Annotated in this window: 47 protein-coding genes, 3 tRNA genes and 3 rRNA genes (2 of these 53 only partly in view); 27 read left to right on the top strand and 26 right to left on the bottom strand. The window is 73.4% G+C overall.

The annotated features are described in order from the left end of the window. The 3 genes in view from KPF22_RS27515 to KPF22_RS27505 are tightly spaced (at most 46 nt apart) and all read right to left on the bottom strand, a layout consistent with a single transcriptional unit that may run on beyond the window. Nucleotides 1-319, bottom strand: partial view of an AI-2E family transporter gene (locus tag KPF22_RS27515; protein WP_208826956.1) — the 5' portion only. Its footprint begins 836 nt before the window's first position; the window shows 319 of its 1155 coding nt (coding positions 1-319); the start codon lies at nt 317-319; its stop codon lies beyond the left edge, outside the window. A gap of 46 nt (nt 320-365) precedes the next feature. Beyond that, nucleotides 366-1835 (bottom strand): ATP-binding protein, encoded by a 1470-nt coding sequence (locus KPF22_RS27510; protein ID WP_224403723.1) that lies wholly within the window; start codon nt 1833-1835, stop codon nt 366-368. Next, nucleotides 1832-2536: a response regulator transcription factor gene (locus KPF22_RS27505; RefSeq protein ID WP_073575899.1), complete on the bottom strand. Its 705-nt coding sequence runs from the start codon at nt 2534-2536 to the stop codon at nt 1832-1834. Before KPF22_RS27505 ends, KPF22_RS27510 begins: the two co-directional genes overlap by 4 nt. Nucleotides 2537-2672: 136 nt before the next feature. On the opposite strand from KPF22_RS27505, the gene KPF22_RS27500 reads away from it, so the two are divergent. The 5 genes from KPF22_RS27500 to rrf all read left to right on the top strand — a co-directional run bounded on the left by KPF22_RS27500 (nt 2673) and on the right by rrf (nt 10435). Continuing rightward, entirely contained in the window at nt 2673-3191 is a 519-nt protein-coding gene (locus tag KPF22_RS27500; protein ID WP_224403722.1) for a CvpA family protein, read from the top strand. A gap of 87 nt (nt 3192-3278) precedes the next feature. Next, nucleotides 3279-4043, top strand: a complete 765-nt coding sequence (locus KPF22_RS27495; RefSeq protein ID WP_224403721.1) for a hypothetical protein — start codon at nt 3279-3281, stop codon at nt 4041-4043. Nucleotides 4044-5265: 1222 nt separating this feature from the next. Further along, nucleotides 5266-6785: ribosomal RNA gene (locus KPF22_RS27490) — 16S ribosomal RNA — on the top strand. Nucleotides 6786-7094: 309 nt separating this feature from the next. Beyond that, nucleotides 7095-10176 (top strand): 23S ribosomal RNA (locus KPF22_RS27485). Nucleotides 10177-10318: 142 nt separating this feature from the next. Next, nucleotides 10319-10435, top strand: a 5S ribosomal RNA gene (rrf, locus tag KPF22_RS27480). The 16S, 23S and 5S rRNA genes sit together here, the layout of an rRNA operon. Before the next feature lie 303 nt (nt 10436-10738). On the opposite strand, the gene KPF22_RS27475 is transcribed toward rrf, so the two are convergent. Genes KPF22_RS27475 through KPF22_RS27465 form a run of 3 tightly spaced genes read right to left on the bottom strand, consistent with a single transcriptional unit; the run spans nt 10739 to nt 13074 of the window. Then, nucleotides 10739-11842 (bottom strand): quinone-dependent dihydroorotate dehydrogenase, encoded by a 1104-nt coding sequence (locus tag KPF22_RS27475; protein ID WP_224403720.1) that lies wholly within the window; start codon nt 11840-11842, stop codon nt 10739-10741. Between the two features lie 20 nt (nt 11843-11862). Continuing rightward, nucleotides 11863-12237 (bottom strand): RNA-binding S4 domain-containing protein, encoded by a 375-nt coding sequence (locus tag KPF22_RS27470; RefSeq protein ID WP_208826876.1) that lies wholly within the window; start codon nt 12235-12237, stop codon nt 11863-11865. Nucleotides 12238-12273: 36 nt separating this feature from the next. Beyond that, nucleotides 12274-13074: an SDR family NAD(P)-dependent oxidoreductase gene (locus tag KPF22_RS27465; RefSeq protein ID WP_224403719.1), complete on the bottom strand. Its 801-nt coding sequence runs from the start codon at nt 13072-13074 to the stop codon at nt 12274-12276. Nucleotides 13075-13127: 53 nt separating this feature from the next. Between KPF22_RS27465 and KPF22_RS27460 the strand changes: the two genes are divergently transcribed. Then, the gene (locus tag KPF22_RS27460; protein ID WP_208826880.1) at nt 13128-14006 is read left to right on the top strand and encodes a diacylglycerol kinase family protein; all 879 of its coding nucleotides are present in this window, start codon (nt 13128-13130) and stop codon (nt 14004-14006) included. A 12-nt stretch (nt 14007-14018) separates the two neighbouring features. Here KPF22_RS27460 and KPF22_RS27455 read toward each other — a convergent pair whose 3' ends face one another. Both KPF22_RS27455 and malQ read right to left on the bottom strand, forming a co-directional pair. Continuing rightward, a complete protein-coding gene (locus KPF22_RS27455) occupies nt 14019-14834 on the bottom strand; it encodes a 2-keto-4-pentenoate hydratase (protein WP_224403718.1) in 816 nt (271 codons plus the stop codon). 28 nt (nt 14835-14862) lie between these two features. Beyond that, nucleotides 14863-16863 carry a 4-alpha-glucanotransferase gene (gene malQ / locus KPF22_RS27450; protein WP_224403717.1) on the bottom strand — a complete coding sequence of 667 codons (2001 nt, stop codon included), beginning with the start codon at nt 16861-16863 and terminating at the stop codon, nt 14863-14865. A 252-nt stretch (nt 16864-17115) separates the two neighbouring features. Between malQ and KPF22_RS27445 the strand changes: the two genes are divergently transcribed. The 5 genes from KPF22_RS27445 to KPF22_RS27425 all read left to right on the top strand — a co-directional run bounded on the left by KPF22_RS27445 (nt 17116) and on the right by KPF22_RS27425 (nt 27163). Then, nucleotides 17116-19425, top strand: a complete 2310-nt coding sequence (locus KPF22_RS27445) for a carboxypeptidase-like regulatory domain-containing protein (RefSeq protein ID WP_224403716.1) — start codon at nt 17116-17118, stop codon at nt 19423-19425. Next, on the top strand, nt 19422-20282 hold the full coding sequence (locus tag KPF22_RS27440) for an alpha/beta hydrolase (protein WP_208824522.1): 861 nt from the start codon (nt 19422-19424) through the stop codon (nt 20280-20282). The genes KPF22_RS27445 and KPF22_RS27440 overlap by 4 nt, the downstream gene beginning before the upstream one ends. A 74-nt stretch (nt 20283-20356) precedes the next feature. After that, nucleotides 20357-25954 carry a SpoIIE family protein phosphatase gene (locus KPF22_RS27435; RefSeq protein WP_224403715.1) on the top strand — a complete coding sequence of 1866 codons (5598 nt, stop codon included), beginning with the start codon at nt 20357-20359 and terminating at the stop codon, nt 25952-25954. Nucleotides 25955-26168: 214 nt separating this feature from the next. Then, the gene (locus KPF22_RS27430) at nt 26169-26732 is read left to right on the top strand and encodes a cysteine dioxygenase family protein (RefSeq protein ID WP_224403714.1); all 564 of its coding nucleotides are present in this window, start codon (nt 26169-26171) and stop codon (nt 26730-26732) included. Then, the gene (locus KPF22_RS27425; protein WP_224403713.1) at nt 26729-27163 is read left to right on the top strand and encodes a rhodanese-like domain-containing protein; all 435 of its coding nucleotides are present in this window, start codon (nt 26729-26731) and stop codon (nt 27161-27163) included. Before KPF22_RS27430 ends, KPF22_RS27425 begins: the two co-directional genes overlap by 4 nt. Here the strand turns inward: KPF22_RS27425 and KPF22_RS27420 are convergent. Then, complete coding sequence (locus tag KPF22_RS27420) at nt 27109-27765, bottom strand: TetR/AcrR family transcriptional regulator (RefSeq protein WP_208824526.1); 657 nt, start codon at nt 27763-27765, stop codon at nt 27109-27111. The genes KPF22_RS27425 and KPF22_RS27420 overlap by 55 nt on opposite strands. A 56-nt stretch (nt 27766-27821) precedes the next feature. Between KPF22_RS27420 and KPF22_RS27415 the strand changes: the two genes are divergently transcribed. Continuing rightward, nucleotides 27822-29057, top strand: a complete 1236-nt coding sequence (locus tag KPF22_RS27415; RefSeq protein ID WP_208824528.1) for an oxygenase MpaB family protein — start codon at nt 27822-27824, stop codon at nt 29055-29057. A 15-nt stretch (nt 29058-29072) separates the two neighbouring features. Here KPF22_RS27415 and KPF22_RS27410 read toward each other — a convergent pair whose 3' ends face one another. The 4 genes from KPF22_RS27410 to KPF22_RS27395 all read right to left on the bottom strand — a co-directional run bounded on the left by KPF22_RS27410 (nt 29073) and on the right by KPF22_RS27395 (nt 35919). After that, nucleotides 29073-30275: an acyl-CoA dehydrogenase family protein gene (locus KPF22_RS27410; protein WP_208824530.1), complete on the bottom strand. Its 1203-nt coding sequence runs from the start codon at nt 30273-30275 to the stop codon at nt 29073-29075. A gap of 70 nt (nt 30276-30345) precedes the next feature. Further along, a complete protein-coding gene (locus KPF22_RS27405) occupies nt 30346-30735 on the bottom strand; it encodes a VOC family protein (RefSeq protein ID WP_224403712.1) in 390 nt (129 codons plus the stop codon). A 36-nt stretch (nt 30736-30771) separates the two neighbouring features. Further along, nucleotides 30772-35184, bottom strand: coding sequence for an ATP-dependent RNA helicase HrpA (gene hrpA / locus KPF22_RS27400; protein WP_224403711.1), 4413 nt, complete (start codon nt 35182-35184; stop codon nt 30772-30774). A gap of 279 nt (nt 35185-35463) precedes the next feature. Further along, a complete protein-coding gene (locus tag KPF22_RS27395) occupies nt 35464-35919 on the bottom strand; it encodes a MarR family winged helix-turn-helix transcriptional regulator (RefSeq protein WP_208824536.1) in 456 nt (151 codons plus the stop codon). 59 nt (nt 35920-35978) lie between these two features. Here KPF22_RS27395 and KPF22_RS27390 point away from each other — a divergent pair, with 59 nt between their 5' ends. Genes KPF22_RS27390 through KPF22_RS27375 form a run of 4 tightly spaced genes read left to right on the top strand, consistent with a single transcriptional unit; the run spans nt 35979 to nt 38462 of the window. Next, a complete protein-coding gene (locus KPF22_RS27390; RefSeq protein ID WP_208824538.1) occupies nt 35979-36560 on the top strand; it encodes a UbiX family flavin prenyltransferase in 582 nt (193 codons plus the stop codon). Beyond that, entirely contained in the window at nt 36560-37993 is a 1434-nt protein-coding gene (locus tag KPF22_RS27385) for a non-oxidative hydroxyarylic acid decarboxylases subunit C (protein WP_208824540.1), read from the top strand. The genes KPF22_RS27390 and KPF22_RS27385 overlap by 1 nt, the downstream gene beginning before the upstream one ends. Continuing rightward, nucleotides 37993-38217: a non-oxidative hydroxyarylic acid decarboxylases subunit D gene (locus KPF22_RS27380; RefSeq protein ID WP_224403710.1), complete on the top strand. Its 225-nt coding sequence runs from the start codon at nt 37993-37995 to the stop codon at nt 38215-38217. Before KPF22_RS27385 ends, KPF22_RS27380 begins: the two co-directional genes overlap by 1 nt. After that, nucleotides 38214-38462: a hypothetical protein gene (locus tag KPF22_RS27375; protein WP_224403709.1), complete on the top strand. Its 249-nt coding sequence runs from the start codon at nt 38214-38216 to the stop codon at nt 38460-38462. The genes KPF22_RS27380 and KPF22_RS27375 overlap by 4 nt, the downstream gene beginning before the upstream one ends. Nucleotides 38463-38469: 7 nt before the next feature. Here KPF22_RS27375 and KPF22_RS27370 read toward each other — a convergent pair whose 3' ends face one another. Then, the gene (locus tag KPF22_RS27370; RefSeq protein ID WP_224403708.1) at nt 38470-39300 is read right to left on the bottom strand and encodes a serine hydrolase; all 831 of its coding nucleotides are present in this window, start codon (nt 39298-39300) and stop codon (nt 38470-38472) included. 135 nt (nt 39301-39435) lie between these two features. On the opposite strand from KPF22_RS27370, the gene KPF22_RS27365 reads away from it, so the two are divergent. From KPF22_RS27365 to KPF22_RS33385, 3 genes are all read left to right on the top strand, one after another. Then, the gene (locus KPF22_RS27365) at nt 39436-40197 is read left to right on the top strand and encodes an alpha/beta fold hydrolase (protein ID WP_224403707.1); all 762 of its coding nucleotides are present in this window, start codon (nt 39436-39438) and stop codon (nt 40195-40197) included. Beyond that, nucleotides 40194-41009 carry a DUF72 domain-containing protein gene (locus KPF22_RS27360; protein WP_224403706.1) on the top strand — a complete coding sequence of 272 codons (816 nt, stop codon included), beginning with the start codon at nt 40194-40196 and terminating at the stop codon, nt 41007-41009. Before KPF22_RS27365 ends, KPF22_RS27360 begins: the two co-directional genes overlap by 4 nt. Nucleotides 41010-41114: 105 nt before the next feature. After that, a complete protein-coding gene (locus tag KPF22_RS33385) occupies nt 41115-42239 on the top strand; it encodes a DUF4190 domain-containing protein (protein WP_224403705.1) in 1125 nt (374 codons plus the stop codon). 134 nt (nt 42240-42373) lie between these two features. Here KPF22_RS33385 and KPF22_RS27350 read toward each other — a convergent pair whose 3' ends face one another. The 8 genes from KPF22_RS27350 to KPF22_RS27315 all read right to left on the bottom strand — a co-directional run bounded on the left by KPF22_RS27350 (nt 42374) and on the right by KPF22_RS27315 (nt 50218). Beyond that, complete coding sequence (locus KPF22_RS27350; RefSeq protein WP_224403704.1) at nt 42374-42760, bottom strand: DUF1304 domain-containing protein; 387 nt, start codon at nt 42758-42760, stop codon at nt 42374-42376. A gap of 67 nt (nt 42761-42827) precedes the next feature. Next, nucleotides 42828-43646 (bottom strand): ABC transporter permease, encoded by an 819-nt coding sequence (locus KPF22_RS27345; protein WP_374107532.1) that lies wholly within the window; start codon nt 43644-43646, stop codon nt 42828-42830. Further along, nucleotides 43643-44614: an ATP-binding cassette domain-containing protein gene (locus tag KPF22_RS27340; RefSeq protein WP_208824556.1), complete on the bottom strand. Its 972-nt coding sequence runs from the start codon at nt 44612-44614 to the stop codon at nt 43643-43645. Before KPF22_RS27340 ends, KPF22_RS27345 begins: the two co-directional genes overlap by 4 nt. Before the next feature lie 43 nt (nt 44615-44657). Continuing rightward, nucleotides 44658-45875 carry an MFS transporter gene (locus tag KPF22_RS27335; protein ID WP_224403703.1) on the bottom strand — a complete coding sequence of 406 codons (1218 nt, stop codon included), beginning with the start codon at nt 45873-45875 and terminating at the stop codon, nt 44658-44660. Between the two features lie 25 nt (nt 45876-45900). After that, a complete protein-coding gene (locus KPF22_RS27330) occupies nt 45901-47526 on the bottom strand; it encodes an acyl--CoA ligase family protein (RefSeq protein WP_224403702.1) in 1626 nt (541 codons plus the stop codon). Nucleotides 47527-47635: 109 nt separating this feature from the next. Next, a complete protein-coding gene (locus KPF22_RS27325) occupies nt 47636-47827 on the bottom strand; it encodes a ferredoxin (RefSeq protein WP_062399810.1) in 192 nt (63 codons plus the stop codon). Nucleotides 47828-47922: 95 nt separating this feature from the next. After that, entirely contained in the window at nt 47923-48180 is a 258-nt protein-coding gene (locus KPF22_RS27320) for a hypothetical protein (protein ID WP_208824563.1), read from the bottom strand. Nucleotides 48181-48328: 148 nt separating this feature from the next. Beyond that, a complete protein-coding gene (locus KPF22_RS27315; RefSeq protein ID WP_224403701.1) occupies nt 48329-50218 on the bottom strand; it encodes a propionyl-CoA synthetase in 1890 nt (629 codons plus the stop codon). 190 nt (nt 50219-50408) lie between these two features. Here KPF22_RS27315 and KPF22_RS33380 point away from each other — a divergent pair, with 190 nt between their 5' ends. The 6 genes from KPF22_RS33380 (at nt 50409) to KPF22_RS27285 (ending at nt 53620) form a co-directional block, all read left to right on the top strand. Further along, nucleotides 50409-51770 carry a GDSL-type esterase/lipase family protein gene (locus tag KPF22_RS33380; protein ID WP_224403700.1) on the top strand — a complete coding sequence of 454 codons (1362 nt, stop codon included), beginning with the start codon at nt 50409-50411 and terminating at the stop codon, nt 51768-51770. 185 nt (nt 51771-51955) lie between these two features. Beyond that, nucleotides 51956-52174, top strand: a complete 219-nt coding sequence (locus KPF22_RS27305) for a hypothetical protein (protein WP_062399816.1) — start codon at nt 51956-51958, stop codon at nt 52172-52174. A 120-nt stretch (nt 52175-52294) separates the two neighbouring features. Then, nucleotides 52295-52367, top strand: a tRNA-Glu gene (locus tag KPF22_RS27300). 40 nt (nt 52368-52407) lie between these two features. After that, nucleotides 52408-52481, top strand: a tRNA-Asp gene (locus KPF22_RS27295). A gap of 36 nt (nt 52482-52517) precedes the next feature. Continuing rightward, nucleotides 52518-52591, top strand: a tRNA-Phe gene (locus tag KPF22_RS27290). An 84-nt stretch (nt 52592-52675) separates the two neighbouring features. After that, on the top strand, nt 52676-53620 hold the full coding sequence (locus KPF22_RS27285) for an MBL fold metallo-hydrolase (RefSeq protein ID WP_224403699.1): 945 nt from the start codon (nt 52676-52678) through the stop codon (nt 53618-53620). Here the strand turns inward: KPF22_RS27285 and KPF22_RS27280 are convergent. Continuing rightward, a complete protein-coding gene (locus KPF22_RS27280; protein ID WP_224403698.1) occupies nt 53604-54542 on the bottom strand; it encodes a hypothetical protein in 939 nt (312 codons plus the stop codon). The two genes, KPF22_RS27285 and KPF22_RS27280, sit on opposite strands and share 17 nt — an antisense overlap. 88 nt (nt 54543-54630) lie before the next feature. Here KPF22_RS27280 and KPF22_RS27275 point away from each other — a divergent pair, with 88 nt between their 5' ends. Further along, on the top strand, nt 54631-55572 hold the full coding sequence (locus KPF22_RS27275; protein WP_208824573.1) for an endonuclease/exonuclease/phosphatase family protein: 942 nt from the start codon (nt 54631-54633) through the stop codon (nt 55570-55572). On the opposite strand, the gene KPF22_RS27270 is transcribed toward KPF22_RS27275, so the two are convergent. From KPF22_RS27270 to KPF22_RS27260, 3 genes are all read right to left on the bottom strand, one after another. Then, nucleotides 55554-56180, bottom strand: a complete 627-nt coding sequence (locus tag KPF22_RS27270; RefSeq protein ID WP_062399820.1) for a MerR family transcriptional regulator — start codon at nt 56178-56180, stop codon at nt 55554-55556. The two genes, KPF22_RS27275 and KPF22_RS27270, sit on opposite strands and share 19 nt — an antisense overlap. A gap of 10 nt (nt 56181-56190) precedes the next feature. After that, nucleotides 56191-56745: an ATP-dependent Clp protease proteolytic subunit gene (locus tag KPF22_RS27265; RefSeq protein ID WP_224403697.1), complete on the bottom strand. Its 555-nt coding sequence runs from the start codon at nt 56743-56745 to the stop codon at nt 56191-56193. Nucleotides 56746-56807: 62 nt separating this feature from the next. Beyond that, entirely contained in the window at nt 56808-57290 is a 483-nt protein-coding gene (locus KPF22_RS27260) for a MarR family winged helix-turn-helix transcriptional regulator (RefSeq protein WP_224403696.1), read from the bottom strand. 91 nt (nt 57291-57381) lie between these two features. Between KPF22_RS27260 and KPF22_RS27255 the strand changes: the two genes are divergently transcribed. Then, nucleotides 57382-57671: the 5' end (the start) of an FMN-dependent NADH-azoreductase gene (locus KPF22_RS27255; protein ID WP_224403695.1), read on the top strand. It continues 361 nt past the right edge of the window; 290 of the gene's 651 nt are visible here — the first part of the coding sequence; its start codon is at nt 57382-57384; its stop codon lies off the right edge, out of view.

Here is a 57671-nt window from a genome sequence, read left to right as displayed (position 1 = left end):
TGCTCGCCGACAGGCTCGGCAACCCGTCGAGGAACGCCGCGACCGCCCACCACAGCACCCCGACCGCCACCGCCACCCCGCCCGCGACGACGACACCCGTCGCCAGACCGCGGGGAACCAGCGGGACCCGGTTCAGGATCCGGGCCACCGGCGCCAGCAGCGCGGTCAGGATCAGCGCGAGCACCACCGGCACGACCAGCACCGCGAGCTGCGCGATCAGCCACAGCACGACGGCGACGGCGGTCGCGACGAGGAGACCGCGCCAGGCCAGGCTCGACGCGATCACCAGACCCCGGGGGATCCGCGGTTCCTCGGTCACCGCGGCCTCCCGGATCGGACGGTGTCGGACTGACGGTTGCGTGACGTCACGACGGTAGTCGGCCGGGGCCGTCCGGGCCCGTCACGGTCAGGGTGAGGACGAAGGTGGCGCCGTCGTCGTCGGGCGGGCAGGTGAGGTCGCCACCGTGCGCGCGGGCCAGGCCGCGGGCGATCGCGAGGCCGAGCCCGGCGCCGCCGCTGTCCCGGTCACGGGCGTCCTGGAGCCGGACGAGCCGGTCGAAGACGCGCTCGCGGTCGCCGTCGGCGATCGGGGTGCCGGTGTTGTGCACCGAGACCGACACGGTCCCGGCCGCCCGGTCGGTCCGGGTGACGACCTCGATCCGCCCGCCGTCGGGGGTGTGCCGGCGGGCGTTGTCCAGCAGGTTGGCGAGGATGCGCGACACCGCCTGCGGGTCGGCGCGCACCGCGGCGGGCTCCCCGTGGCCGTCGACGGTCAGCCCGGGCGCGAGCACCGCGGCCCGCCGGGTCTCGGCGCGCGCGATCCCGGCGACGTCGACCTCCCGTGGCGCCACCGCGGTGCCGCCGTCGATGCGGGCCAGGTCGAGCATGTCGGTGACCAGCCGCCCGGCCCGGCGCGTCTCGCCGAGCAGCAGCTCCAGGCGCCGGGTGCGGCGGGCGGGGTCGGCGTCGGGCCCGGACCGCTCCAGCGTCTCGGCGACGGCGGTGATCCCGGACAGCGGTGTCCGCAGCTCGTGCGCGGCGTCGGCCAGGAACACCCGGGTCCGCTCGGCCTCCTCCCGGGAGCGCCGCTCGGCGTCGGTGAGGGCGTCGAGCATGCCGTCCATCGCCGCCGCCGCGGTACCGAGGTCGGTGTGCGGGCGATCGGGCCGGAGCCGCGCGTCGCGCTCGCCCGCGGTGATCCGCCCGGCGAGCGCGGTCATCCGGTCCAGCGGGCGCAGCGCCGTCCGCACGACGAACGACACCGCACCGAGCGCGACGAGCAGGGTCAGCAGCACCGATCCGGCCAGCACCGCGCGCAGACCGTTGCGGACCTGGGCGACGTCGGAGGCGTCGGCGACGAGCTCGACCGTCGCCCCGCCACCGGCGTCGAGGGTCACGGTGCGGCTGCCGGTGTCCGGCGGGACGGGTGGCCGTCCGGCCGGGACCGGGGCGGACGGCGGCCTGCTCGGGTCGTCGGTGCGGTCACCACCGGGGCCGCGGTCCGGCCGGCCGGCCGGCGGTGGGGTACCGGGCGCGTTCAGTCCGGGGTCGCCCATGACCTCCCCGTCGGCGGTGCTCACCTTGATCCGGATCTGCTGGCCGGACAGCCCGGTGACCAGCTCCTCCGGGGTGGCTCCCGCCGCGATCAGCTGCTGGGCCTGCACCACACGGTCCCGCAGCCGGGAGTCGAGATCGGACTCCAGGCGGGCCCCGAGCAGGACGTCGACGAGCACCACCACCAGGACCAGCAGCACCGCCACCACCCCGAGCACCGCCGCGGTGACCCGGCGGCGCAGCGACGGGGTGGCGGTGCGGGCCTGCGCGGCCGAGCTCACGACGGCCCGCGCAGCGAGTAGCCGAGGCCCCGCACGGTGTGCAGCAACCGCGGACCGTGTGCCTCCAGCTTGCGGCGCAGCGCCGACACGTGGACCTCGACGAGGTTGGGGTCGTAGGCGTCGTAGCCCCAGACCGAGCGCAGGATCTGCGCCTTGGACACGGTGCGTCCGCGCTGCTCGGCGAGGTAGGTGAGCAGCCGCAACTCGGTCGCGGACAGCTCCAGCACCGTCCCCCCGCGGGAGGCGACGGCGGCGTCGGGGTCGAGGACGAGGTCGCCCACCTGCACCGCGGACGGCAGCCTGCCCCGGCGGCGCAGCACCGCCGCGACCCGGGCCACGAGCTCGTCGAGCGCGAAGGGCTTGAGGACGTAGTCGTCGGCGCCCGAGTCGAGCCCGCGGAGCCGGTCGGCCAGCGCGTCGCGCGCGGTGAGCATGACGATCCCGGCGTCCCCGTGCCCACGCACGACGTCGATCAGCTCGAACCCGTCGCGCCCGCCGGGGAGCATCACGTCCAGGACGACGAGGTCCGGCCGGAACGCGGCGAGCCGCTCCTCGAACGCGACGCCGTCGACGACGCCCTCGGTCACGTGCCCGGCATCGGCCAGCGCGTCCACGACGGACTCGCGGATGGCGTCGGAGTCCTCGAGCACCAGGACCCGGGTCGTGGGGCCGCGGCTGTCGTCGTCCTGGCGTGTGCTCACGGCACAAGGGTGCGCCGCGAGGCTGAGGGGGACCTGAAGGACCCGCCGGTTTCAGGTCCGTCTCAGGTACCGCGGGCACTGTCGTGGCAGACACCGAGACGACGGGCCGCCCGGCCCGCGGCGCGGAGAGGAAGAGATGACCCTGCTCGACGTGATCGTCCTGATCATCGTGGTGGCCGCCGCGATCGGCGGGTTCCGCCGGCTCGGCGGCGTGGCCCGGGCCGGGCGCCTGCTCGGTCTCGTGGTCGGTGCCGGCGTCGGCGCGGCCTGGGGCTCGAACCTGGCCCGCTACGGCGACACCCCCGACTCGGCCTGGTTGTGGGGCCTGGTCGGGGTGCTCGCCGGTCTGCTGCTGGGCTCGCTGGTCGGCGGGTTCCTCGGCGGACTGGTCAGCCGGGTGCTCGCCCGCGGCAGGTTGTCCTTCCTGGACCGCATCGTCGGCGCCGTCACCGGTGCCGTGACCGCACTGCTGGTGATCTGGCTGGTCTCGTGGGTGGTCCCCGCGGTCGTGAGCGCCGAGGCGCTCGCCCCCGTGACGACGCTCGCGCAGTCACTGGGCGGCAGCCGGATCGTCGACTCGGTGTCGGAGCTGCTGCCCGCGACGACGTCCGCCGCCCGCGACGTCGTCGACGCCGCGCGGCCTCCCGCCGGCTGATCCCACCCGACCCCCAGCGGTCCGCCGTCCGGCGGTCCGCGACCCGCCGCTGCCCTCTTCCGGGCACGGCACCGTCCGAGGAGAACCATGAACGACGAGAACCGCACCCCGCGCGACGACGACGACCGCCCCACCGACCGGCAGCCCCCGGTCCCCGCCGACGAGACCCCCACCGCCCACACCCCGACACCGCACGTCCGGGACGGCGTGCACGGCGGGGGGACGGTGGCCGCCGCCTCCGACGCGGGTGACCCTCCGCGACGACGCCGGTTCGCCGCCCTGCGACGCCGGTCCGCGCTGCCCGCGGTCGCGGCCGGCGTGATCGGCCTGGTCGTCGGGGCCACCGCGAGCGGCCTGATCGTCGGGACCGCGTTCGCCGGGCCGGGCGACGGCCCCGCCCGCACGGCGGTCGCCGCCGACGGCCCCGCCCGCACGGCGGTCGCCGCCGACGGCCCCGCCCGCACGGCGGTCGCCGCCGACGGCCCCGCCCGCACGGCGGTCGCCGCCGACGGCCGCGGCCCCGGCGGACCCGGTGGACCCGACGGCTCCGGTGGTCCCGGTGGTGAGACCGGTGGTCCGGGCCGCGGCCCCGACGGTGCCGGTCCTGGTGCGTGCGGTCCGGCCGGTGGGCCGGGTCGTGACGGCGCGACTCCGCCCGCGCCGCCTGCCGGGGCCCCGACGCCGCCCGCTCCGGGCGCCGCCCCGGCCGCCCCGGGTGCGACGGCTCCGGGTGTCACGGCTCCGCGCCAGGGCGGCGCCGCTGCCCCGGCCGCTCCCGCGGCCCCTGCTGCCCCCGCGGCCCCGGGGTCGTCCGCCGCTCCCGCGGCGCCGGCCGCTCCCGCCGCTCCGTGAGCCCGTACGCGCGGCGACACCGACCGGTGTCGCCGCGCGTGGAGGAGGGGTGAAGGGAGTGCTCCTCGTCGGATCGCGTCGCGCATTCGCCCCCGACGCGCTGCAGGACCCGACGAGGAGCACTCGACGGACCAACGCGCCGGAACGGGCACGGATACCCCCCTGATGCGGTGACGACGCGGGCCCGGACACCACCATCGGTCGTCCCCGCAGGTCAGACGGGCCGTCGTCATGTCCTCGTGACAAGAAATCGGTGAGTGGTCCGGCCCGTCGAGCGCCGATCCGGGGGGATCACCCGCCGTCCGTGGTGGGGCTCCGGGAGCCGAAACGGCGGGACGGAGCCCCCTCCACCCGGGACGGTGGGGGCCGGAGCGACGCGGCCGAGCCCCACGCGGCCCGGGATCGGAGGGGCCGAGGCCGCTCCGTGGTCGCCCGCGAGAGGACCGTCCCGGCGATCGCCCAGGCCGTCCCCGGCGCTCCGTTGTGGACGTCCTGCCTCGCGACGGCGGAGGACGGGTCGGATCCGACGGTGGGCCGGAAGCGGGGCACCTGCACCGTAACCACGGGCCGTCGTGCGGGACGGGGTTCCGGCCGACGGCCGGAACCGGACCACGGCGGTACCGGACGGCCACTCGACGGCGCACCCCGACCGCACCCTGACAGCGCAGGTCACGGGCCGATTCGAGACCTGAACGGATGGTGGCCCGACCACCGAGAAGACCACGTGGACAACCCATCGCGAAGAGACCGTGGTCGGCGTCACACAGATCGGTGATCGCCGGTATCGCTCGGTGAGAGGGTGTCGGTAACCAGGAGTTCGTTTCCGACCACCGCGGTGACCTGCGACGACGCCTGGAGTTCGCCCCGGGGACCCCCCGGTTTGACGGCCCCGGACACCGTGCCGTAACTTTCTTCCTGTCAGCGAGTGAGCCGGACAGAACGGGCCTTGAGGGGTTCGGTCAACAGGCCCCGCGGACGGCGACCCCCGGTGGTTCATCGAGTTTCTCGGTGTGATTGTCTTGGTGGGTCAAGGCGATCCGTCTTCAGGATCCTGCTTCCTTGTGTGGGGGGTGGGTGAGTGCGGTGCGGGTGTCTTTTGAGAACTCAACAGTGTGTCGAGCTATTTTGATTCGGTTTGGCGTTTTGTGCCAAATTGTTTGTTTGGTTGCAGCATTCGATCCCGTCGGGTGTTGTGGCCAGTTGTTTGTTGCAAGTCAGGGTTTTGTTGGAGAGTTTGATCCTGGCTCAGGACGAACGCTGGCGGCGTGCTTAACACATGCAAGTCGAGCGGTAAGGCCCTTTCGGGGGTACACGAGCGGCGAACGGGTGAGTAACACGTGGGTGACCTGCCCTCCACTCTGGGATAAGCCCGGGAAACTGGGTCTAATACCGGATAGGACCACTGATCGCATGGTTGGTGGTGGAAAGTTTTTTCGGTGGGGGATGGGCCCGCGGCCTATCAGCTTGTTGGTGGGGTGATGGCCTACCAAGGCGGTGACGGGTAGCCGGCCTGAGAGGGCGACCGGCCACACTGGGACTGAGACACGGCCCAGACTCCTACGGGAGGCAGCAGTGGGGAATATTGCGCAATGGGCGGAAGCCTGACGCAGCGACGCCGCGTGGGGGATGACGGCCTTCGGGTTGTAAACCTCTTTCGCCAGGGACGAAGAGCAATTGACGGTACCTGGAGAAGAAGCACCGGCCAACTACGTGCCAGCAGCCGCGGTAACACGTAGGGTGCGAGCGTTGTCCGGAATTATTGGGCGTAAAGAGCTCGTAGGCGGTGTGTCGCGTCGGCCGTGAAAACTTGGGGCTTAACTCTGAGCGTGCGGTCGATACGGGCATCACTTGAGTTCGGCAGGGGAGACTGGAATTCCTGGTGTAGCGGTGAAATGCGCAGATATCAGGAGGAACACCGGTGGCGAAGGCGGGTCTCTGGGCCGATACTGACGCTGAGGAGCGAAAGCGTGGGGAGCGAACAGGATTAGATACCCTGGTAGTCCACGCCGTAAACGTTGGGCGCTAGGTGTGGGGACCATTCCACGGTTTCTGTGCCGCAGCTAACGCATTAAGCGCCCCGCCTGGGGAGTACGGCCGCAAGGCTAAAACTCAAAGGAATTGACGGGGGCCCGCACAAGCGGCGGAGCATGTGGATTAATTCGATGCAACGCGAAGAACCTTACCTGGGTTTGACATGCACCAGACATCCCTAGAGATAGGGCTTCCCTTGTGGTTGGTGTGCAGGTGGTGCATGGCTGTCGTCAGCTCGTGTCGTGAGATGTTGGGTTAAGTCCCGCAACGAGCGCAACCCTTGTTCCATGTTGCCAGCACGTAATGGTGGGGACTCATGGGAGACTGCCGGGGTCAACTCGGAGGAAGGTGGGGATGACGTCAAGTCATCATGCCCCTTATGTCCAGGGCTTCACACATGCTACAATGGCTCATACAGAGGGCTGCGAGACCGTGAGGTGGAGCGAATCCCTTAAAGTGAGTCTCAGTTCGGATCGGGGTCTGCAACTCGACCCCGTGAAGTTGGAGTCGCTAGTAATCGCAGATCAGCAACGCTGCGGTGAATACGTTCCCGGGCCTTGTACACACCGCCCGTCACGTCACGAAAGTTGGTAACACCCGAAGCCGGCGGCCCAACCCTTGTGGAGGGAGCTGTCGAAGGTGGGACTGGCGATTGGGACGAAGTCGTAACAAGGTAGCCGTACCGGAAGGTGCGGCTGGATCACCTCCTTTCTAAGGAGTCCCATCATGTGGTGGGGCACCACGATGCTCTGTGAGTTGTGCTCATGGTGAGTCTGTGGTTCCTTCATTGAATCGCATTTGCGGCCTCGTTCGTGGGTCGGGTGCGTTGGGTGGAACGCAGTACGTCGGACCGTTTGGCTTGGCACACTGTTGGGTCCTGAGAAGACATCCTGTGGGTTGTTTTCTTTGGCCGCTCTGGTCGAGGGCTTCCTAACGCCTGCGTGTGTGGGTGGTGGTTGTTTCTTGGTTGGGTGTGGTTGTGGGTTGAGTGTTGCATAGTGGATGCGAGCATCTTGTTGTGGTCAAGTTGTTAAGAGCACATGGTGGATGCCTGGGCATCAGGAGCCGATGAAGGACGTGGGAGGCCGCGATAGGCCTCGGGGAGCTGTCAACCGAGCTGTGATCCGAGGGTGTCCGAATGGGGAAACCCAGCGCCCGTCATGGGGCGTTACCCGTACCTGAATTCATAGGGTGCGTGGAGGGAACGTGGGGAAGTGAAACATCTCAGTACCCACAGGAAGAGAAAACAATAGTGATTCCGTGAGTAGTGGCGAGCGAAAGCGGAAGAGGCTAAACCGTGTCCGTGTCAAGCCGGCAGGCGTTGCGGGTGCGGGGTTGTGAGACGTGTCGTTCATCTTCTGCCGAGGGTGGGACAGCAAGGATCTGTGTTAGCGGAACGACTCTGGGATGGTCGGCCGTAGTGGGTGATAGCCCCGTACGCGAAAACATTGGGTTCTGTTGTGGGCGTGTTCTCGAGTAGCAGCGAGCCCGTGAAATTCGCTGTGAATCTGGCGGGACCACCCGTCAAGCCTAAATACTACCTGGTGACCGATAGCGGACAAGTACCGTGAGGGAAAGGTGAAAAGTACCCCGGGAGGGGAGTGAAATAGTACCTGAAACCGTGTGCTTACAAGCCGTCAGAGCCTTTCGGGGTGATGGCGTGCCTTTTGAAGAATGAGCCTGCGAGTTATGCTTCGTGGCGAGGTTAACCTGTGTGGGGTAGCCGTAGCGAAAGCGAGTCCGAATAGGGCGCCATAGTCGCGGGGTGTAGACCCGAAGCGGAGTGATCTACCCATGGCCAGGGTGAAGCGTCGGTAAGACGTCGTGGAGGCCCGAACCCACCAGGGTTGAAAACCTGGGGGATGAGCTGTGGGTAGGGGTGAAAGGCCAATCAAACTTCGTGATAGCTGGTTCTCCCCGAAATGCATTTAGGTGCAGCGTCGTGTGTTTCTCACCGGAGGTAGAGCACTGGATGGCCTAGGGGGCCGACAAGCTTACCGAAGTCAGCCAAACTCCGAATGCCGGTGAGTGAGAGCGCGGCAGTGAGACTGCGGGGGATAAGCTTCGTGGTCGAGAGGGAAACAGCCCAGATCACCGGCTAAGGCCCCTAAGCGTGCGCTAAGTGGGAAAGGATGTGGGATCGCCCGGACAACCAGGAGGTTGGCTTAGAAGCAGCCACCCTTGAAAGAGTGCGTAATAGCTCACTGGTCAAGTGGTCCTGCGCCGACAATGTAGCGGGGCTCAAGCGCACCGCCGAAGCCGTGGCAATGACACTTGTGTGTTGTTGGGTAGGGGAGCGTCCTGCATCTGGTGAAGCCCGGGAGTGATTTACGGGTGGAGGGTGTGGGAGTGAGAATGCAGGCATGAGTAGCGAATGCAGAGTGAGAATCTCTGCCGCCGGATGACCAAGGGTTCCTGGGCCAGGTTGTTCCGCCCAGGGTGAGCCGGGACCTAAGGCGAGGCCGTCAGGCGTAGTCGATGGACAACGGGTTGATATTCCCGTGCTCGTGATAGTGCGTCCATGCCGAGGCTGGTGATGCTAACCATCCGAACCCACCTTCGCTCCTTCGGGAGTGTTGTTTGTGGGGGAGCGTGGGATCCGATCTGGTAGTAGGCAAGTGATGGGGTGACGCAGGAGGGTAGCTCCGCCACGCGGTGGTTGTCGTGGTGTAAGCCTGTAGCCCGAGTCCTAGGTAAATCCGGGGCTCGTGAAGGGTGAGAGGTGATGCGTAGCCGATTGAGGCGAAGAGGGTGATCCCATGCTGTCGAGAAAAGCCTCTAGCGAGTGCTGTTGCGGCCCGTACCCCAAACCGACACAGGTGGTCAGGTAGAGAATACCGAGGCGATCGAGCGAACTGTGGTTAAGGAATTCGGCAAAATACCTCCGTAACTTCGGGAGAAGGAGGGCCGGTTGTCTTGAGGCTCCTTGCGGGCTAGGGACGGCCGGTCGCAGAGACCAGGCCCAAGCGACTGTTTACTAAAAACACAGGTCCGTGCGAAGTCGCAAGACGATGTATACGGACTGACGCCTGCCCGGTGCTGGAACGTTAAGAGGACCTGTTAGCTCTTCGGGGCGAAGCGGAGAATTTAAGCGCCAGTAAACGGCGGTGGTAACTATAACCATCCTAAGGTAGCGAAATTCCTTGTCGGGTAAGTTCCGACCTGCACGAATGGCGTAACGACTTGGGCGCTGTCTCGACCACAGACTCGGCGAAATTGCACTACGAGTAAAGATGCTCGTTACGCGCGGCAGGACGGAAAGACCCCGGGACCTTTACTATAGCTTGGTATTGGTGCTCGGTTCGGCTTGTGTAGGATAGGTGGGAGACTGTGAAATCGCCACGCCAGTGGTGGTGGAGTCGTTGTTGAAATACCACTCTGGTCGAATTGGGTGTCTTAACCTCGGGCCATGATCTGGTTCAGGGACAGTGCCTGGTGGGTAGTTTAACTGGGGCGGTTGCCTCCCAAAGAGTAACGGAGGCGCCCAAAGGTTCCCTCAGCCTGGTTGGCAATCAGGTGTTGAGTGTAAGTGCACAAGGGAGCTTGACTGTGAGACTGACGGGTCGAGCAGGGACGAAAGTCGGGACTAGTGATCCGGCACCACCTTGTGGAAGGGGTGTCGCTCAACGGATAAAAGGTACCCCGGGGATAACAGGCTGATCTTGCCCAAGAGTCCATATCGACGGCATGGTTTGGCACCTCGATGTCGGCTCGTCGCATCCTGGGGCTGGAGTAGGTCCCAAGGGTTGGGCTGTTCGCCCATTAAAGCGGTACGCGAGCTGGGTTTAGAACGTCGTGAGACAGTTCGGTCCCTATCCGCCGCGCGCGTTGGAGACTTGAGGAAGGCTGTCCCTAGTACGAGAGGACCGGGACGGACGAACCTCTGGTGTGCCAGTTGTCCCGCCAGGGGCACGGCTGGTTGGCTATGTTCGGGAGGGATAACCGCTGAAGGCATCTAAGCGGGAAGCCTGTTCCAAGATGAGGTCTCCCACCACCTTCGAGTGGGTAAGGCTCCCAGTAGATGACTGGGTTGATAGGCCGGAGATGGAAGCCCTGTGAGGGGTGGAGTTGACCGGTACTAATAGGCCGAGGGCTTGCCACAACGAGTTGTTCGCATCCACTGTGTGACCCTGAGTCCACAACCATCCACACTGTCCCCGGGTACGCCCGGGGCAGGTGTGGAGTCGGTTTGTGTGCTCGACCCTCGTCCCGGGTTCGGGGTGGGGTGATAGTTGGATAGTGTTGTCGGTGGTCATTGCGGTAGGGAAACGCCCGGTCCCATTCCGAACCCGGTAGCTAAGCCTTCCAGCGCCGATGGTACTGCACTCGCCAGGGTGTGGGAGAGTAGGTCGCCGCCGACATTCAACTTTCATGGGATATGCCCCGGACTTCCGAGTCCGGGGCATATCTCGTTTCCGGGCCGGGTGTCGGTGTGTCCGTCCCCGAGCGCTGGTGCGGGTCCCTGAGGGGTTGCTGGTCGGGGGCGTGCCGCTCCCCCGGCGGAGTCGGGAGTCGCATCTCGGTCCGGTCCTGCTGGTGGGCCGGCCGCACCTCGCACCCCTTCCTGTGACCTCGCACCCTCTGAGGGCCTGCGAGGTCACAGAAACATGTGCGACGTGGGATGCGCGGAGGGCGACCGGCGGGAACACCGGTCGCCGCAGGCGTCAGAGATCGGCGCCCACGGCGTCGTCGACACACGAGAAGCCGTCGCCGCGCAACAGCGCCGCGAGCTCGCGGTGGACCCGGGCCGGCCAGAGCAGACCGCCGTAGACGAAACCGGTGTAGGCCTGCACCAGTGCCGCGCCGGAACGGATCCGGCGGTAGGCCTCCTCGGCGTCGGCGATCCCGCCGACGGAGACGACGACCTGGTCGTCGTCGAGGCGGGTCCGCAGCTGCCGCACGACGGCACGGGCCCGCTCGGTCAGCGGACGGCCGGACAGCCCACCCGCACCGGTGGCGGCGACGACGTCGGGGGCAGTGCGTAGACCGTCGCGGGAGACGGTCGTGTTCGTGGCGACGACCCCGTCGAGCCGCATCCGGCGGGCCAGATCGGCGACGGCGTCGAGATCCTCCGGCGCGAGGTCGACCGTGATCTTCACCAGGAGCGGGACACGACGGTCCCGGGACACCCGGTCCAGTTCCTCGCGGACCGCGACGAGCAGCGGCTCCAGCACGTCGACCTGCTGCAGGTCCCGCAGACCGGGGGTGTTCGGGGAGCTGACGTTGACCACGACGTAGTCGGCGTAGGCGCCCAGCGCGGCGGCGCTCGCACGGTAGTCCGACGCGGCGTCCTCGGCGGGTACCGCCTTGCTCTTGCCGATGTTGACCCCGAGCACCGGCATCCCCGGCCCGGAGCGGGCCCGGAGCGCGGCGAGGCGGGGCCCGACGGTCCCGGCACCGGAGTTGTTGAAGCCCATCCGGTTGACCAGCGCGGCGTCGTCGACGAGCCGGAACAGGCGGGGCCGAGGGTTGCCGGGCTGCGCCCGGCCGGTCACCGTGCCGATCTCGACCGCGCCGAACCCGAGCCTGCCGAGCGCGAGCACACCCTCGGCGTCCTTGTCGAAACCGGCGGCGAGGCCGAGTGGGCCCGCGAACTCCAGACCCAGCGCCCGGGTGCGCAGCACGGGGTCCGACGGGGCGAACCGCTCCGCTACCCGCTCACCCACGACGGGTGCGGTCCCGAGCGCGCGGACCACACCGAACCCCATCCGGTGCGCGGGTTCGGACGGGACGTGCCGGAGCACGTGGCGCATGAGGGCGTCGTACATGCCCCCATCCTCACACCGGCCTAGGAGGTGCGGCGGGACAGCCCCAGCTGGTCGAGCATGCGGCGGTCGCGCTTCGTCGGGCGGCCGGCGCCGCGGTCGCGGTGGGCGAACAACGGCTGCCCCGCGGTGCTCGGCTCCGGCGGGGTGTGGTCGATGTAGCACTCCTGCGCGACCGGGGCACCGACCCGCTTCTCGATCACCCGGGTGACCTCGACGATCCGGTTCCGGTCGTACACCCGCGCCCGCACCCGGTCGCCGACCTGCACCGTCGCCGCCGGCTTCGCGGGCCGGTCGTTGATCCGCACGTGCCCGCCCCGGCACGCCGTCGCGGCGTCGGCACGGGTCTTGGCCAGGCGCACCGACCACAGCCACCGGTCCACGCGGGTCCCCTCCATCGGACCATCGTGCCATCCGGGACGGCGGTCCGGGCCTCAGTAGTGCACGACGCCCGGTGTTCCCCCACCCGCGGCGACGGCGTCGCCGGTGATCGCGACCGAACGGGGCGAGCACAGGAACGTGATGACATCGGCGACCTCCGCGGCGGTCGTGATGCGGCCGATCGTCGTCGTCGCGTCCAGCTCCGCGCGGGCCTCGGCCCCGGTGATCCCGGCCGACTCCGCCCGCGCGGCGACGGCGTCGGGCGTCCGCTCGGTCTCGGTGACTCCGGGGTGCACGACCGTCACGTTGATGCCGTGCGGACCCAGCTCCTGGGCGAGCGCCGCCGTCATCGAGGCCACCGCGACGTTGCGCACCGACCCCACCAGCGACGACGACTTCCGCGCGTTCAGGCCGCTGACGTTCACGATCCGCCCCCACCCCTGCGCCCGCATCAGCGGCGCGACCGCCCGCGCGCACCGCAGGTAGCCGAGGACCTTCGTCTCCAGCTCGACCCGCACCGCGTCGTCGGTGATCGAGGCCAGGTCGGTCGGCGGGCCCGCGCTCGCCGGCCGCGCCGCGGCGTTCACCAGCACGTCCACCCCACCGAACCGGTCGGCGACGGCGGCGACGCCGCGGCGGACCGCGTCGTCGTCGGTGGTGTCGACGGCGACGGCCAGCACCTCCGGCGCGCCCCCGGCGCGCAGTCCGGCCGCTGCGGCCTCCAGGACGCCCGCGTCGCGCGCGAACAATGCCACCCGGGCGCCCTCGGCGGCGAGCGCCCTGGCCGTCGCCAACCCGATGCCGCGGCTCCCACCGGTGACGATCGCCCGGCGCCCGTTCAGTTGCAGATCCATGATTCCCACCGTGCCGCAACCGTGCCGGGACCGCAGGCGTCTACGGTGTGCGCGTGGCTGAGCCGATCGACTCCGTGCTGGTGGTCTTCAACCCGGGCAGTACGGGGGACGCCGACGTGCTCGCCGAACAGCTGCGCGACGAGCTCGGCACCGCCCGGCCCGAGCTGACCGTGCGGCTGGTGCCCACCGAGTACGCCGGGCACGCCCGCGTCATCGCCCGCGAGGCCGCGTCCGCGGGCGGGCGCCCGCTCATCGTGTCGGCGTCCGGCGACGGCGGCTACAACGAGGTCGTCAACGGGATCATGGACGTCCCGGGCACGGACGCCTCGGCCGCCGTCCTCGCCGCCGGGAACGCCAACGACCACGACCGCGTCACCGCACGCCGTCCGCTGGCCGAGGCGATCCTCGACGGCCGCCCCGAGCCGATGGACCTGCTCGAGATGCACCGCGACGACGACCCGCCGCACTACGCGCACTCCTACATCGGTTTCGGGCTCACCCCCGTCGTCGCGCTGCAGATCGAGAAGGGCGGCAAGGGCAGCATCCGCGAGGTGATCACCACGGTGCGGGCGTTCTGGGCGTTCACACCGTTCGAGGTGGAGTTCTCCCGCGGCGACCGGCGCCGGATCGACAACCTGGTCTTCGCCAACATCGGCGAGATGGCCAAGGTCGCCGAGCTGTCGGCCACGAGCCGTCCCGACGACGGCCGGTTCGAGGTCGTGCTGCTGGAGCACCGTCCGAAGTGGAAGCAGCTGTGGGTGGCGGCCCGGGCGGCGTTCTCCGGGCTCGGCCGTCAGCCCGCGACCTCGGACTTCCGGTTCACCGCGTGCGGGCCGATGCCGGTGCAGATCGACGGCGAGGTCGACGAGGTCGCCGGCGGCACCGCGATCCGCGTCCGCTGCGCGGCCGGGGCGCTCAACGTCGTGCGCTGACCCCCGCCGTGCTCACGGGGCGAGCGTGAACTCCACCGCGCCGAGGTCGTCGCCGAAGCTCGCCCGCACCCGGGCGCCGCGGTGCACGGGCAGCGGGACGGTCGTCGTCCCGGTGGTGACGACCGCGCCCGCCTCGAGCCGCAGGCCGTAGCCGGGCAGGACGTCGGCGAGCCACGCCAACGCGGTCCACGGGTCCCCGAGGACGGCCGCGCCGGATCCGGCCGCCTGCTCGTCGTCGACCCGCAGGGTGGTCGGGGTCGCGGCGAGGTCGAGGTCGAGGGCGCCGGGGAGCTCCGGGCCCAGCACGAACCGGCCGGCGCACGCGGCGTCGGCCATCAGCGACGGCGCCCCCGCGGCGACGAAGTCGGTGAACCGCGACTCGGGCAGCTCCACCGCCCCGTGCACGGCCGCGACCGCGGCGCGCAGCTCCTCACGGGTCGCGTCGGCACCCACCGGGGCACCCATCACGAACGCGAACTCCGCCTCGGCGACGGCCATGTGCAGGTCGTCGGAGGGCACCACGTCACCGGGGGAGTGCCGGAACCGCTCGAACAGCGCCCCCGGCAGCGGGGCGTCCACCCCGATGTGGGCCTGCCCGGCGGGCGCGGTCGCCGCGAGCTTCCAGCCGTAGGACGGCCCGGCCCGCTCCGACAACCTGCCCTGCGCGGTGAATCCCTCGGCCAGGCTGCGCGGACGCAGCAGCTCCGGCAGCGCGGCGATCCGTTCGCCGGTGGTCCAGGCCTGCCACAACGCGCCGGCGGTGCCGTCGGCCCGCACGAGGTCGACGGCGGTCGGGTCCATGCCCGCGGAGCTGTTCTCGGCACTCATCGGGGCGGCATCCTGCCAGGGCCGCGGATCAGCCGTCGTCGCCGGTCCGGGCGCGCAGCACCTCGGCGACGCGGCGGACCCGGTCGTCGGCGAGCGCGTCCTCCAGCGACACCGGCAGCGGGATCCGCCAGTTCGGGTACTCGTCGACGGTGCCGGGCAGGTTCGGCTGCCGCGTCTCGCCCAGCACGTCGTAGAGGGACGCCAGGACCAGCCGCGACGGCGCCGACGCCAGCAGCGCGTGCAACGCGACGACGATCGTGTCCTCGTCGGTCTCGTCCGGGGAGTCGAGCAGCCCCTCCGAGGTCAGCAACGCCAGCAGCTCGTCCCGTTCGGCTCCGGCCTTCGCCTCCTCGGTCGTCGGGTCGTCGAGGAGCCCCAGCTCGGCGCGCACCCGCACCTGCTCACCGGCCAGGAACCCGGGCGCGGTCGGCAGGTCGTGGGTGGAGATCGTCGCGACCGACCGCTCGGGCCAGCGACGCGGCGGGCGCAGCGGGCCGTCGTCGCCGCCGGTCACCGGGTCGGGGTCGCGGGAGAACCACAGCACCGTCGAGCCCAGCAGGTTCCGCTCGGCCATGTCCTCGCGGATCCGCGGGATCACCGTGCCCAGGTCCTCGCCGACGACCAGCGCGCCCGCGCGGTGGGCCTCCAGCAGCAGCACCGCGAGCATCGCGTCGGCGTCGTAGTGGACGTAGGTGCCGCGGTCGGCCGTCTGCCCCGACGGCACCCACCACAGCCGCCACAGCCCCATGACGTGGTCGATCCGCAGGCCGTCGGCGTGCGCGAGCAGTGCGCGGGTCATGTCGCCGAACGCGGCGTAACCGGTGTCGGCGAGGCGGTCCGGGCGCCACGGCGGCAGGCCCCACGTCTGGCCGCGCTGGTTGAACGCGTCCGGCGGTGCACCGACCGTCGCGCCGAGCGCGAGCACGTCCTGCAGCATCCACGCGTCGGCGCCCTCGGGGTCGCAGCCCACGGCGAGGTCGTGGATGACACCGACCGGCATCCCCGCGTCCTGCGCCGCGGCCCGGACCCCGGCCAGCTGCGCCTCGGCTTGGCGCTGCACCCAGGCGTGGAACGCGACGCGCGGCGTCAGTTCGGCACGGGCGGCGGCGACGCCGGGGGCGTCGGGACGACGCAGGTCGTCCGGCCACAGCGACCAGCGGCCGCCGAAGCGCTCGGCCAGCGCGCAGTAGGTCGCGAAGTCGCGCAGGTCGGCATCCGGGGCGCCGTCGGGGTACCCGGCGCTGCGCCACAGCGCCTCCAGCGCGGACCGCTTCGCCGCCCAGACCCGGTCGTGCGCGATCCGGTCGCCGGTCGTCTCCGGGCGCAGGGCGTCGACCTCGGCTCGGGTGACCGAGTCGGCGGCGGCATAGGCCGGGAGATCGGTGACCCGCAGGCTCAGCGGGGTGGCGTAGCGGCGCGACGACGGTGTGTACGGCGACGGCTGCACCGGCGGCACCGGGGTGATCGCGTGCAGCGGGTTGAGCAGCACCGCGCCCGCGCCGTGCCCGCCGCGGATCAGCGTGGTCAGGTCGCCCAGGTCGCCGATGCCCCACGAGTCGCGCGAGTGCAGGGCGTAGAGCTGCAGCATCCAGCCCCACGTCCGGGGCGGGTCGGGCAGCCTGGGCGGCGCGACGACGACGTGGGCACGCCCGGCCGTCGTCTCGCACGCGTAGCGGCCCGGCTCCAGCCCGGCGGGGAGCTCGCCGTCGATGTCGCGGGCCCATCCCTCGTCGCCACGCGCACCGTCGACGGCGGTGAGGCGACCACGGCCCGGCACGGTGCGGGAACGGTCGCTGCGCAGTCCGATCGTCGGCGGCAGCGCCCCGGCGCCGGCGCGCTCGCGGGCCCCGGCGAGCGCCACCCGTTGCGCCTCGGGGGAGGCGACGTCGACCTCCAGCAGCCCGAGGACGGTGCGGACCACCTCCGCGTCGATCGGCTGCTCGGTCCTGCTGCCGTCGAGGTACGAGGTCGCGACGCCGTACGCGTCGGCGATCTCGGCGAGCTCGGGGGTCACCGGGTCGCTGGTCATGGGTCGATCCTGGCGGATGAGCGGACGCCCGGCCCGGCCGCCCGGGGTGATACGGGCAACCGCCGCGACCGACACGCGGGACGCCTCCGATCACCCCCGGTCAGGGGGGCCGCGGTGCTACGGTGCGTCGCCGGATGCGCCGACCGGGTCACCGTGGCCGGCCGGGCGGCGGGCCCGGCGACGGGCACCTCCTCCCGGGCCGCACCCTGTCGTGGACGACGGTTCGCGCAGCTCCGGCAGGAGGACTTCCAGATGTCGACGTGGGCCCTGCTCGGGCTGGTTGTGGTGGTGGTGCTGGTGGCCGTCGGGATCGCCGGATTCCTGCGGTGGGGGCGGGGCCGGGAGGACGACGTCGCGTCGTCCGAAGGGGACCGTCCGCGCACCGTCGCCGATCTCGTCGACCGCCGCGCCCGCGGCCTCGACGACGGGCCCGGCAGGCCCGCGCCCGACCCGTCCGTGCCCCCGGCGGCCCCGGGTTCTCCGGCGCCTCCGGTCGCCGATGCCCCGGAGCCCGTGGTCGACGAGGAGCCGGCCGCGGACCGTGAGACCGCCGGGTCCGCCGCCGCGGCGGACGACGCTCCCGACGACACGGTCGCCGCGACCACGCCCGTCGCCGCGGTCCGTCCGCAGCAGGAGCGCCCACGGCCCCCCGACGCGGAGGACACCGCCCCGGACGTCGGGCCGTCGTCGTCGGCGCCCGACATCACCGAGGCGGTCGGCACGGCCGATCCCACCGACGAGCTGCCGGCGGTCCCGCGGGTCACGCCCGACGTGAGCGCGGGCCCGGTCGGCCCGCCGTGGTCGCGCGGGTTCAAGGACGGCAAACCGCTCGAGCCCGTCGAGGTGGCACCGGCCCGGCGGACCCCGGCCCCGACGCCCTTCGTGCGACGACGGCCGGTCGCGGACCCCGCTGCCCGTACCGCCGACGAGGCGACCGCGGCCACCGGCACCGGCCCGGACAGCTCGGCGCCCGACATCAGCACGCCCACCTCCGGGACCGCGGTCGTGGGTGAGGTGTCGACGACCGCGTCCGGGGCGCCCGCCGGCGCGTCGACCGGGGTCACCGCGTCGACCGGCGTCACCGGGTCCACCGGCGTCACCGGGGACGTCGCGTCCGTCGGGGACACCGCCTCCGCCGGGGAGGAGGCCGACGAGTCGGTCGACGAGGCCCCGCCCGCCGCCACGACCCCGTCCCGCGCGCCCTTCGACCCGGACCTGGTCCGGCGGGTCACGGCGCTGCCGTCGGAGCGCACGTCGGTCCGCGCTCCGGCCGACCCGGACACCGAGCGGGAGTTCCGGGAGGCGCGGGACCGCATCTCGACCCCGCACACCTGGGCGGGCCGCGTCCCCGAGCAGGCCGGCGCACCCGAGACGGCCGGCGACACCCCGCCGGTGAGCCGGATCCCGTCGATCGGGCTCGCCGCCTCCGGCGCCCGTGCCACGCGCGAGACCACTGACAGCCCCGAGCCGCCGCCGCGGCCCGCCCCGCGGGTCCTGCGGTCGGCGCGTCCCGGGGGTGGACCACGGCACCTCGCCCCGTCGCTGCGCGGGACGTCCGCGACCGACAGCGGCCCCGACGAGGGCACCGCTCCTGGCGAGGACACCGTCGTGTCCGGCGAGACCGGGGACGCCGGTTCCGAGGCGGGCTCCGGCGGCACGGTGACCACCGACCGCGCGGCCGGTGCGGTCGACGCCGTCGACGTCCGTGGTCCGGCGGGGGACACCGACGCCTCCGTGCCGGGCACCGGCGAGCGCGAGACCCCGACCGGGGATGCGGCCGGAGCCGAGACGACGGACGACGCCACGACGGACGACGCCGCGACCGCCGCCCCCGATGCGACGGACCCGGCCCCGCCCCGCCAGGCCCCGCAGGAGCAGGCCCCGAGGGACCAGGGGCTGCAGGAGCAGGACCCGCAGGCCGAGGCCCCGACCCCGGACCCCACCACCCCGGAGCGGTCCGCCACCGCGCCGGAGGCCGAGGAGACACCCGTGCACGCCGGCCCGACCACCGCCACCCGCCCCGACCGCGCCGAGGACGTCTCCCTGTCCGTGCTCCGGACCGGGCCCGTGCCGTCGGCGGTCGTGCCGGACACGGCACCACAGGACATCGAGGTCCGCGTCGTCGACGCCACCGACGCCCCGCTGCCCGGCGCCGAGGTCGCGCTGCGCGACCGCTCCGGCGGGCCGATCGGCTCCGCCACCACCGACGCCGACGGCACGGCGCACGTCACGGCGCCGGGCGCCGGGGCGTTCGTCGTCGTCGCCCGCGCCGACGGACACCTGCCCGGCGTCGCGACCTGCACCGTCGGCGACGACGACGCCGGTACCACCCTGCGCCTGGCCGCTGCCGCCGCCGTCCACGGCTCGGCGCCCGCGGGCACCGGCGTCGTGCTCTCCCAGGACGGCGAACCGGTCGCCTCGACGACCGCCGCGGCGGACGGGACCTACCGCCTGGCCGACCTCGACCCCGGCCGCTACCTGCTGGCCGCGGGCGACGGCCCGGGCGTGGAGGTCGACCTCGTCCCCGGTGGCGACGAGCGGCGGGACCTGGCGGGCTCGTGACCGGCACCACGGAGGTCCACGGCCGGCTCCCCGGCGTCGGTGGTGTCGAGCTGTTCTGGCAGGGCCGCCTCCCCGAGGGCGACCCGAGCGGCGTCCTGCTGGTCAGCCACGGCATCGGAGAGCACTCCGGCCGCTACGACGCCGTCGTCGACACGCTGGTCCCGGACGGCTGGGCCGTGTACGGCCTCGATCACCGCGGCCACGGCCGCTCCGGCGGCACCCGGGTGCACGTCCGCCGCTACGACGACCTGCTCACCGACTTCGAGACGTTCCGCCGCGAGACCATCGCCCGCCACCCCGGCGTCCCGGTGTTCCTGCTCGGGCACAGCCTCGGCGGCCAGATCGCGCTCGCCTACGCGCTGCGCCACCAGAACCGCCTCGACGGGCTCGTCCTGTCCGCGCCCGCACTGGCCTCCGACGCCGTCCCGGCCGCGCTCGTGCCGCTGCTGTCGGTCGTCGCGAAGGTCCTGCCCACGGTCCGCCCGGTCGGGATCGACACCTCCGCGATCAGCTCGGACCCGGCCGTCGTCGCCGACTACGACGCCGACCCGCTCGTGCACCACGGCCGCCCCACCCTGGCCCTCGGCGCGGAGATCTACCGGCAGATGGCCGAGCTGCCCGTCCGGGCCGCCGAGCTGCGGATCCCGCTGCTCGTGCAGCACGGGACCGCGGACCGGCTGACCGACCCGGCGGGCACCCGGCTGCTCGACGAGCGCTCCGGGTCGGCCGACACCACCGTGCTCTGGTACGACGGTTTCTGGCACGAGATCTACCACGAACCGGGCCGGGCGACCCCGCTCGCGGACCTGCGGGACTGGCTCGACCGGCACCGCGACGCGGCCCGTCAGGCGACCTGACCCGACCGATCCCCGCCTCACCGCGCCGGACCCGCCCCGGTGGTGCGATCCTGGGGCCGGTACGGCGGAACGGGGTGGCGCGCACGGTGGAGCGGTTCGACCGGCGGACGGAGGACGAGTACGTCCCCGTCCGCGACCTGCTGGCGACGATCGACTGGTCGGCGACCCCGCTCGGCGTGCGCGACACGTGGGACCGCGAGCTCGAGGACACCCTCCGGTTCATGCTGGAGAGCCGCCAGCCGCTCGTCGCGTGGTGGGGGCCCGAGCTCGTCCTGTTCTACAACGACGAGTTCGCCGGGCACTCCGGCCTGCGTCACCCCCGGTCCTTCGGCAAGCCTCTGAGGGAGGGCTGGCCGGAGATCACCGCGCATCTCGGGAGCCACCTCCACGAGCTGCTCTCCGGGGACCGCGAGGGCATCTACCGCAGCGACGACCGGATCGTGCTGCGGCGCTGGGACACCCCGGAGGTCACGTGGTGGACCTACTCCGCCACCCCGGTCCGCGGTCCCGACGGCGGCGTCCTCGGCCTGATCGTCTTCACGGCCGAGACCACCCCGCAGGTCGTCGGAGGCCGGCGGATGGCGCTCCTGGCCGCGCTCGGCGAGGTGGCCCGGGACGCACCGACGCTGGACATCGCCGTCGAACGGCTCACCACGGTCCTGACCGACCTGCCCGACGACGTCGGCTGCGCCGTGGTGACGACGGTCGGCGCCGACCCCGGTCCGCTGGCCACCGTCCGCATCGACGCGCCGCCCGCGGGCTGGCTCCCCGACGACCTCGACCCCGACCACGCCGCCGACGTCGAGTTCCTCGCCGTCGACCCGGTCGCGGTCCACGGCGGCGACGGCGTCCCGGTCACCGACGTGGTCCGGGCGACGGTGCACACCCCGGACGGGTCGGCCGGCATCGCCGTCGTCATTGGGGCGCCGCCGTTGCTCCCGCTCGACGAGGACCACCGCTCGTTCCTGCGGCTGGTCGCGGGCACCGTCGGCGGCCTGCTGACGGCCGCGCTCGCCCGCGACCGCGAGCGCGACCGGCGCGACGACGCCGGTCTGATCGAGCAGGCCCGCGCCGAGTACTACGCCGGCCTCGGCGACGAGTTCCGCGACCCGCTGACCCTCGTCCTCGGACCGCTGGAGCGGCTGCGCGACCACGACGACGCGGCCGTCCGCACCCAGGTGGAGCTCGCGCAGCGCAACGCGCAGCGGATGCTCAAGCTCGTCGACGGGCTGGTGGACGTCTCCGCCCTGCAGACCGGCAAGCACGACGGCCTGTTCGCCCCGACCGAGATCGGGAAGACCACCGCGGCGCTCGTCGACGCGTTCGCGCCCGTCGTCGAGCGGGCCGGGCTGGAGCTGGCGGTGTCCTGCCCGCCGCAGGTCCGGCCGGTCTGGGTGGACCGCGACGCCTGGGAGAAGATCGTCCTCAACCTGCTCAGCAACGCGGTCAAGTACACCCGCCAGGGCACGATCACCGTCGACCTCGCCCAGGACGGCGAGCAGGTCGTCCTGCGGGTCTCCGACACCGGCGCCGGCATCGTCGACGGCGAGCTCGACGCGGTGTTCGACCGCTTCCACCGTCCCACCCGGCGGCACGGCCGCAGCGGCGACGGCAGCGGCCTCGGCCTGCCGCTGATCCGCCAGCTGGTCCGTCTGCACGGCGGCACCATCGGGGTGACCAGCGAGCCCGGCGCGGGCAGCACCTTCACCGTGCGGCTGCCGCTGGGCTTCGCCCACCTGCCCCCCGAACGCCTCGTCCGGGCCCAGGTCGGGTCCCGCGCCGCACCGCAGCTCGCCGCGCCCTACGTGGCGGAGGCGCTGCGCTGGCTGCCCGACGCCCCCGAGCCCGCGGCCGCCGCACCGGTCCTCGCCCGCGGCCGCTCGGTGGACGGGTCGGTCGTCGACGGTCTGGAGGTCGACCACCGCGACCGGGTCCTCGTCGTCGACGACGACCGCGAGATGCGCGGCTACCTGCGCGACCTGCTCGTCGAACGCTGGACCGTCCGGGTCGTCGCGGACGGTGCGGCCGCACTGGAGTCCGCCCGCACCGACCCGCCGGACCTGGTCGTCGTCGACGCGGCGCTGCCCGGCAACGGCGGCATCGAGCTCCTGCGGGCGCTGCGGTCGGACCCCCGCACGGTCGGGGTCCCGGTCGTGCTGCTGTCGTCGCGGGCCGGGGAGGAGGCCGCCGTCGAGGGGTTCGCCGCCGGCGCCGACGACTACCTGGTCCGCCCGTTCTCCGCCCGCGAGCTGCTCGCCCGGGTCGCGAACCACCTGCAGCTCGGCCGGGTCCGCCGGGCCGCCGAGCTGCAGTTCCGGGCCATGGCCGACTCCACCCCGGCGCTGATCTGGGTCGACGACCCGGGCGGGCACCGGCTGTTCGTCAACCGGGGCTGGCTGGACTTCACCGGAGTCGAGGACGCGGCGCAGGAGCTGGGCCACGACTGGCGCCGCCGCATCCACCCCGACGACCGCGAGCGCTACCGCTCGGTGACCTCCGCCGCCGCCCGCGCGCATGCGCCGTTCGAGGTCGAGTACCGGCTGCTGGACCGGGCGGGCCGCTACCGCTGGGTGCTAGACCGCGGCGCCCCCGTCCGCGACGGCGAACGCTCCGCGGGCTACGTCGGCGGCTGCCTCGACATCGACGTCCAGCACCGTGAGCAGCGCCGGCACCGCATCTACTCCGAGGTCGCCGAGTCCCTGGAACGGGAGATCACCCGCACCGGGCGCACCGACCAGCTCGTCCGCGCCGTCGTCGAGGACCGGCTCGCCGACATCGCCGTGGTCCACGACGCCGACGCGGTCACCGGCACCGGCACCCTCGCCGTCTCCGCGCAGCGCTCGGCGCTGGAGCCCTCGCTGTGGCGGCTGGCCCCGCTGGTCCCCGCCGACGACGACGGCCGCCCCGAGATCCTCGGCGCCGACCACCTCGACGAGGTACTGGGCCGGCTCGCGCCCACCCAGCGCCGGGCCTGGACCCGGCTGCGCATGACCTCGGCGATGGTCGTGCCGCTGCCCGCCCGCGGACGCACCAGCGCCGTGCTGACCGTCGTCCGCACCGAGTCGGGCGACCCCTACACCGACGACGACCTGGACCTCCTGTCCGAGATCGGGCGCCGGGCCGGGCTGGCCGTCGACAACGCCCGCCTGCTGGAGCAGGAACGAGCCTCGGCCCAGCGCCTGGGCCTGCTGCACCGCGCCACCGCCAAGATGTCGGCCGCGGCGACCCCCGGCGAGGTCGCCGCGATCGCCGCGGACCACATCGTCGACCTGCTCGACGCCGACCACGCCGGGCTCTGGGAGATCCGCGGGGACTGGCTGCAGGCGCTCACCGGCCACGGGTGGGACCGCGACATGTGGCAGCGCGCCGCCCGGATCCGGGTCGACGCGCCGCTGGCGTTCACCGAGGTGCTGTCCGGGCACGAGCCGATGTGGTTCACCACCGCGCACGAGTGGGCGACGCGCTACCCCGCGGCCATCGGCATCGCACCGGACCACGCCCAGACCATCGGCTACCTGCCGCTCGTCGCCGGCGGGCGCTCGCTGGGGGTCCTCGCCGTCGCCATGCTGACCGAGCGACGGCTGTCCGACGCGGACAAGGAGGCGGCCGTCGCCGTCGCCGAGCTCGCCGCACAGGCGCTCGACCGGGCTTCGATGCTGGAGGCCGAGACCGAGGCCCGGCGGCTCGCCGAACGCCTCGGTGCGGTCGCGACCGGGCTGGCCCGGGCCACCGACCTGGAGTCGGTCGCCGAGGTCGTCGTCGAGCACGGCCGGATCTCGATCGGGGCCGACGCGGTCGCGGTGCTCGTCGTCGACGAGGGCGGTGCGCTCTCGCTGCTCCGGGAGACCGGCTGGCCCGCCGACGGCCCGCCGATGCGCACCCCCGGCCGCGCGCACCCGCTGAGCCGCGCGGTCAGCAGTGGCGAGCCGATCTGGAACGCCGGCGGGCCCGCCGGCGGCGAGGTGCTGCGCTACCCGATCCATACCGCGGTGCCGCTGATGGTCGCGGCCCGCCCGATCGGCGTCATCGGGCTGCGTTTCGAGACCGAACCGGTGTTCACCCCCGAGCAGCGCAGCTTCGTGCTGACCCTGGCCAACCAGTGCGCGCAGGCGATCGTCCGCGCCCAGCTGCACCAGGCCGAGCACGAGGTCGCGGTCACCCTGCAGCGCAGCCTGCTGCCCCAGCGCCTGCCCGACATCGAACGGCTGTCGCTGGCCACCCGCTACCGCCCCGGCACCCAGGGCACCGAGGCCGGGGGCGACTGGTTCGACGTCCTGGACCTCGGCGACGACCTGGTGGCACTCGTCGTCGGCGACGTCGTCGGCCGCGGCCCGGCGGCGGCCGCGGTGATGGGCCAGCTGCGGTCCGCGGTCGCGTCGAACCTGGTCAACGGCCAGCCCCCGGCGCGGGCGCTGGAGCAGCTCGACCAGTACGCGCTGCGGGTGCGCGGCGCGATGGCCAGCACCGTGGCCATCGCGACGATCGACACCGGCACCGGCGAGATGCGCTACGCCAGCGCCGGCCACCCGCCGCCGCTGGTCGCGGGCCCGGACGGGGTGCGGACCCTGTCCGAGGGCCGCGGCGTGCCGCTGGGGATCTCCGGGCGGCCCCCGTTCCCCGAGGCCGTGGACCGGATGGAGCCCGGCGAGACGATCCTGCTCTGCTCGGACGGCCTGTTCGAACGCCGCAACGAGGTCATCGACGACGGCCTGGCCCGGCTGTCCGCCGCGTTCGACGAGCTGTCCGCCGCCCAGCCCCGCGACATGGCGGACACGCTGCTGCACCGCATGTCCGAGGGGACGGTCATCCCCGACGACACGGTCGTCGTCGTCGCGCGGCTCATGCCGCCGCCGCTGCGGATCGCGATCGAGGCCGACCCGAAGCGGCTCGCCCCGCTGCGTCGCGCGGTGGCCGCCTGGGCCGCGCAGTGCGGGATGGGCCCGGACGCGGTCAGCGACCTGCAGCTGACCGTCGGCGAGGCCGCCACCAACTCCATCGAGCACGCCTATCTGCCCGAGGACACCGACGGGCGCGCCGGGGTCGACCTCGACCTGGCGCTGACCGCGGACGGCTCGGTCGCGGTGCGCGTCACCGACGGCGGACGCTGGCGGCCCCCGCCGCCCGACCCCGGCTACCGCGGCCGCGGCATCGCGCTCATCCGCGAGCTCGCCGGGGACGTGCACATCGACCCGTCGGACTCCGGCACCACCGTGCGGTTCCTGCTGCCCGCGATCCCGGTCGAGGTGGGCACCCCGGGCGCGGGACCGCCGGTGGAGTTCGTCGCCGGGGAGCCCGAACCGGACCGCGACCGGATCGACACCCCGTCCGGCGACGGCGACGACAGCACCGTCCGGGCCCGGCTGCGTGCCGTCCCGGACGCCCACGGCGTGCGGATCGGGATCGTCGGCGACCTCGACCTCGGTGGGGTCTCGGCGATCCGGGCCCCGCTGATGGAGCACGTCGACCGCGGGCTGCCGATCACCCTGAACCTCCCGGGGGAGGCGTTCGTCAGCAGCGCCGGGATGGCCCTGTTGTCGGAGGTCGCGCGCCGGATGCGGACCAACGGCGCGGCGCTCACCCTCGTCGCGCCGGCGGGCAGCCAGGCCCGCCGCTCGCTGGTGCTGTCGGGGCTCGACACCGTCATCGGCATGTCCGACGACGACGGCGCCTGACCCGCCGACCTGTCCGGACACGCGCGGGGCCCTCCCGCGGGCCGGACGGCGGGTTGAAACCGTGCCCACCGCTGTGATGCCATCTCCGGCATGAGTCAGGCAGCGACCCTCGGACCCCTGTGGGGTACCCGTCGCGCCGACCACTTCGACCAGGGCTGTCGCCCGAGCTGAGTCCCCCGACCACGCTCGCCCGATCGTCCCCTGGAGCACCACCGTGTCCGCGCCTGCCTCCGTCCCCGCGTCCCGCCCCGCCCGCCTGCGCGTCCCGCACGCACGACCCGTCACCGCGCCCACCCCGTACGGCCTCGAGGACCTGCAGGAGCTGACCCGTGAGATCGCCGCCGAGGTGCGCTCCGGGCGGCACGAGGTCGTCGTCGACCCGGAGCGCCGCTGGTACCGGCTGCTGCGCAGTGACGGCTTCGTCGACGTCTGGCTGATCAGCTGGGCCACCGAGCAGATCGCGGAGCTGCACGACCACGCGGGCTCCCTCGGTGCCCTCACCGTGGTGTCCGGCTCGCTGACCGAGCGCCGCTGGAGCGGTCCGTCCGGGCTGCGCACCCGGACCCTGCGTCACGGCCGCGGCGCAGGCTTCCCGCTGGGCCACGTGCACGACGTCGCCAACACCGCCGACGCCCCCGCGGTGAGCGTGCACGCCTACTCCCCGCCGCTGTCGGCGATGTCCTACTACGACGTCGAGGACGTCGCGGGCACCACCGGCCACCAGCGGCTGCGCCGCACCCGCACCGAGCTCGTCGAACCCGGCCAGGGCGTCGGATGAGCCGCACCGTCGCCGACCTGCTCGCCGCCGCCCGCGCCCGGCTCGACCGGCCGGACCCGCGGCGTGCCGCGGAGCTCGCCGGCGCCGGGGCGCACCTGGTCGACACCCGGCCGGGGTGGCAGCGTCGCGAGGAGGGGCAGATCCCGGGCGCGCTGGTGATCGAGCGCAACCACCTGGAGTGGCGCCTCGACCCGACCTCCGACGCCCGCGTCCCCGAGGCCGTCGACCACGACGTCGCCTGGGTGCTGTTCTGCTCGGAGGGTTACAGCTCCAGCCTGGCCGCCGCGTCGCTGCAGGACATCGGGCTGCACCGGGCCACCGACGTCGACGGCGGCTTCCGCGCCTGGGCCGCGGCCGGGCTCCCGGTCGAGGCCGGTCAGGACGGCCCGTCCGACGCCACCCGTCCGCCGGACAGGCGCGCGTCGAGGTAGCCCGCGACCAGCGCGGTCAGCTCGTCGACGACGACCGCCCGCGCGAACCCGGGCCGCTCCAGCACGAACCCGGTGGTGAGGTGCTCGACGGTCCGCACGACCGTCCACGCCGCGGCCCGCGCCGCGTCGGTGCGCCCGGCGCCGCGGGTGAGCAGCACCGTGGTGACCAGATCGTCGATCCGGCCGGCGAAGGCGGCCCGGCGCCCGCCGGGGGAGCGTGGCAGCTGCTCGACGATCACCCGTAGCAGGTCCGGCTCCTCGCCGAACGTGTCGAGCAGAGCCTCCAGGGTCGCGCGCACCGCCGGCGCGGTGCCCGCCCCCGGCCCGGCCGCGGCGACCGAGTCGAGGAACGCGCGCGAGACGCGAGCCTCCATCGCGTCGAGGTAGCGATCCAGCACCTCGGTCAGCACCGCGTCCTTGTCCGGGAAGTACTGGTAGAGCGACCCGGGCGACACCCCGGCGGCGGCCGCGATCCGGTTCGTCGACGCGCCGTCGTACCCGCGGGTGACCAGCACGTCCCGGCCAGCCGCGACGATCCGCTCCACCATCGCCCGGGACCGCTCCTGGCGCGGCTCGCGCCGCCGGGCCCCGCGCCCGCTCACCGGTCGCCCCGGAACGCGCGTTGAAAGCGAGCATTCGCTCGTGTCAGCATCGGTCCATGCTGGCAGAGCCGCCCGTCGCCCCGCGACGCTTCCGCAGTGCGCCCGAGCGCGCGGCGCGGATCGCCCGTCCGCTCGGCCTGGTCGCCGGGGTCCGCGACCCCGACCCCGCGCTGCTCGCCGAGATCGGCCGCCGGATGCTCACCCGCGACGAGACCGGCGCCGCGCTGGCCCGCGCGATGGGACGCGACCGCGACGAGACCGGCCACTCCGGGAGCGGCCGTGTGACCATGCGGGCGTTGCACACCGCGCTGGCCGCGGGCGCCGCGCCGGCCGACGCCCCGCCCGCGCTGCGGGACTTCCTCGCCGCCGTCACCCCGGACCCGGACTGGCTCGACCGGGACCTGCTCGAGCGCGGCGCCCGCGCCTACCGCAGGCTCGGCCGCAGCCGCGACGACGTGCTGCTGGGACTCTCGCTGATCGGCGGCTACCGCTACGGCGGCCCCACCGAGCTGCTCGTCCGCACCGGTGGGCTCACCGGCGCCGGCGCGATGCGCCGCCTCGGTGAGACCCAGGCGTGGGCGTTCGCCGTCAGCCGTCCCGGCGGGATGGTGCCCGGCGGTGCGGGCTGGGCGGCGACGCTGCACGTGCGCGCCATGCACGCCCTCGTCGCGGAGCGGTTCGAGCGGGGCGACCGCTACGACGTCGCCGGTCACGGTCTGCCGATCAACCAGGCCGACGCCGCGGCCACGCTGGGGCTGTTCAACAGCACCGCGATCCTCGGCTGCCGCCTGCTCGGACGGCACGTCCCGCGCGCCGACGGCGACGCGATCATGCACCTGTGGCGCTACGTCGGGTGGCTGATGGGCGTCGACGACGACTGGCTGTTCGACACCGAGCGCGCCCAGAACGCGTTCAACCACCACATCGTGCTGGCCCAGGGCGACGTCACCCCGGCAGGCCCGCTGCTCGCGGGCGCGCTCGTCGAGGGGCTGCGCAGCGAGCGGACCGGTGGCCCCGCCGACCGGCTCCGCGGCGCCTGGGAGCGACGACGGCTGCTGTCGCTGCTGCGGGTGTTCCTGCGCGCCGAGGGCCTGCGCGACCTGGACCTGCCGGTGACCGCGGCGTGGATGTGGCCGTCGCAGGTGCTGCGCAACCTGGTCGAGTCGCTGCTCGTCGCGCGGACCGCACGGGGACGGCGGTGGCTGGAGCGCCGCTCGGACCGCCGCGTCGAGGCCGACCTGGCCCGTCGCTTCGGCCGCGAGACGCCCGGCCCCCGCGACCTGGCCGCCTGACCCCGCCCGCCGGGATCAGGTGAACGCGCTGATCCCCGTCACGTCCCGGCCCACGATGAGGGTCTGGATCGTCTCGGTGCCCTCGAAGGTGTGGATGGCCTCGATGTCGGCCCAGTGCCGCACGACGTGGTGCTCCAGCAGGATCCCGTTGCCGCCGAGCAGGTCCCGCGCCTCGGAGAGGATCTTGCGGGCGGTCCGGGTGTTGTGCATCTTCGCCAGCCCCGCGACGGTCGGCGACAGCTTGCCCACCTCGGCGAGCCGGGCGGACTGCATGCAGTAGAGCTGCATGCCGGTCAGGTCGGCGAGCATCGCGACGAGCCGCTGCTGCACGATCTGGAAGCTCGCCAGCGGCTTGCCGAACTGCTCGCGCTCCAGCGCGTAGCGCAGGGCGGCGTCGTAGCCGGCGGTCGCGTGGCCCAGTGCCATCCAGGCGCAGGTGCCCCGGGTGGTGGCCAGCACCGCGGCGCAGTCGGCGAAGGTCCGCGCCTGCGCCAGCCGGTTCTCCTCCGGCACCCGGACCCCGTCCAGCTCGATGTCGGCCTGCCAGAGCGCCCGCAGCGACACCTTGCCCGGGATGACGGTGGCCTCGTAGCCCTCCGCCGGGGTCTCGACGACGAACCCGAGCACCTCGCCGGAGTCGGTGTCGCGCGCCCACACGACCACCAGGTCCGCGACGCTGCCGTTGCCGATCCAGCGCTTCGACCCGCGCAGCACCCAGTGGTCGCCGTCGCGGGTCGCGGTGGTCTCCAGCGCGACCGAGTCCGAACCGTGCATCGGCTCGGTCAGCGCGAACGCGCCCAACTTGTCCATGGTGGACATCGACGGCAGCCAGCGTTGCCGCTGCTCCTCCGAGCCGCACATCGCGATCGCCTTCATCGCCAGGCCCGCGTGCACCCCGAGGAACGTGCCGAGCGAGCCGTCGCCGCGGTGCAGCTCCATGTGCACGAGGCCGAGCGCGAGCGGGCTCATCCCGGCCGCCCCGTAGCCCTGGATGTCCTCGCCGACGATCCCGAGCTCGGGCAGGCGCCGGAACAGGTGCCAGGGCAGCTCCGCGCGCTCCCAGTAGTCGTTGATGCCGGGGAGGACCTCGGTGTCGACGAACGTGCGGGTGTCGGCGAAGCGCTGCCACTGCTCGTCGGTGAACTGGTCGCGCACCGAGAAGAAGTCGGTGCCCAGGGCCTCGCCCAGCTCGGTGTACGGAGTGGTCGGTGCGGTCATGATCGCGGGCCCCTCGCCGTCGACGGAGACCTGATCCTCACAGAATCACCGGGGTTCCGCCGGGCGGAACTCAGGCCCGCACCAGGCAGAACGGGTGCCCGATCGGGTCGAGGAAGACCCGGAAGCTCTCCGGTGCGGGCTGGACCTCGTGCCTGGTGGCCCCGAGCGCCAGCACCGCGGCCTCCCCGGCGTCGAGGTCGGGCACGTCGAAGTCGACGTGCCCGCGCTGCGGCCGCACCTGCCCCGGCCACTCCGGCGGGGTGAACTCCCCCTCGGAGATCTGCTGGAACGCCAGGGTGGCGCCCGCCCCGCCCGCGTCCAGCTCGACCCAGTCGGGGTCGCTGTCGGTGGGCCCCGTGACCGGCCAGCCGGTGATCGCGGAGTAGAACCGGGCGAGCTCCAGCGGGTCCGGGCAGTCGAGCGCGAACAGTGCGAACCTGGCAACGGGTGCATCGGTCATGGGGGCAGTGTGCCTGCGACCCCCGACAGTCACGCCTCAGAGCGCATCGATCGCCCGCTCGATCCGCTGCACCGACACCGGATGGCGGGTCTTCATCGGGTGCGCGTACAGCGAGATGCGCAGCTCCTCGACCATCCACCCGATCTCGCGCAGCGCGGCCGACGGCGGCGTGTGCTCGGGCAGGGCGGCCAGCAGCCCGCGGTACTCCGCCTCGACCGGTGCGATCTCGGCGGTCCACCGGGCGTCGCGGGCGGGGTCGGCGCGCAGCTTCTCCAGCCGCAGCTCGCAGCCCTGCAGGTAGCGCTTCACGTCGCCGAGCCGGGTCGCCCCGGCGGTGGTGACGAAGCCCGGCGCGGTCAGCCGGCCCACGACCGCCGTCACGTCGGCGACGCCGTCGCGGGTGGCGGGGCCGCGCAGGTCCGCCAGCGCCGCACCGACCCGGTGCCAGACCTCCAGCACGCCGCGTACGGCGTCGAGGACCTGCGACGTCGTCGACGGCAGCCGCATCCGCAGCAGCTCCGCGAGCCGGGCGTACTGCGCCTCGTCGAACGGGTCGCCGCCGCCCCGGGCCATCAGGTGGTCGGCCGCGGCGGTGGTGCAGTCGTCGAGCAGGGCGTCGAGCGAGCCGTGCGGGTTGCGCGACAGGGCCAGCCGCGCCCGGTTGTCCAGGCCGCGCTGCACCTGCCTACCCGGGTGGGTGGTGTTGAGGAGCAGGAGCCGCCGGGCGCCGCGGTGGTGGGCGGGGTCGCGCTCGGGCGCCGTCGCGTACACCCGGACGTCGGCGCTCGTGCCGCGGTCGCGCAGGCCCGGGTAGCCGGTGACCGTGTGCGCGCCACGCCGGATCGGCAGCTCACGGGGGAGGTCGCCGATCGTCCACGACGTCAGCCCGGTCGCCTCGACGTCGCTGCCCGCGGCGGCCAGCTCCTCGCGGACCTTCGGGGCGAGGGCGCGGCGCAGCCGGTCCAGGTCGGTGTCGCGGGCCAGCTCGGCGCCGGACTCGTCGAGCACCCGGAAGGTCACCGTCAGGTGCTCGGGCAGCCGCTCCAGCTCCCAGTCCTCACGCCGGATGTGCACCTCCCGCATCCGGCCGAGCTCGTCCTCGAGGACGTCCAGCAGCGGACGTCGGCCGGTCTCGCCGCGCAGCCGGGCCAGCACCGCCTTCGCGTGGTCCGGGGCGGGGGAGAAGTTGCGCCGCAGGTTCCGCGGCAGCGTCCGGATCAGCGCGGTGACGAGCTCCTCGCGCAGCCCGGGCACCTGCCAGGTGAACGGCGTCGGGTCGACCTGGTTCAGTGCCGCCACCGGCACGTCGACGGTCACGCCGTCCTCGTGATGGCCGGGCTCGAACGCGTAGGACAGCGGCAGGGTCAGCCCGCCCGCCTCGACGTGGTCGGGGTAGTGGGCGCGGTCGACCTGCTTCGCGGCCTCGGTCGCGAGCATCTCCTCGGTGTAGGTCAGCCGGTCCGGGGCCCGCCTCGACTCCTTCTTCCACCACCGGTCGAAGTGCGCACCGGAGACGACGTCGGCGGGGACCCGCTCGTCGTAGAAGGCGAACAGGGTGTCCTCGTCGACGACCAGATCGCGGCGCCGCGCCCGGTGCTCGAGTTCCTCGACGCTGTCGAGCAGCTCCCGGTTGGCGTGGAAGAACGGGTGCCGGGTCTCCCAGTCGCCCTCGACCAGGGCGTGCCGCAGGAACAGGTCGCGGCTCACCTCGGCGTCGATCCGGCCGTAGGCGACGCTGCGGTCGGCCACCAGCGGCAGCCCGTGCAGGGTGACCCGTTCGGTCGCGACGGCGGACGCGCGCGTGCGTGACCAGCGCGGTTCCGAATACGTCTTCTTGACGAGATGTCCGGCGAGGGGCTCGATCCACTCCGGCTGGACCGGTGCGACGGTCCGCGCCCACAATCTCGTCGTCTCGACGAGTTCGGCGGCCATCACCCAGCGCGGGGGCTTGCGCGCCAGTCCCGAGCCGGGCCAGATCGCGAACTTCGCGCCGCGGGCGCCGAGGTAGTCCTTCGGGCCCTTCCTCTCCTTCTTCCCGTCTCCACCGTCCCCCCTGCGCTTCCCTGCGGCCTTCTCGGAGAGGGGGTCCTGCATACCGACCTGCGACAGCAGCCCGGCCAGGACGGACTGGTGGATCCGGTCGGCGTGCCGCGGCCACTCGGGGTCGTGGTCGTTCAGATCCAGGCCGGAGCTGCGGGCGGCCTGGCGGAGCTGGCCGTGCAGATCCCACCACTCGCGCACCCGCAGGTAGTGCAGGAAGTCCTCACGCAGCTCGCGGCGGAACCGGCTGCCCGACAGCTCGTCGCGGCGGGCGTTCAGGTGGTCCCACAGCCGCAGGTAGGCCAGGAAGTCCGAGCCGTCCTCACCGAAGCGGCGGTGTCTGTCGTCGGCGGCCTGGCGCTGCTCGGTGGGCCGCTCGCGCGGGTCCTGCACGCTCAGCGCGGCGGCGATGACCAGCACCTCGCGCAGACAGCCGTTGCGGTGCGCCTCCACGAGCATCCGGCCCAGCCGCGGGTCCACCGGCAGCCGCGCCAGCGACTGTCCGACCGCGGTCAGCGAGCGCCGGTCCGGGCGCAGCGCGCCGAGCTCGTGCAGCAGGTCCAGACCGTCGGCGACGGCGCGCCGGTCCGGCGGCTCGACGAACGGGAACTCCGAGATCTCGCCCAGATCCAGCGCGATCATCTGCAGCACGACCGACGCCAGGTTGGTCCGCAGGATCTCCGGGTCGGTGAACTCGGGGCGGGCGTCGAAGTCGTCCTCGGCGTACAGCCGGATCGCGATGCCGTCGGAGGTGCGGCCGCAGCGCCCGGACCGCTGGTTCGCCGAGGCCTGGGAGATCTTCTCGATCGGCAGCCGCTGCACCTTGAGCCGGCGCGAGTAGCGCGAGATGCGCGCGGTGCCGGTGTCGACGACGTAGCGGACGCCGGGCACGGTCAGCGAGGTCTCGGCGACGTTGGTGGCGAGCACCACCCGGTTGCCCGCGTGCGGCGCCCAGACACGCTGCTGCTCGGCCGTCGACAGCCGGGCGTAGAGCGGCAGGATCTCGGTGTTCCGCAGGTTGCGCCGCTCCAGGGCCTCGGTGGCCTCGCGGATCTCGCGCTCGCCGGGCAGGAACACCAGCACGTCGCCCGGGCCCTCGCGCTGGAGTTCGACGACGGCGTCGCCGATCGCGTCGTCCAGCTGCCGGTCGGGATCGGCGTCGGGGTCGTCGGGGTCGACGACGGGGCGGTAGCGCACCTCGACCGGGAACGTGCGCCCCGAGACCTCGACGATCGGGGCCGGGGTCGGGTCACCGCCGTCGGTGGCCGCGCCGAAGTGCCGGGCGAAGCGCTCCGGGTCGATCGTCGCCGAGGTGATGACGACCTTGAGGTCCGGACGGCGGGGGAGCAGCCGGGTCAGGTACCCGAGGATGAAGTCGATGTTGAGGCTGCGCTCGTGCGCCTCGTCGATGATCAGCGTGTCGTAGGCCAGCAGGTCCTTGTCGCCGGCCAGCTCGGCCAGCAGGATGCCGTCGGTCATCAGCTTGACCATGGTCGAGTCGCCGACGGCGTCGGTGAACCGGACCTTCCAGCCGACCGCCCCGCCGAGCTCGACGCCCAGTTCCTCGGCGATCCGGGTGGCGACGGTGCGCGCGGCGAGCCGCCGCGGCTGGGTGTGCCCGATCATCCCGTGCACACCGCGGCCCAGTTCGAGGCAGATCTTCGGCAGCTGCGTCGTCTTCCCGGATCCGGTCTCCCCGGCGACGATCACGACCTGGTTGTCGCGGATCGCGTCGGCGATCTCCTCGCGGCGTGCGGAGACCGGCAGCGTCGCGGGGTAGGAGATCCGCGGCAGCGCGGCGCGGCGCCGTTCCACGCGGTGCTCGGCCTTCGCGACGGCGTCGGCGACCCGCTGCTGAGCACGCCCGTCGCGGGCCCGGTCCAGCCGGCCGCGCAGGCGCTCGGCCTCGGCCGGTCCGAGCGCGTCGAGTCGCTCGCGCAGGGCGGTGAGCTCGGCGTCGTCGAGCGGGGGGACCGGCTCGGCGGAGTCGCGGCCGTCGCCGGTGGCGCGACGACGCGGGCGGCCGGCCCCGGTCTCCCCGTCCGGGGCGGGGCCCGCCTGGTCCGGGCCGTCGCGGTCGGGGCCGCGACGGCCGGGCTGGTCGGGGCCGGGCGCCGTGACGGCAGCGCGCCGACCCCGAGGCCCGCGGCGGCGCTGCGTCGATGCACGGCGGCGCTGCTGATCGCGGGCCGGGACGCCGCGCGCGGCGCCCTCCGTCCCGGGGGCGGCCTGCGCTGCGGCGAGGTCCGATGAGGTGGTCTCGTGTGGAGGTGTGTCCTGCGGGGTGCCGGAGCTCCCGCCGCGCGGCTGGTGGTCGCCCCGGGCGCCGGGACGGCGACGGGGTCGGCGCGGACGGTCGTGCGACGACGGCTGTGCGGAAGTCGGGGACGGGACGGGTTCGCTGGACATCGTTCGTTCAGTCTGCCTGCTCGCCCGGGACCGGGCGTGTGCCGACCATGGTGACCGGCCTCGCAGGCGTCGTCGAATGGGTTTCGGGAATCGGCGGTATGGGGTCCGAACCGGACGCCGGTCGCCTCGCGGCGAGTGGCGCACCGCAGCTCCAGCCGAACGGAACTCCACGGCGGCGGTTGTCTTTTGCGGCCCGGGGACTCGGTTCGCCCGGCTCGGACAGTCGTTCCAACGGGCGGGGGTCCCGGATCATTCCCGCCCCGCGCGACGGTGTCCGGCTCAGCTCCCGTCCCCCTCGGGAACGGCGTCGGACCCCGTCTCGGCGAGCCGGGCCAGCAGGTCGCGCAACCGGGCCCGCTCGGCGTCGTCGAGCGGGGCGAGGAACTCGGCGGCCAGCGCACGGGCCTCGGTCGCGGCCCCGGTGGCCAGGCGTTCGCCCTCGTCGGTGAGGTGGACCAGCCGTCGTCGCTGGTCGGTCTCGGAGCGCGAGCGGGTCAGCCAGCCGTGGCGTTCCATCCGGCGCAGCAGTTCGGTGGTGGTGCCCTTGTCGGTCGCGGCGAGCGATCCGAGCGTGACCTGGTCGATCCCGGGGCGCCGGCGCAGCGCGTCGAGCATCGCGTACTGCGGCTTGGTCAGCTGCGGGACGCGCTGCTGCCAGGCCGCGGTGTGGGACTGCAGGACCCGGCGGAGCAGGTGGACGACCGCCTCGTCGGCACCCGGGTTGCGATCGGTCATGCCGCGAGTATAGTGCGTATGCAAACAGTTAGTATACGAACTAGTTGGGAGGTGGTCCGGTGCGACTCGTCGTGGGAATCACCGGCGCGACCGGCGCGATCCTCGGGATCCGCCTGCTGGAGGCGCTGCGCGACGCCGAGGTCGACACGCACCTCGTGCTCTCGAAGTGGGCGCGGGCGACGATCGTCGAGGAGACCGGCTGGACGGTGCCCGAGGTCGAGGCGCTGGCCGGGACCGCGCACCCGTTCGGGGACCAGGCGGCCTCGATCTCGTCCGGCTCGTTCCGCACGGACGGGATGGTCGTCGTCCCCTGCTCGATGAAGACCCTCGCGCAGATCCGGCACGGCATCGCCGACGGGCTCGTGGCCCGCGCCGCGGACGTCACGATCAAGGAGGACCGGAAGCTGGTCCTCGTGCCGCGGGAGACCCCGCTGTCGGAGATCCACCTGGAGAACATGCTGGCCCTGCGCCGCACCGGGGTGCGGATCGTCCCGCCGATGCCCGCCTTCTACAACCACCCGGCCGCGGTGGACGACGTCGTGGACCACGTCGTCGCCCGCATCTGCGACCAGTTCGACCTGCCCGCCCCGCGGGCCCGCCGCTGGACCGGCGGGTCCGCCCGACAGAGGAGGAGCGCCTGATGGACACCTTCCGCGACTACCTGGCCGAGCTCGAGCGGCACGGCCAGCTCCTGCGCATCGACGACGAGGTGAAGGCCGAGCCCGACCTCGGCGCCGCCGGTGCCGCCGCGCCGAAGCTCGGCGACCGCGCCCCCGCGCTGCTGTTCACCGACGTCGCCGGGTTCCGCGACCCGAACATCGTGCTCAACGCGCACGGCTCCTGGGCCAACCACGCCGTCGCGCTCGGGCTGCCGCCGGAGACCCCGGTACGCGAGCAGGTCGAGGAGTTCGGCCGTCGCTGGGACGCCTTCCCGGTCCCGGTCGAGCGGCGCGCCGACCCGCCGTTCGCGGAGAACACCGTCGCCGGCGAGGCGGTCGACCTGTTCTCGCTGCTGCCGCTGTTCCGCATCAACGCCGGCGACGGCGGCTTCTACATCGACAAGGCCGCCGTCGTCAGCCGCGACCCCGACGACCCGGAGTCCTTCGGCAAGCAGAACCTGGGCATCTACCGGATGGAGGTCCAGGGGCCGCGCACGCTCGGTCTGCAGCCCGTCCCGCAGCACGACATCGCGCTGCAGCTGCGCCGCGCCGAGGAGCGCGGCGAGGACCTGCCGGTCGCGATCGCGCTCGGCAACGAGCCGACGATCCCGCTGGTCGCGGGCATGCCGATCGCCTACGCCGACAGCGAGTACGAGATGGCGGGCGCCCTGCGCGGCTCGCCCTGCCCGATCGCCACCGGTCCGGAGACCGGGCTCGACGTCCCGTGGGGCTGCGAGATCCTGCTGGAAGGCGTCGTCCTGGGCCGCGAGCGGCACTTCGAGGGCCCGTTCGGCGAGTTCACCGGCCACTACTCCGGCGGCCGCCGGATGCCGCAGATCCGCATCGACCGGGTGTCCTACCGGACCACGCCCTACTTCGAGCACCTCTACATCGGCATGCCGTGGACCGAGTGCGACTACCTCATCGGGCCGAACACCTGCGTCCCGCTGCTCAAGCAGCTGCAGGCCGAGTTCCCCGAGGTGCGCGCGGTCAACGCCATGTACACCCACGGCCTGCTCGCGATCGTCTCGGTCCGGAACCGCTACGGGGGCTTCGCCAAGGCCGTCGGGATGCGGACCATGACCACCCCGCACGGCCTCGGCTACTGCAAGGTCGTGATCTGCGTCGACGACACCGTGGACCCCTTCGACCTGCCCCAGGTCATGTGGGCGCTGTCGACCAAGATGCACCCCGCGCACGACCTGGTGACCCTGCCCGACATGCCGGTGCTGCCGCTGGACCCCGGGTCCGACCCGGTCGGCATCACCCACAAGCTGATCATCGACGCCACCACCCCGACCGCCCCGGACGACCGCGGGCACTACTCCCAGGGCGTCGTGCCGCCCGACGACACCGCGGCCTGGGTCGAGCGCCTCGGCCGCCTCGTCGCCGGCGACCGGAAGGAGAACCTGTGATGACCTGTCCCCGCTGCTCCACCGACGGCGCCGCCGTGCTCGCGACCTCCCCGGTCCCCGGGGTGTGGACCGTGCACCGCTGCAGCATGTGCGGTTTCGTCTGGCGCGACACCGAGCCGCCCGCCGTCCGCGACGCCGCGCACTATCCGGCCCGGTTCCGGGTCACCGCGCAGGACGTGGCCGCCGCGGTCGACGTGCCGACCGTCCCGGAGCGCCGGGCGTGACCCCGACGTTGATGTGGGAGGCCCGCGCCGCCGACGGCCGGCGCGACGAGCTCCTCGCCCACGTGCGCGAGCGGGTCGCCGTCGCGCTGGCCGGCGCCGAGCGCCACGAGCTGTTCGTCGCCGACGGCGGGCGGGTCGTCGTCATCGCGGTCGGGGTGCCGGCCGGGACGACGCTGCCCGAGCCGCCCGGCGAGCTGCTGGCCCGGCCGCCGCACTCCTGGGGCTTCGACCGGGTCGGCCCCTGACCCGTCCTCAGCCGGCCCCGAGCGCCGCGAGCACCCCGTCGGTCCACGGTGTCCACGCCTGGACCGCCCACGGCCCGAAGTCGCGGTCGGTCAGCACGACGGCGGCGGCCCGCACGTCCGGGTCGACCCACAGGAACGTGCCGGACTGGCCGAAGTGGCCGAAGGTCCGCGGTGACGAGTGCTCCCCGGTCCAGTGCGGGGACTTGCCGTCGCGGATCTCGAAGCCCAGGCCCCAGTCGTTCGGCCGCTGCCGCCCGTACCCGGGGAGCAGGCCGTCGAGCCCGGGGTGGGCGACGGTCGTCGCCTCGGCGACGGTGCGCGGGTCGAGCAGCTGCGGGGCCTGCAGCTCGGCGGCGAAGCGGGCCAGGTCGTCCACGGTGGACACCGCGCCCGCGCCCGCCGAGCCCTCCAGCCGGGTGTGCGTCATCCCGAGCGGGGTGCAGACGGCCTCGTGCAGGTACTCGGCGAACCCGATGCCGGTCGCCTCCGCGATGGCGCCGGCGAGCACGGCGAACCCGGTGTTGGAGTAGATCCGCTGCTCACCGGGGGCGGCGCGGACGTCGTCGGTGTCGAACGCCAGGCCCGAGGTGTGCGCGATCAGGTGGCGCACGGTCGCGCCCTCCGGGCCGGCCGCGTCGTCCCAGTCGACGGCGCCCTCCTCCACGGCGACCAGCGCGGCGTAGGCCGAGAGCAGCTTGGTCACCGAGGCCAGACCGAACTCGCGGTCGGTGTCGCCCGCGGTGGCGAGCACGGTGCCGTCGGCGGCGACGACGGCTGCGCCCACATGGTCGACCGGCCAGTCCAGGACCCGGCGCACCGCCGGGGCGAGCTCGGTCACGACGGGAGGTGCGGTCGGGTGCGCATGCCGTCCATCCTGGCAAACGGGCGGGACCGCGGCCGCCCGGGCGATGATCGGGCCAGTACCGCGTCCGCCGGGTCCCGCACCCGGCCGCGCACCGCGAGGGAGGGCACCGTGCCGCTGCACCACGAGACCACCGGGTCGGGGCCGCCGCTGCTGCTGGTCCAGGGCGGAGCGGCCGAGGCCGGTGCGGCCCGGATGCTCGTCGGCGAGCTCGCCGTCACCCACCGGGTCCTCACCTACGACCGGCGCGGCGTCGGCCGCAGCCCGGCCGGGCCGGACCCGGTCGAGCCGGCCGCGCACGCCGACGACGCCGCCGCGCTGCTGGCCGGCACCGGGCCGTCCGCCGTCGTGGGTGTGGGCGTCGGCGCGGTGATCGGCCTGCTGCTCGCCGTCCGCCACCCGGACCTGGTCACGACGCTGGTGGCGCACGAGCCACCGCTGCCCGGCCTCGTCCGCGACCCGGACCACGAGGCGGGCCTGGACCGGGTCGAGGAGCTCGCGGCCCGCGACGACCTGGGCGGGGCGCTCCGGCTACTGACCGCGCTGACCTCGGGCGAGGACCCCGTCGAGCCCGGCTACCGGCCGGAGCCGCCGTCCGGGGACCCGGAGCCCGCGCTGCGCCGGTTCCTGCTCCACGACGTCCCCGCGGTGCGGGCCGTCCGCATCGACCCCGACGAGGTCACCGCGAGCGGGGTCCGGGTCGTCCCCACCGGTGGGGTCGAGTCGCGCGGGCGCTGGGAGCACCGCTGCGCCGAGGTGCTCGCGTCCCGGCTCGGGCGTGGGCTCGTCGAGCTGCCCGGCGGCCACGACGGGCCCGTGACGCACCCGGTCGCCGGCGCGGCCGCGCTGCGCGGGCTGGTCGGCGGCACGTGAGCGGAACCGTGCTCGTCGGCACCTCGGGGTGGCGCTACCCACCGTGGCGCGGCACGTTCTACCCGCCCGGGCTGGTCCAGCGCCGCGAGCTGGAGTACCTGTCCCGGCAGGTCACCTCGATCGAGATCAACGGCTCGTTCTACTCCCTGCAGCGCCCGGAGAGCTACCGCGCCTGGGCTGCGCAGGTCCCCGCCGGTTTCGTGTTCGCGGTGAAGGGCCCGCGGTTCGTGACGCACCTCAAGCAGCTGCGCGACGTCGCGGTGCCGGTCGCGAACTTCCTCGCCTCCGGGGTGCTCGGCCTCGGCCCGGCGCTCGGGCCGGTGCTGTGGCAGCTCCCGCCCCGGATGCGGTTCGACGCCGACCGGGTCGCGGAGTTCCTGTCCCTGCTCCCCGCGACGACCACGGCCGCCGCCCGCGCCGCCACCGGTCACGACGAGCGCCTCGACGGCCGGGCACTCGTCGAGACCGACGCCGACCGCCCGCTGCGGCACGCGGTCGAGCCGCGGCACGAGTCGTTCCGCGACCCCGCGTTCACCGCGCTGCTGCGCGAGCACCGCGTCGCCCTGGTGCTGTCGGACTCCGCGGGCACCTGGCCGGTGTTCGACGAGGTCACCGCCGACCTCGTCTACCTGCGCCTGCACGGCCAGGGGGAGCTCTACACCGGTGGCTACACCGCCGAGGCCCTCGACGGCTGGGCGGAGCGCATCCGCGGCTGGCGCGACGCCGGGCACGACGTCGTCTGCTACTTCGACAACGACGCGAAGGTCCACGCACCGACCGACGCGCTGGCCCTGATCGACCGCCTCGGATGACCTGTTCGGCCTACTGTCGGCACGGCTGAACGGACCTGTCCTCACATTTGTTGATAAGGGCGGGCCGGCTGATACGCGGGCCGCCGTCGCCGCGACAGCCGTGACGTGACCACTCCGCAGAACCGCCACGGCGCCCCGGACCTCTCCGGCCCGCCGCAGCAGCAGTCCGGCCCGCACCGTGTCCCGCAGCAGTACCCGGGCCCCCATGGCCCCGGCCGCCACCAGCAGCAGTACGCGCAGGACCCGCGCGGTGCCGCGCCGCAGGGCTGGGCACCGCACCACCAGCCCCGGCCGCAGCACTCCGGCGGGAACCCGAACCCCTACTACGACGGCCACCCCGAGGTCCCCTTCGGCGGGCCGCCCTTCGGCCGCACCAACCCGGGCGGGGTCCCGCAGCAGGCCCGCGGCCCGCAGCAGCAGGCCCCGGCCGCCACCGGCGCCCAGCCCTGGCCGAGTGCGGCCCGGCGCGGCGGTGTCCCGCAGCAGCGCACCGCGGCCCCGGCCGTCCACGCTGTCGCCCCGCGCAACGGGTTCGGCGTCACCGCGCTGGTGCTCGGGATCCTGGGCCTGCTGTTCTCCTTCATCCCGATCATCGGGATGATCGCCTGGCCGCTGGTGCTGCTGGGCCTGCTGTTCGGTGTGCTCGGTGTCGTCCGGGCGAGCAGGGGCCGGGCGGACAACCGCGGCGTCGCGATCGCGGGCACCGTGCTCTCGGCGATCGGGCTCGTGGTCTGCGTCCTCTACGTGTCGGTGTTCGCCGCCGCGGTGTCGGATCTGCCGACGACCTCCTCGACGGCGACTCCGGCCGTGGCCGGGTCGGGAGCCTCCGGCGCCTTCCCGGGTGCGACCGCCGACGACGTGGTCGCCGATGCAGGTGAGACGCTGACCGTCGGGAACCTGCAGATCGCGGCCACCCCGCTGCAGCCGGGCGACTCGACCATCGGGCAGACCCTGTGCTCGGACGTCACCTACACCAACACCGGATCCGGTACGGAGTCCTTCAACGGGGGCTTCGACTGGAAGCTCCAGGACCCGAACGGCGCGGCGCTGATGACCACGCTGCTCGGTTCCGACTCGCTGCTCTCCGCCGGCCAGCTGGCGCCCGGCGGCACCACGACCGGCACCGTCTGCTTCGACCGGCCGAGCGGCGCGACCGGGCAGTACGTCCTGCTCTACGACGCGACGGACTTCTCCAACAGCCGCGGAGCCTGGCTCAACCAGGTCGGCTGACCCCAGACGGACGCCGGGACGCTCGGCAGCGACGCGCCCGCGCAGTCGCTGGAGTGGTCACGCACGACGAGCGTCCCGACGGACGACGAGGCCCTCCCCGGGGACGCCCGGGGAGGGCCTTCCCACGTCCGGGGTCAGGCCGCCAGCCCCACCGCGAGGGCCAGCACGCCCAGCAGCGGCGGCCCCAGCTGGATCGACGCCGGCCGCCGCTTCGACGGGTCCGACAGCAGCAGCACCAGCCCGGCGGCGACCATCGAGCCCGCCCCGGTGAACACCAGCGTCGCGCCGACGCTGCGGGCGCCCGTCGCGAACACCACGGCCCCGAGCAGCACGGTGACGGCGAGGAACAGGTTGTAGAAGCCCTGGTTGAACGCCAGCGCCCGGGTCTGCTCCGCCTCCGCGCGGTCCGTACCGATGGTCGCCCGGGCCCGGTCGGTGGTCCAGAGCAGCGACTCCAGCACGAAGATGTAGACGTGGATCAGCGCCCCGATCCCGGTCAGCACCAGCCCGGCGACGATCACGACGGCCCCCTCCGCGGCGGAACCGTTCCGCCGCAGGGGGACCGTAGTGGGACCGGCGGCAGCGGGGTCAGCGGCTCGCTGCCCGCCGGTACTGCCGGCTCGCCAGCGGCGCGAACACCGCGACGATCACGACCGACCAGATCAGCACGTAGAGCACCGGGTGCTGCAGCGGCCAGGCGTCCGAGGCGGACGCCGACGCGGGGATCGCGCCGTCGTTGCCGAACAGGGTCCGTGCGGCCGCGGTGACCGCCGAGACCGGGTTCCACTCGGCGAACAGCCGCAGTGGGCCGGGCAGCGAGTTCAGCGGCACGAAGGTGTTCGCCAGGAACGTCACCGGGAAGATCACGATGAACGACGCGTTGTTCACGACCTCCGGGCTCGGCACCAGCAGCCCGACGAACGCCATCACCCACGAGAACGCGTAGGCGAACACGATCAGCACCGCGAACCCGGCGAGCGCCTCGCCGACCGAGGTGTGGATGCGCCAGCCGACCAGCAGCCCGGTCAGCGACATCACGACCAGCACGATCAGGTTGTTCACCACGTCGGACAGGGTCCGGCCGGTCAGCACCGCCGACGACGACATCGGCAGCGAGCGGAACCGCTCGATGATGCCCTTCTTGACGTCCTCGGCGAGCCCGGCGCCGGTGTTCGTGGCCCCGAAGATGACGGTCTGGGCGAAGATCCCGGCCATCAGGAACTCGCGGTACCCGGCCCCGCCGCCGGCCGGGTCGATCGCGCCGCCGAAGACGTAGGCGAACAGCAGCACGAACATGATCGGGGACAGGGTGGTGAAGACCAGCAGGTCCGGGACCCGCTTGATCTTGATCAGGTTGCGCTTCGCGACGACGGAGGCGTCGGCGAGCATGGTGGCGGCGGCGTTCACGGGGTCGGCTCCTCGGCCTGGTCCGCCTCGTCGGCGGGGCGCCCGGTCAGGGTGAGGAAGACGTCGTCGAGCGTCGGGCGGCGCAGCCCCGCGTCGTCGACCTTGGTGCCGGCCTCGGCGAGCCGGTCCAGCGCGGCGCGCAGCACCTCGACCCCGCCGCTGACCGGCATCGTCAGGGAGCGGCGGTGCCGGTCCAGCACGGCCTCACCCACGCCGAGCGAGGCGAGCAGTGCGGCGGTGGGCTCCAGGTCGTCGGCCAGGCTGGTCGTGACCTCCAGGCGCTCCCCGCCGACCTGCGACTTGAGCTCGTCCGCGGTGCCGCGCGCGATGACCCGGCCGTGGTCGATGACCACGATCTCGTCGGCCAGAGCGTCGGCCTCCTCCAGGTACTGGGTGGTGAGCAGCAGCGTCGTCCCGCGCGCGACGAGCCCGCGGATCACGTCCCACAGGTCGTTGCGGCTGCGCGGGTCCAGCCCGGTGGTCGGCTCGTCGAGCAGCAGCACCGGCGGGTCGGCGACGAGCGCCCCGGCCAGGTCGAGCCGGCGGCGCATCCCGCCGGAGTAGGTCCGGGCCGGACGGTCCGCGGCGTCGGTCAGGCCGAAGTCGGCCAGCAGCTCACGGGCCCGGTCCCGGGCCCGGCGGCGCCCCAGGTGGTAGAGCCGCCCGACCATCTCCAGGTTCTCGAAACCGGTCAGGTACTCGTCGACCGCGGCGTACTGCCCGGACAGACCGATCCGGCGGCGGACGCCTGCCGGGTCGGCCAGCACGTCGACGCCGGCGACGGTGGCCTCGCCCGCGTCCGGTGTCAGCAGTGTGGTCAGCACCCGGACGACCGTGGTCTTCCCGGCGCCGTTCGGGCCCAGCAGGCCGAGCACCGTCCCCTCCGGCACCGACAGGTCGACCCCGTCGAGCGCGCGGAGCGAACCGTAGGTCTTGACCAGTCCCGTGGCGCGGATCGCGTCCGGCATCGTGTTGTCCCCCTCGGAAGGTGCGAGCGGGGGCCACTGTGCCCTACGACCCTGACAGCCTGCGTCCTGATTCGGCCCGGCGGCGCGTATGGGCGAGCAGCATCCGGCGCCCGACCAGCATCAACGCCGCCGACACCAGCATCACGACGGCGTTGACCGTCCACGCGGTCGGGAAACCCGCGTGGGTGGCGAGCGAGCCGAAGACGATCGGTCCGGCGAAACCGCCGGCGTAGACACCGACCTGCACGATCGACGTCGCCGCGGCCGGGGCGGACGGGTTGAGCCGCACCACGGCGAACTGCAGCAGACCCGGCCACGCCCAGCCCAGCCCGAACGCCAGCACCACCCCGACGACCAGCGCGGGCGTCCCGGGCACGGCGAGCAGCCCGAACCCGCCGGCGCCCGCGGCGAGACTCGCCGCGACGACGGCGACGTGGCCGCCCGAGCGCATGTCGGCCAGCCACCCGTGCAGCATCCGCACCGACAGCCCCACCACGCTGCCGAGGGTCAGCATCAGCCCGGCCAGACCGGGGTCGATCCCGCGGTCCACCGCCGAGGCGACCAGGAAGATGCCGAGCGCGGTCGCGGTCCCGGCCGCGAGCCCGGAGGCGGCGCCGATCACCGCGAGCGCGGCCGTCGCCCGGTCGCCGGACCCCGTGCGGGCCGCCGGGCGGGCGTCGGTGCGCGGGCACGCGAACAGTGCCGCCAGCGCCAGCAGCGCGCCGATCCCGTACGCCCAGCGCCAGCCCACGGTCAGCGCCACCGCAGGGACGGCCAGCCCGGCCAGCAGCGTCGCCGCCGGGATCGCGGCCTGCTTCACCCCGAACGACAGCCCCATCCGGTGTGCGGGCACCGAGCGCGCGAGCGTCAGGTTCGACGACAGCTGGCCCATCACGTTGCACCAGGCGCCGCAGAGCAGCAGGACGACGAGCGCGACGTAGGACCGCGCGCCCAGCGCCAGGGCCGCCATCAGCACCGCCGCCCCGACGACGGCGATCCGGCTGGTCACCCGTGATCCCACCCGCTCGACGACCATGCCGACCGGCAGCGAGCACAGCGCGCTGACCCCGAAGTACAGCGCGACGACCAGCCCCAGCCCGGACGGGTCGAAGGCCAGGTCGCGCGAGAGCTGCACCGACAGGGCACCGGTGAGGAACACCGGGAGCACCGACGCCGTCGTCACGACCACCGCGCCGGTCGCGACGCGGAAGGCGGAGGGCGACGTGGTGTCCGTCGTGCCCGGTTCGGTTGCGATGCTCACGTTCAGCAACGCTAACCGATATGCGTCAACCCTGGATGCGCGAGTCCCCGCGGCCGGCCCACTCCTTCTCGCGGAGCTCGAACTTCTGGACCTTGCCGGTGGAGGTCTTGGGCAGCTCGTCGACGACCTCGACGTACTTGGGTGCCTTGTAGCGGGCGATCCTCGTCTTCACGTGGTCGATCAGCTCCTGCGGCTCGGCGGAGCGGCCCGGCTTGAGCACGGCGAAGGCCTTGCAGACCTCGCCCCACTTCTCGTCCGGCACCCCGACGACGGCGGCCTCCAGCACCGCGTCGTGCGAGACGATCGCCTGCTCGACCTCGACGGTGGAGATGTTCTCGCCGCCGGAGATGACCACGTCCTTGGCCCGGTCACGCAGCTCGACGTAGCCGTCGGGGTGCACGACGCCAAGGTCGCCGGAGTGGAACCAGCCGCCCCGGAACGCCTCCGCGGTCTTCTCCTCGTCGCGGTGGTAGCCCTTCATGACGTTGTTCCCGCGCATCACGATCTCGCCCATCGTGGCGCCGTCGCGGGGGACGTCGACCATCTCCTCGTCGACCACCCGGACCCGGTCCGCGCACACCATGCCGACCCCCTGGCGGGCCTGGAGCCGGGCCCGTTCCTCGCCGTCGAGGTCGTCCCAGGCGTGCTGGTACTGGTTCACCGCGTACGGCCCGTAGGTCTCGGTGAGGCCGTACACGTGCACGATGCGGAACCCCATCCGCTCCATCTGCAGGATGGTCGTCGGCGACGGCGGCGCGCCGGCCGTCGTGATCGTCAGCCGGTAGTCCAGGGTGACGGCCTCGGGCGAGTTCATGATCGTCGTGACGACGGTCGGGGCGCCGTTGAGGTGGGTGACGCCGTGTTCGCCGATCAGCCGCCAGATGGTGTCGCCGCGGACCTCGCGCAGGCAGACGTGGGTGCCTCCGACGGCCGTCACGGCCCACGGGGTGCACCAGCCGTTGCAGTGGAACATCGGCAGCGTCCACAGGTAGACGCTGTCCGCGGTGTGCCCGGAGTGGACGATCTCGCCGAAGGAGTTCAGGTACGCACCGCGGTGGTGGTACTCGACGCCCTTCGGGTTGCCGGTCGTCCCCGAGGTGTAGTTGATCGTGATGGTGGACCGCTCGTCGTCGACGGCCCAGGGCCGCGGGTCGTCCGAGCCGCGGGCGAGCAGGTCGGCGTAGCTCGTCCCGGAGCCGACGCCGTCGCCGGGCGCCGCAGGGTCGACGACGGTGACGATCTCGCGGACCGTGGTCAGCTCGTCGGCGACCGGGCGGACCGTTTCGTACAGGACGGCGTCGACGACCAGCACCGTGGCCGCCGAGTGGTCCAGGATGTAGCGGACCTCCTCGGTCGACAGCCGTGTGTTGATCGCGACCAGGACCGCGCCCGCCAGCGGCACCGCGAAGTGCGCGACGAGCATCTCCGGGACGTTCGGCAGCAGGTAGGCGACCCGGTCACCGGGCTCGACGCCCGATGCGGCGAGGGCGTTCGCCACCCGGGTCGCCTCCGCCGCGAACTCGGCGTAGGTGTGCCTGCGGTCGCCGTAGACGATCGCCGTGGACTCCGCGAACACCTCGGCCGAGCGGCCCAGGAAGGCCAGCGGGGTGAGCGGGGTGGTCCAGACGTCGGTCGTCGCGCCCTGTGTCACGGTCGGCTCCTTCGCAGGCGGTGCACTCGTCGCCGCGATCCTGCTCGCCGCGAGGAGTGCCCGGCAACCCGCGCCGGTCGAGCCCCCGGCGCCCCCCGACCGACGGGGCTCAGCCCTCGATCGTGATGGCGGCCTTGGGGCAGCTCCGTGCCGCCTCCTCGACCTTCGGCCGCAGCGACTCGGCCGGGTTCTCGTCGAGGATGTAGAGGTAGTCGTCGTCGCGCACCTCGAAGACCTCCGGCGCGACACCCATGCAGACCGCGTTGCTCTCGCAGCGGTCGAAATCCACGATGACCTTCATGGCATCCATGGTGCCCCCGCCGTGCCGACCCCGCAGGACTGAGGGCTCCCTGACCTGCGGTTATGCTTCCCTTCCTCGCTCGGGAAGGCCGCAGGTCAGCGGCTGTCGCGGGTCTGGGCGGCGGTCGGCAACGGCTGCGGCGCGAGGTTCGCGCGGGCCTGCACGGGCGTCGGTGGCGGGGTGGTGTGCGGCACCCCGGTGAGGAGCGCGGTCGTCGCCCGGGCGGTCACCGGGATGCTGCCGACCGAGGGCAGGCGCACCTCGTCGGGTTCGAGCATCGCGGCCACGCCGAGCAGGGCGCCGAGCGCCACCGGGGCGGCCAGTGCCGCGAGTCGCAGTCGCGCCGGGTCCACGGCACACCTCCACGTCGACGACCGCGCGGGGGATGCCGGGGAGCGGCAGCGGCCGTCGACCAACCATCGGGTCGCGGCCGTCCGCCGTTACCGCCATCGGGTGATCCGGGTCAAGCGGGGCGCATCCGGACCACCCGATGGAGGGCGCTCACTCCCTGCGCAGCACCGGACGCAGCGTGTCCAGCACCGACGCGTCGTCGATGGTGGAGGGCACCGGCTCCTCGGCGCCGTCGGCGATCCCGCGCATCGTCTTGCGGAGGATCTTGCCGGAACGGGTCTTGGGCAGGGCCGGGACGATCGCGACGTCCTTGAGGGAGGCGACCGCGCCGATCTGGTCGCGCACCATCTGCACGAGCTCGGCGCGCAGCCCGGCCTCGTAGCCCTCGGCGTCGCTGTCGACGCCGGACTTCAGCACCACGAAACCGCGCGGGATCTGCCCCTTCATGGTGTCCGCGACGCCGATCACCGCGCACTCCGCCACGTCCGGGTGCGAGGCCAGGACCTCCTCCATCCCGCCGGTGGACAGACGGTGGCCCGCGACGTTGATGACGTCGTCGGTGCGGCCCATGACGAAGACGTAGCCGTCGGCGTCGAGGTGCCCGCCGTCGCCGGTGAGGTAGTAGCCCTCGAACGCCGACATGTAGGAGTTGACGTAGCGCTCGTCGTCGTTCCACAGGGTCGGGAACGCACCGGGCGGCAGCGGCAGCTTCGCCACGATCGCGCCGTCGACACCGGGCTCGGCCGGGTTGCCCCGCTCGTCGAGGACCTGGACGTCCCAGCCGGGCATGGCACGGGTCGGTGAGCCGGGCTTGATCTCCAGCAGCTCGATGCCCGCCGGATTGGCCGCGATCGGCCAGCCGGTCTCGGTCTGCCACCAGTGGTCGATGACGGGGATGCCGAGCAGATCCGAGGCCCAGCGGTGGGTCTCGGGGTCGAGGCGCTCGCCGGCGAGGAAGAGGTACTTCAGCGAGGACACGTCGTACTGCCCGAGGAACGTGCCCTCCGGGTCCTCCTTCTTGATCGCCCGGAACGCCGTGGGCGCGGTGAAGACGGACTTCACCCCGTTCTCCTGGACGACCCGCCAGAACTGCCCGGCGTCCGGCGTGCCGACCGGCTTGCCCTCGTAGAGCACGGTCGTCGCTCCGGCCAGCAGCGGCGCGTAGACGATGTAGGAGTGGCCGACGACCCAGCCGACGTCGGACGCGGTGAAGATCGTCTCGCCGGGGCCGACGTCGTAGATGTTGGGCATCGACCAGGCCAGGGCGACGGCGTAGCCGCCCGAGTCGCGCACCACGCCCTTCGGCTTGCCGGTGGTGCCGGAGGTGTAGAGCACGTAGAGCGGGTCGGTGGCCTTCACCGGGACCGGGTCGGCGGGCGTGGCGTGGGCGACGGCCTCGGCCCAGTCGACGTCGGTCGGGCCCAGCTGCGCGGTGGCCTGCTCGCGCTGCAGGATCACCGTGGACGTGGGCTTGCGGTCCGACAGCTCGATCGCCCGGTCGAGCAGCGGCTTGTACTCGATGACGCGCTTGCCCTCGATGCCGCAGGACGCCGAGACGACGACCTTGGGCCCGGCGTCGTCGATCCGGACGGCGAGCTCCTTGGCGGCGAACCCGCCGAAGACCACCGAGTGGACGGCGCCGAGGCGGGCGCAGGCGAGCATCGCGATCGCGGCCTCGGGGACCATCGGCATGTAGACGACGACCCGGTCGCCGTGGCCGACGCCCTGGTCGCGCAGCACGCCCGCGAACAGCGCGACCTCGTCGCGCAGCTCCGCATAGGTGTAGGAGCGCCGCGACCCGGTGACCGGCGAGTCGTACACCAGGGCCGTGCGGTCGCCGTTCCCGGCGTCGACGTGCCGGTCGAGCGCGTTGTACGCGACGTTCAGCTCGCCGTCGGGGAACCAGCGGTAGAACGGCGGGTTCGACTCGTCGAGCGCGCGGGTCGGGGCGACGTCCCAGTCGATCCCGTCGGCCGCGCGGAGCCAGAAGCCCTCGCGGTCGTCCACACTGGAACGGAAGATCTCCTCGTAGGCGGTCACCGTCGTCCTCTTCCCCTGGCGATCCCGGCGGCCCACGGTGGCCGCCCCTCGTGTCGCCGACGACCCTAGGAGGTGACACCGACAGCGCGCAGCCCTCTCGCGGGCGGACCGCTCCGGAGGGACGGGCCGTTCGTCGATGACGATGCGCCGATCGTCGCAGTGTGACCGGGCGGATCCGTAACGTGATCGGGTGACGGCCCGACACAGCGCGTGGGGGACCCGTCCGATCCGCGGGCGGGCCCACGGACGGGAGGCGGTGCCGGTGCGGCCCGACGACGGTGCGGTCCGGTGGCGTGGCAGGCGGGGTGCCGCCGGTGCGACGGTGCTCGGGACGCTGCTCGCCGGGCTCGTGGCTGCGGGCTGCGCCCCGGTCCCGTCGGTCGTCCCGGCGGCGGCCGCGGCGACGACGTGCACCCCCGGCTGGACGGCCGCCTGGCACGCCGCGCAGCAGGCGGTCCCCGGCGACAGCCTCGCCGGCAAGACGCTGCGGATGGTGGTGCGGCCCGGCGCGGCGGGGGAGGAGCTGCGGCTGCGGCTGTCCAACCGGCACGGCGACGGGCCGCTGCGGATCGCGGCGATGACGGTCGGCGCCACCGGCCCGGGTGCCGCGGTGACCCGGCCGGTCCCGCTGACCGTCGGCGGGGCCTCCGTGGCCGACGTCCCGGCGGGTACCGAGGTGCTGACCGATCCCGCACCGGTCGCCGCCGCGGCGGGCGTGCCGCTGACGGTGAGCCTGTTCCTGGCCGAGGTGCCGCGCACGATCGGCTCGCACCCGGTCGCGATGCGCACCGCGTGGCTGTCCGGGCCGGGGGACCGCACCGCGGCCCCGGACGCGGCGGGCTTCGACACGACCCTGCAGTCCTGGCCGGTGCTGACCGGCCTGGAGGTCCTGGCGGCCCGCCCGGACGGCGCCGTCCTCGTGATCGGGGACTCCCTCGTCGACGGCGTGGGCTCCACCCCCGGCGGCGACGACCGCTTCCCCGACCAGCTCGCCGCCCGGCTGTCCGCGGCGGGCGGCGACCGGCCGATGACCGTGCTGAACGCGGGACTGTCGCGCAACCAGCTGCTGCAGGACGACCCGCCGGCCGGTGGTGACGCGCCGTCGACCCGCTGGGACGACGACGTGGCCGCCGTCCCCGGCGTGCGCGACGTGGTGCTGCTCGTCGGCACCAACGACCTCGCCGCCGGCGCGGCCGCCGGTGACCTCGTCGCCGGGCTGCAGGGCTTCGCCCAGCGGGCCCGCGCCGCGGGGCTGCGCGTGTTCCTCACCACCATCCCGCCGTCGGCCAGTGGCGGTCGCGCCACCCCGACGGCCGTCGCGGCCCGGGACCAGGTGAACGGCTGGCTCCGTTCGGACGGTCGTCGCTGGGCCGACGGGGTGATAGACGCGGCCGCCGCACTGGGCGACCCGGGTGACCCGCACCGGCTCCGTCCGGATCTGGACTCCGGCGACGGGCTCCACCCGTCGCCCGCCGGGTACCGGGCGCTGGCGGCATCCGTGCCGGTCGGGGAGCTGTCCGGCAGCCCCTGCCGGGTCTCGCCGGATCGCTGAGCCGCACCCGTCCCCCACAGCGCCGGGTGACCGGCCGTCACCCGGGAAGGGGCGTGCGGGGTCCCCGCACGATGGGTAACGTCTTGGTCACGGCCACAACACGTGGCGGTACCGACGGACACCGGCACGCGGCGCGTCCCACGGACGGGCCCGGAGCAGGTCCTGGCGGCCTACGGGGAGGCCTCGTGACCATCGGCGCGAAGCGCGGCATCGACGACGACACCAGTTCCATTCCGGCGCCGCGGAACGCGGCCGACGCCTTCAAGGTCTCCGACGACCAGGTGCAGCGCGCCCGGCTCGTCGTCGCCCGGAACTCGGACGACTCCGAGGATCTGCGCGAGCTGCTCGACATGCTGGGACTGATCTCCGGCAACCCGGAACAGCCGCCACCCGTAGCTCGCTGACCTGCGGCGACGCCGGAACCGGGGGGTGGTTGCAGGACCCCCCGGGGCGGTGTCGTAAGGTTTCCTCACTCCCAACGGACAGCCGTTGAGGGAAGGTCGAGGCCCTCGGGTCTGGTCCCAGCCCCCATCGTCTAGCGGCCTAGGACTCCGCCCTTTCAAGGCGGCAGCGCGGGTTCGAATCCCGTTGGGGGTACCGCGAGACACATCGGATACGATGCGTCTCGCGAGAGCAAGGCCCAGTGGCGCAGTTGGTTAGCGCGTCGCCCTGTCACGGCGAAGGTCGCGGGTTCGAGTCCCGTCTGGGTCGCTCCACTCTCTGGATCTCCGGTTCACCGGAGGCCGGGGCCAGGTAGCTCAGTTGGTACGAGCGTCCGCCTGAAAAGCGGAAGGTCGGCGGTTCGACCCCGCCCCTGGCCACAATCCTGATCCCCCCGCAGAGCCGGTCGGTAGCCACCGACCGGCTCTCGTGCGTTCCGGGGTCGGTTCGGTCACGATCGGCCGATGAGCTCCCACCCGCACGACATCACCGTCCCCGGCCCGCCCCGGCTGGAGGAGGTCTCCGACGGGCTCTTCGCCTACGTCCAGCCGGACGGCACCTGGTGGATCAACAACGCGGGCCTGCTCGTCGGGCCGCAGGGGGCCGTCGTCGTCGACTCCTGTTCCACCGAGCGCCGGACCCGGGCCTTCGCGGCCGCGATCGGCGAGGTCACCGACCGGTCGGTCCGCACGCTGGTCAACACCCACCACCACGGCGACCACACCTGGGGCAACGCCCTGTTCTCCGGCGCGACGGTCGTCGCGCACGAGCGGGCACGCGCGGAGATGATCGCCTTCGGCCCGCCCCGGGACCTGCCGTTCTGGGACCACGGCGACTGGGGCTCGCTCCCGCTGGACCCGCCGTTCCTCACCTTCACCGACCGCATCGCGCTGCACCTGGGGGACCTGCGGGCCGATGTCCTCCACGTCGGGACGCCCGCGCACACCACCAACGACGTCCTCGTGCACGTACCCGACCGGTCGGTCCTCTACTGCGGGGACCTGGTGTTCAACGGCGGCACGCCGTTCCTGCTGATGGGCTCGGTGACCGGCGCGATCGACGTCCTGGAGCAGGTGGTGCTCCCGCTCGGGGCCGCGACGACGGTGCCCGGCCACGGGCCGGTGTTCCGGGGCGACGGGCCGCTCCGGGACACGGTCGACTACCTGCGGTTCGTCCTCGACCTGGCCGAGCGCGCCCGCGACGCCGGCATCCGCCCGCTGGAGGCCGCCCGCGACACCGACCTCGGCCGGTTCGGCCACTGGCCGGACGCCGAGCGCATCGTCGGGAACCTGCACCGCGCCTACGCCGAGCTCGACGGCGCCGAGCGCGGCGCCCCGATCGACAGCACGGCCGCGCTCGCCGAGATGGTCGAGTACAACGGCGGGCGCCCGCTCACCTGCCTGGCGTGAGCACCGGTCGCCGCTCCCGCAGCGCGACGACGGCACCGGCCACCACCAGGACCGTCAGCACCCCGGCCGCGGCGACGGTGAGCGTGTCCGGGGCGACGAGCGGCTGTCCGCGCAGCGCCTGCCAGGTCAGCAGGGCGAGCACGCCGGTGTAGCCGGCGGCGGCCGTCGTCATCAGGTCGCGACGCGCCCGTGGGTCGGCCAGCCGTGCCACCCGCCCTGCGGCCAGCTCGAACACGATCAGCAGCAGTGGCAGCAGCTGCAGCGCGTGCATCCCGACGAAGTGCGGGACGCGCAGGTCGCCGCCCAGCGTGCTCCACCCGACCAGCGGCACGCCCGGGCCGCCGTCGGGGACGCCGACGGTGTGCGCCCCGGCGATCCCGCGGAAGTCGGCGAGCTGGTCCGGGGTCGGTGACGTCATCAGGAAGCCGAGCGCCATCCCGGCCAGCGCGAGCACCGCCCCGGCGCGGATCGCGACCGTGCGGGCGGGGTCGAGGTCGCGCACCGCGAACAGGCCGGCGGCGACCCACAACGTCGCCAGCCAGACGAGGACGATCGAGATCCCCATGGTGGCCCACAGGCCCGCGTCGAGCCGGGAGGTGTAGTTGAAGTGGCTGGTCGTGCCCCGCCCGGCCTGGACGGCGATGACGACCATCTCCACCACCAGGGCCACCGCCGCGACCGTGCCCGCGAGGAACGCGCCACGGGTCCGGCCGCGCCGGGAGCGCAGCTGGTCGTACAGCCAGGCCCAGGTCACGCAGAAGATCGCGATGGAGACGGCGAACTTGGTGGGCTTGAGCCACACCGGCGCGCCGAGCACCTCGCGCGGGTCGACGAGGGTGCCCAGCAGGCCGAGCGGGACGGCCGCGGCGCAGACGAGACCGGCGATCATCAACGGACGGTGCCACGCGAGGATGTTCCGCATGTGGATACTTTAACTATCGGATAGCTGGACTGTCCATACAGCTCTCGTGGAACCGTGCGCGGCCCGCGTCCGTTGACCACCCGTGTCCGTGATCGTCGACCGAGCCCTGCGTACCGCCGTCACCGTGTTGCCGCGGCGGTGGCGGACCGACCGGCGCTCCGCCCTGGTCGGGCTGACCGCGCTGCGTCCGCACCTCGGCGTCGCCGGACTGGGGGTCGCGGGTCTCCTGCGGCTCGCCGGGCTGCGCCGCACCGCGACGGCGGTGGGCCTGGCCGGCGCCGCGGCCGCTGCTCCCGCGCTGGGACGGGTGCTGCCGCGCCCCGACGGTCCGCTGCCGGACGGGCCCGAGCTGACCGTGCTCGTCGCGAACGTGCTGCTGGGGCGGGCCGACACCGGCGCGCTGGCCGCGACGGTGACCCGGGAGCGGCCGGACGTGGTCGTGCTGCCCGAGGCGGGCGTCGCCTACCTCGACCGGCTCCTGCCCCTGCTCGGTGGCTACCGGGGCTGGTCCTCGGTCCCGCCCGGCGTCCCGGACCAGCGCGGCACGGTGGTACTGGTCGCGCCGCGGGCCGGGGAGGTCGACGTCCGGCCCGGGCAGGGGATGCGGCTGCCGCACCTGGAGGTCACCGGTGGGCTGCTCGGTGCCCGGACGCTGTACGCGGTGCACACCTCCGCGCCGACGAACCCGCGGTGGACCGAGCTGTGGACCGGTGAGCTCGCGCTGATCGGGGAGTGGACCCGCACCCGACCGGCGCCGGTCGTGGCCGGGGACCTCAACGCCGTCGTCGACCACCGGCGGCTGCGCGACGCGTCCGGCGACTGCGTCGACGCCACAGACGGCACCGGGCGGGGGCTCGTGGGGACCTTCCCGTCGTCGCTGCCGCGCTGGGCCGGGATCCGCATCGACCACGTGCTCGTGCCCCGCGGGTCGGTGACCCGCCGCCACGTCGTCCTCGAGACCCCGGGCAGCGACCACCGAGCGGTGCTGGTGACGGTGCGGCTGCCCGGGACTCAGGACCCGGCGCGGTAGCGCTGCGCGGAGCGGCTCTCCTGGGCGATCCGGCGCAGGGCCGCGAGCAGGGCATCGCCGAGGACGGTGCCGACCAGTGCGGTCTCCGCGGCCTCCTCGCGGTCGGTGGTCCGCCCGATCGCGGCCAGGTCGCCCTCCGCGGCGCGGTCGGCGGCCTCGGCCCACGCCTGCAGGGTCTCCTCGCCGGGGCCCCAGCCCAGCTCGTGCATCCGGGCCAGCACCGACCGGGCCCCGGCCAGCGCGGGGGCGTCCTTCCCGACCTGCCAGCCCACGTGGGCCATGGCTCCGGCCAGGTCGGCCTCCGCCTCGTCGAGCGAGCCGGACGCGCCCACGTCGCCGGTGATCGCGTAGACCGTCCGGCCGAGCATGTCGTGCAGGCCGACCGCGGGGTCGTCGACGGCCGACAGGACCTCGCGGACGGTTGCGATCGGCAGCCCGCCGACCTCGACGAGCGCCCGTATCAGGCGCAGCCGGCGGACGTGTGCGTCGTCGTAGCGGGCCTGGTTCGGTGACGTCGTCTCGCCGCGGGGCAGCAGGCCCTCGCGCAGGTAGTACTTGATCGTCGCGACGGGGACGCCGGACGACCGGGACAGATCCGAGACTCGCACATCGGAGACTCTAGCTATCCGTTTCGGCCCGGGGTTCCGACAGCCCGTCGACGAGGCCGAAGGTCACCGCCTCCGCCGCCGACAGCCAGCGGTCCCGGGCGTCGTCGGGCAGCGGGGCGCCGCAGTACGCCGCGGTCAGCGACTCGATCTCGCGGCGGCGTCCGGCGAGGTGGTCGGCCCGTACCCGCACGTCGCCGGGGTGCGAGCCGCGGACCGGCCCGTCGGCGGTGGGCAGGAACGCGGCGTGCGCGCGGGCGAGCCGTTTGCCCGGCGTCCCCGACGCCACGAGGAACGGCACCGGGCCCGCGAGCGATCCCACGGCGACGGTCGCGACGTCGACACCGAGCGTGCGGATCGTGTCGTGCACCGCCATCGCGGCGACCGGGGAGCCGCCGGGCGCCAGGACGTGCAGGGTGATGTCGCGGCGCGCGTCCTCAGCGGCCAGCAGCAGCAGGCGCGCGCAGGTCTCGGCGGCGACGTCGTCGTCGAGCTCGCGGGCCAGCAGCACGATCCGCTCGCCGAGCAGACGGTCGGCGGGGTCGGACGGGGTGGACAGGACGGGCATCGGATCTCCGCTCCTCGGGTGCCGCCCGACACTAGGGCCGGGGTGGCCCACCTGACCTGCGGTTACGCCGACGGCGGACGGGGTTCGCCCTCGGCGGAGGTCGGGTCGGTGCCCGCGGTCGCGACCCGGCGCAGCAGCGTCCGGAGCGCGCCCTGCTCGTCCGGGGAGAGCGGCGCCAGGATGTGGGCCTCGGCGGTGCGCAGTCGCGTCTCGGTCTCGCAGAGCAGCGCCCGGCCGGCCGTGGTCAGCACGATCCGGCGGGCCCGTCGGTCGTTCGGGTCGGGGTGCCGCTCGATCAGTCCCGCCTCCTGGACCTTGTCCAGCAGGTAGGTCATCACGGTGCGGTCCACGCCGAGCTTGCGGGCGAGTGCGAGCTGGGTGGGCGGATCGTCCCCGGCCGCGGCGGCGAGCACCTGGAAGCCCCGCTGACCGCCGGGCAGCGTGCCGACGACGCACTGCACCGCCGTGGCGTGGTCGCGCGCGACCCGGGCCAACGCCCACGCCAGGTCGCACTCGACGCTCTGCGGGGCGGACGGACCGGACATCGTCACAGGGTACGTGCTTGCCAAGGTCTTCTCTCGCGCAGATACTCTGTTCAACAGAACATCTTCAGTTCAGATCGACCGGGAGGTCACCATGTCCCTGCTCCGACTCGACGCGAGCATCCGCACCGAGGGCTCCGTCAGCCGCGAGATCGCCGACGAGGTCGAGCGCGCCTACCTCGACGCGCGACCGGGCGCCGAGGTCGTCCGCCGTGACCTGGGCACCGCCCCGCTGCCCGCCGACCTGTGGACCACCGCGGTCGCGGCCGGGTACGTGGCCGAGGCCGACCGCACCCCGGAGCAGCGCGGAGCCCTCGCGCGCATCGCGGAGCTGGCCGACGAGGTGCTGGCCGCGGACGCCGTCGTCATCGGATCGCCGCTCTA

The sequence above is a fragment of the Pseudonocardia sp. ICBG1034 genome, from assembly GCF_020131375.1.
GTDB classification, from domain to species: domain Bacteria; phylum Actinomycetota; class Actinomycetes; order Mycobacteriales; family Pseudonocardiaceae; genus Pseudonocardia; species Pseudonocardia alni.
The sequence above is the reverse complement of the archived record's forward strand: the minus strand, read 5'-3'. Positions and strand labels throughout refer to the sequence as shown.

Coding starts and splice junctions, on each gene's coding strand:
- KPF22_RS27500 (WP_224403722.1), top strand. CDS start 2,673: ATGACCCTGCTCGACGTGATCGTCCTGATCATCGTGGTGGCCGCCGCG.
- KPF22_RS27495 (WP_224403721.1), top strand. CDS start 3,279: ATGAACGACGAGAACCGCACCCCGCGCGACGACGACGACCGCCCCACC.
- KPF22_RS27475 (WP_224403720.1), bottom strand. CDS start 11,842: ATGTACGACGCCCTCATGCGCCACGTGCTCCGGCACGTCCCGTCCGAA.
- KPF22_RS27470 (WP_208826876.1), bottom strand. CDS start 12,237: ATGGAGGGGACCCGCGTGGACCGGTGGCTGTGGTCGGTGCGCCTGGCC.
- KPF22_RS27465 (WP_224403719.1), bottom strand. CDS start 13,074: ATGGATCTGCAACTGAACGGGCGCCGGGCGATCGTCACCGGTGGGAGC.
- KPF22_RS27455 (WP_224403718.1), bottom strand. CDS start 14,834: ATGAGTGCCGAGAACAGCTCCGCGGGCATGGACCCGACCGCCGTCGAC.
- malQ (WP_224403717.1), bottom strand. CDS start 16,863: ATGACCAGCGACCCGGTGACCCCCGAGCTCGCCGAGATCGCCGACGCG.
- KPF22_RS27445 (WP_224403716.1), top strand. CDS start 17,116: ATGTCGACGTGGGCCCTGCTCGGGCTGGTTGTGGTGGTGGTGCTGGTG.
- KPF22_RS27425 (WP_224403713.1), top strand. CDS start 26,729: ATGAGCCGCACCGTCGCCGACCTGCTCGCCGCCGCCCGCGCCCGGCTC.
- KPF22_RS27415 (WP_208824528.1), top strand. CDS start 27,822: ATGCTGGCAGAGCCGCCCGTCGCCCCGCGACGCTTCCGCAGTGCGCCC.
- KPF22_RS27410 (WP_208824530.1), bottom strand. CDS start 30,275: ATGACCGCACCGACCACTCCGTACACCGAGCTGGGCGAGGCCCTGGGC.
- KPF22_RS27405 (WP_224403712.1), bottom strand. CDS start 30,735: ATGACCGATGCACCCGTTGCCAGGTTCGCACTGTTCGCGCTCGACTGC.
- hrpA (WP_224403711.1), bottom strand. CDS start 35,184: ATGTCCAGCGAACCCGTCCCGTCCCCGACTTCCGCACAGCCGTCGTCG.
- KPF22_RS27395 (WP_208824536.1), bottom strand. CDS start 35,919: ATGACCGATCGCAACCCGGGTGCCGACGAGGCGGTCGTCCACCTGCTC.
- KPF22_RS27385 (WP_208824540.1), top strand. CDS start 36,560: ATGGACACCTTCCGCGACTACCTGGCCGAGCTCGAGCGGCACGGCCAG.
- KPF22_RS27380 (WP_224403710.1), top strand. CDS start 37,993: ATGACCTGTCCCCGCTGCTCCACCGACGGCGCCGCCGTGCTCGCGACC.
- KPF22_RS27340 (WP_208824556.1), bottom strand. CDS start 44,614: ATGCCGGACGCGATCCGCGCCACGGGACTGGTCAAGACCTACGGTTCG.
- KPF22_RS27325 (WP_062399810.1), bottom strand. CDS start 47,827: ATGAAGGTCATCGTGGATTTCGACCGCTGCGAGAGCAACGCGGTCTGC.
- KPF22_RS27285 (WP_224403699.1), top strand. CDS start 52,676: ATGAGCTCCCACCCGCACGACATCACCGTCCCCGGCCCGCCCCGGCTG.
- KPF22_RS27280 (WP_224403698.1), bottom strand. CDS start 54,542: ATGCGGAACATCCTCGCGTGGCACCGTCCGTTGATGATCGCCGGTCTC.
- KPF22_RS27265 (WP_224403697.1), bottom strand. CDS start 56,745: ATGCCCGTCCTGTCCACCCCGTCCGACCCCGCCGACCGTCTGCTCGGC.
- KPF22_RS27260 (WP_224403696.1), bottom strand. CDS start 57,290: ATGTCCGGTCCGTCCGCCCCGCAGAGCGTCGAGTGCGACCTGGCGTGG.